This window comes from Planomicrobium sp. MB-3u-38 (assembly GCF_002836425.1).
GTDB classification, from domain to species: Bacteria; Bacillota; Bacilli; order Bacillales_A; family Planococcaceae; genus Planococcus; species Planococcus okeanokoites.
In genome coordinates this window covers 1-57671 of the sequence record NZ_PJBO01000005.1, presented here as the reverse complement: position 1 = coordinate 57671, position 57671 = coordinate 1, and the positions used below count along the sequence as shown (strand labels likewise).

56 protein-coding genes (1 of these 56 running past the window's edge) are annotated in these 57671 nt (G+C 40.2%); 23 read left to right on the top strand and 33 right to left on the bottom strand.

Annotated elements, in window-relative coordinates; all coding sequences use genetic code 11:
* A protein-coding gene (locus CXF70_RS03365; RefSeq protein WP_101801548.1) for a hypothetical protein crosses the window boundary here: on the top strand, window positions 1-332 show its 3' portion. The gene continues 499 nt to the left of window position 1, outside the view; the window shows 332 of its 831 coding nt (coding positions 500-831); its start codon lies beyond the left edge, outside the window; the stop codon is at window positions 330-332.
* Window positions 333-674: 342 nt separating this feature from the next.
* Here CXF70_RS03365 and CXF70_RS03360 read toward each other — a convergent pair whose 3' ends face one another.
* The 9 genes from CXF70_RS03360 to CXF70_RS03320 all read right to left on the bottom strand — a co-directional run bounded on the left by CXF70_RS03360 (window position 675) and on the right by CXF70_RS03320 (window position 12691).
* On the bottom strand, window positions 675-1655 hold the full coding sequence (locus tag CXF70_RS03360) for a DUF5067 domain-containing protein (protein ID WP_158241151.1): 981 nt from the start codon (window positions 1653-1655) through the stop codon (window positions 675-677).
* A 507-nt stretch (window positions 1656-2162) separates the two neighbouring features.
* Complete coding sequence (locus tag CXF70_RS03355; RefSeq protein ID WP_101801546.1) at window positions 2163-3059, bottom strand: tyrosine-type recombinase/integrase; 897 nt, start codon at window positions 3057-3059, stop codon at window positions 2163-2165.
* A 156-nt stretch (window positions 3060-3215) separates the two neighbouring features.
* Entirely contained in the window at window positions 3216-4697 is a 1482-nt protein-coding gene (locus CXF70_RS03350; protein ID WP_101801545.1) for a restriction endonuclease subunit S, read from the bottom strand.
* Complete coding sequence (locus tag CXF70_RS03345; RefSeq protein ID WP_101801544.1) at window positions 4694-6163, bottom strand: class I SAM-dependent DNA methyltransferase; 1470 nt, start codon at window positions 6161-6163, stop codon at window positions 4694-4696. The genes CXF70_RS03350 and CXF70_RS03345 overlap by 4 nt, the downstream gene beginning before the upstream one ends.
* Window positions 6164-6181: 18 nt before the next feature.
* Window positions 6182-8587 carry an EcoAI/FtnUII family type I restriction enzme subunit R gene (hsdR, locus tag CXF70_RS03340; RefSeq protein ID WP_101801543.1) on the bottom strand — a complete coding sequence of 802 codons (2406 nt, stop codon included), beginning with the start codon at window positions 8585-8587 and terminating at the stop codon, window positions 6182-6184.
* A 197-nt stretch (window positions 8588-8784) separates the two neighbouring features.
* Complete coding sequence (locus CXF70_RS03335; RefSeq protein ID WP_101801542.1) at window positions 8785-10182, bottom strand: hypothetical protein; 1398 nt, start codon at window positions 10180-10182, stop codon at window positions 8785-8787.
* Window positions 10183-10551: 369 nt separating this feature from the next.
* On the bottom strand, window positions 10552-11178 hold the full coding sequence (locus CXF70_RS03330) for a DUF1643 domain-containing protein (RefSeq protein WP_101801559.1): 627 nt from the start codon (window positions 11176-11178) through the stop codon (window positions 10552-10554).
* A 212-nt stretch (window positions 11179-11390) separates the two neighbouring features.
* A complete protein-coding gene (locus tag CXF70_RS18105; RefSeq protein ID WP_101801541.1) occupies window positions 11391-11675 on the bottom strand; it encodes a hypothetical protein in 285 nt (94 codons plus the stop codon).
* The gene (locus CXF70_RS03320) at window positions 11672-12691 is read right to left on the bottom strand and encodes a hypothetical protein (protein ID WP_101801540.1); all 1020 of its coding nucleotides are present in this window, start codon (window positions 12689-12691) and stop codon (window positions 11672-11674) included. Before CXF70_RS03320 ends, CXF70_RS18105 begins: the two co-directional genes overlap by 4 nt.
* Window positions 12692-13527: 836 nt before the next feature.
* On the opposite strand from CXF70_RS03320, the gene CXF70_RS03315 reads away from it, so the two are divergent.
* The 6 genes from CXF70_RS03315 to CXF70_RS03290 all read left to right on the top strand — a co-directional run bounded on the left by CXF70_RS03315 (window position 13528) and on the right by CXF70_RS03290 (window position 15723).
* Window positions 13528-13890, top strand: a complete 363-nt coding sequence (locus tag CXF70_RS03315) for a hypothetical protein (protein ID WP_101801539.1) — start codon at window positions 13528-13530, stop codon at window positions 13888-13890.
* Window positions 13887-14210 carry a NadS family protein gene (nadS, locus tag CXF70_RS03310; RefSeq protein WP_101801538.1) on the top strand — a complete coding sequence of 108 codons (324 nt, stop codon included), beginning with the start codon at window positions 13887-13889 and terminating at the stop codon, window positions 14208-14210. Before CXF70_RS03315 ends, nadS begins: the two co-directional genes overlap by 4 nt.
* A gap of 24 nt (window positions 14211-14234) precedes the next feature.
* A complete protein-coding gene (locus CXF70_RS03305; RefSeq protein ID WP_101801537.1) occupies window positions 14235-14447 on the top strand; it encodes a DUF6290 family protein in 213 nt (70 codons plus the stop codon).
* A 40-nt stretch (window positions 14448-14487) separates the two neighbouring features.
* Window positions 14488-14763 carry an AbrB/MazE/SpoVT family DNA-binding domain-containing protein gene (locus CXF70_RS03300; RefSeq protein WP_101801536.1) on the top strand — a complete coding sequence of 92 codons (276 nt, stop codon included), beginning with the start codon at window positions 14488-14490 and terminating at the stop codon, window positions 14761-14763.
* Window positions 14764-14955: 192 nt separating this feature from the next.
* Window positions 14956-15183 carry a hypothetical protein gene (locus CXF70_RS03295; protein ID WP_101801535.1) on the top strand — a complete coding sequence of 76 codons (228 nt, stop codon included), beginning with the start codon at window positions 14956-14958 and terminating at the stop codon, window positions 15181-15183.
* Between the two features lie 210 nt (window positions 15184-15393).
* Window positions 15394-15723, top strand: a complete 330-nt coding sequence (locus CXF70_RS03290) for a hypothetical protein (protein WP_145990701.1) — start codon at window positions 15394-15396, stop codon at window positions 15721-15723.
* 3 nt (window positions 15724-15726) lie between these two features.
* Here the strand turns inward: CXF70_RS03290 and CXF70_RS03285 are convergent, their stop codons facing one another.
* The 5 genes from CXF70_RS03285 to CXF70_RS03270 all read right to left on the bottom strand — a co-directional run bounded on the left by CXF70_RS03285 (window position 15727) and on the right by CXF70_RS03270 (window position 18804).
* Complete coding sequence (locus CXF70_RS03285; protein WP_101801533.1) at window positions 15727-15927, bottom strand: hypothetical protein; 201 nt, start codon at window positions 15925-15927, stop codon at window positions 15727-15729.
* Between the two features lie 49 nt (window positions 15928-15976).
* Window positions 15977-16153, bottom strand: a complete 177-nt coding sequence (locus CXF70_RS18100; RefSeq protein ID WP_158241150.1) for a hypothetical protein — start codon at window positions 16151-16153, stop codon at window positions 15977-15979.
* Window positions 16154-16280: 127 nt separating this feature from the next.
* Entirely contained in the window at window positions 16281-16673 is a 393-nt protein-coding gene (locus tag CXF70_RS03280) for a RepB family plasmid replication initiator protein (protein WP_158241149.1), read from the bottom strand.
* Window positions 16674-16702: 29 nt separating this feature from the next.
* Window positions 16703-16948, bottom strand: a complete 246-nt coding sequence (locus CXF70_RS03275) for a hypothetical protein (protein ID WP_101801531.1) — start codon at window positions 16946-16948, stop codon at window positions 16703-16705.
* 332 nt (window positions 16949-17280) lie between these two features.
* On the bottom strand, window positions 17281-18804 hold the full coding sequence (locus CXF70_RS03270) for a P-loop NTPase family protein (protein WP_101801530.1): 1524 nt from the start codon (window positions 18802-18804) through the stop codon (window positions 17281-17283).
* Window positions 18805-19506: 702 nt separating this feature from the next.
* On the opposite strand from CXF70_RS03270, the gene CXF70_RS03265 reads away from it, so the two are divergent.
* Both CXF70_RS03265 and CXF70_RS03260 read left to right on the top strand, forming a co-directional pair.
* Entirely contained in the window at window positions 19507-20841 is a 1335-nt protein-coding gene (locus CXF70_RS03265; RefSeq protein WP_158241148.1) for a replication-relaxation family protein, read from the top strand.
* A gap of 386 nt (window positions 20842-21227) precedes the next feature.
* Window positions 21228-21791 carry a hypothetical protein gene (locus tag CXF70_RS03260; RefSeq protein WP_101801528.1) on the top strand — a complete coding sequence of 188 codons (564 nt, stop codon included), beginning with the start codon at window positions 21228-21230 and terminating at the stop codon, window positions 21789-21791.
* Between the two features lie 69 nt (window positions 21792-21860).
* On the opposite strand, the gene CXF70_RS03255 is transcribed toward CXF70_RS03260, so the two are convergent.
* On the bottom strand, window positions 21861-22718 hold the full coding sequence (locus CXF70_RS03255; RefSeq protein ID WP_233208527.1) for a site-specific integrase: 858 nt from the start codon (window positions 22716-22718) through the stop codon (window positions 21861-21863).
* A 149-nt stretch (window positions 22719-22867) separates the two neighbouring features.
* Window positions 22868-24370: a primase C-terminal domain-containing protein gene (locus CXF70_RS03250; protein WP_233208530.1), complete on the bottom strand. Its 1503-nt coding sequence runs from the start codon at window positions 24368-24370 to the stop codon at window positions 22868-22870.
* A gap of 945 nt (window positions 24371-25315) precedes the next feature.
* On the opposite strand from CXF70_RS03250, the gene CXF70_RS03245 reads away from it, so the two are divergent.
* The 4 genes from CXF70_RS03245 to chrA all read left to right on the top strand — a co-directional run bounded on the left by CXF70_RS03245 (window position 25316) and on the right by chrA (window position 28627).
* A complete protein-coding gene (locus CXF70_RS03245; RefSeq protein ID WP_101801525.1) occupies window positions 25316-26125 on the top strand; it encodes a ParA family protein in 810 nt (269 codons plus the stop codon).
* Complete coding sequence (locus tag CXF70_RS03240) at window positions 26118-26582, top strand: hypothetical protein (protein WP_101801524.1); 465 nt, start codon at window positions 26118-26120, stop codon at window positions 26580-26582. The genes CXF70_RS03245 and CXF70_RS03240 overlap by 8 nt, the downstream gene beginning before the upstream one ends.
* Window positions 26583-27108: 526 nt before the next feature.
* Window positions 27109-27417 (top strand): PadR family transcriptional regulator, encoded by a 309-nt coding sequence (locus CXF70_RS03235; RefSeq protein WP_101801523.1) that lies wholly within the window; start codon window positions 27109-27111, stop codon window positions 27415-27417.
* Window positions 27418-27433: 16 nt separating this feature from the next.
* Window positions 27434-28627 carry a chromate efflux transporter gene (gene chrA, locus CXF70_RS03230; protein ID WP_101801522.1) on the top strand — a complete coding sequence of 398 codons (1194 nt, stop codon included), beginning with the start codon at window positions 27434-27436 and terminating at the stop codon, window positions 28625-28627.
* Between the two features lie 277 nt (window positions 28628-28904).
* On the opposite strand, the gene CXF70_RS03225 is transcribed toward chrA, so the two are convergent.
* Together CXF70_RS03225 and CXF70_RS03220 are read right to left on the bottom strand one after the other, a co-directional pair.
* Window positions 28905-30794, bottom strand: coding sequence for an LTA synthase family protein (locus CXF70_RS03225; RefSeq protein ID WP_101801521.1), 1890 nt, complete (start codon window positions 30792-30794; stop codon window positions 28905-28907).
* A gap of 28 nt (window positions 30795-30822) precedes the next feature.
* Window positions 30823-31365, bottom strand: a complete 543-nt coding sequence (locus CXF70_RS03220; RefSeq protein ID WP_101801520.1) for a recombinase family protein — start codon at window positions 31363-31365, stop codon at window positions 30823-30825.
* A 179-nt stretch (window positions 31366-31544) separates the two neighbouring features.
* Between CXF70_RS03220 and CXF70_RS03215 the strand changes: the two genes are divergently transcribed.
* The 3 genes from CXF70_RS03215 to CXF70_RS03205 are packed head-to-tail and all read left to right on the top strand — an operon-like array spanning window position 31545 to window position 34795.
* Window positions 31545-33005, top strand: coding sequence for a SulP family inorganic anion transporter (locus tag CXF70_RS03215; RefSeq protein ID WP_101801558.1), 1461 nt, complete (start codon window positions 31545-31547; stop codon window positions 33003-33005).
* 23 nt (window positions 33006-33028) lie between these two features.
* On the top strand, window positions 33029-33448 hold the full coding sequence (locus tag CXF70_RS03210; protein WP_101801519.1) for a universal stress protein: 420 nt from the start codon (window positions 33029-33031) through the stop codon (window positions 33446-33448).
* Between the two features lie 57 nt (window positions 33449-33505).
* Window positions 33506-34795, top strand: coding sequence for an MFS transporter (locus tag CXF70_RS03205; RefSeq protein WP_101801518.1), 1290 nt, complete (start codon window positions 33506-33508; stop codon window positions 34793-34795).
* A gap of 234 nt (window positions 34796-35029) precedes the next feature.
* Here the strand turns inward: CXF70_RS03205 and CXF70_RS03200 are convergent, their stop codons facing one another.
* From CXF70_RS03200 to CXF70_RS03190, 3 genes are all read right to left on the bottom strand, one after another.
* Entirely contained in the window at window positions 35030-35845 is an 816-nt protein-coding gene (locus CXF70_RS03200; RefSeq protein ID WP_199172782.1) for a lipid II flippase Amj family protein, read from the bottom strand.
* 264 nt (window positions 35846-36109) lie between these two features.
* Window positions 36110-36862 carry an SAM-dependent methyltransferase gene (locus CXF70_RS03195; RefSeq protein ID WP_101801517.1) on the bottom strand — a complete coding sequence of 251 codons (753 nt, stop codon included), beginning with the start codon at window positions 36860-36862 and terminating at the stop codon, window positions 36110-36112.
* Window positions 36863-37039: 177 nt separating this feature from the next.
* Window positions 37040-37855 carry a DUF2268 domain-containing putative Zn-dependent protease gene (locus CXF70_RS03190; protein WP_101801516.1) on the bottom strand — a complete coding sequence of 272 codons (816 nt, stop codon included), beginning with the start codon at window positions 37853-37855 and terminating at the stop codon, window positions 37040-37042.
* A 479-nt stretch (window positions 37856-38334) separates the two neighbouring features.
* Between CXF70_RS03190 and CXF70_RS03185 the strand changes: the two genes are divergently transcribed.
* Together CXF70_RS03185 and CXF70_RS03180 are read left to right on the top strand one after the other, a co-directional pair.
* Complete coding sequence (locus CXF70_RS03185) at window positions 38335-39222, top strand: ABC transporter ATP-binding protein (RefSeq protein WP_101801515.1); 888 nt, start codon at window positions 38335-38337, stop codon at window positions 39220-39222.
* Window positions 39219-41828 (top strand): ABC transporter permease, encoded by a 2610-nt coding sequence (locus tag CXF70_RS03180; RefSeq protein WP_101801514.1) that lies wholly within the window; start codon window positions 39219-39221, stop codon window positions 41826-41828. The genes CXF70_RS03185 and CXF70_RS03180 overlap by 4 nt, the downstream gene beginning before the upstream one ends.
* 93 nt (window positions 41829-41921) lie before the next feature.
* On the opposite strand, the gene CXF70_RS03175 is transcribed toward CXF70_RS03180, so the two are convergent.
* Both CXF70_RS03175 and CXF70_RS03170 read right to left on the bottom strand, forming a co-directional pair.
* Window positions 41922-42179, bottom strand: coding sequence for a hypothetical protein (locus CXF70_RS03175; protein WP_101801513.1), 258 nt, complete (start codon window positions 42177-42179; stop codon window positions 41922-41924).
* A 40-nt stretch (window positions 42180-42219) separates the two neighbouring features.
* Window positions 42220-42543 (bottom strand): ArsR/SmtB family transcription factor, encoded by a 324-nt coding sequence (locus CXF70_RS03170; RefSeq protein WP_101801512.1) that lies wholly within the window; start codon window positions 42541-42543, stop codon window positions 42220-42222.
* A gap of 155 nt (window positions 42544-42698) precedes the next feature.
* On the opposite strand from CXF70_RS03170, the gene CXF70_RS03165 reads away from it, so the two are divergent.
* The 4 genes from CXF70_RS03165 to xerS all read left to right on the top strand — a co-directional run bounded on the left by CXF70_RS03165 (window position 42699) and on the right by xerS (window position 46012).
* Window positions 42699-43043: a YolD-like family protein gene (locus tag CXF70_RS03165; protein WP_101801511.1), complete on the top strand. Its 345-nt coding sequence runs from the start codon at window positions 42699-42701 to the stop codon at window positions 43041-43043.
* 263 nt (window positions 43044-43306) lie between these two features.
* Complete coding sequence (locus CXF70_RS03160) at window positions 43307-43759, top strand: DUF5348 domain-containing protein (protein WP_101801510.1); 453 nt, start codon at window positions 43307-43309, stop codon at window positions 43757-43759.
* Window positions 43760-44101: 342 nt separating this feature from the next.
* Window positions 44102-44791 carry a hypothetical protein gene (locus tag CXF70_RS03155; RefSeq protein ID WP_101801509.1) on the top strand — a complete coding sequence of 230 codons (690 nt, stop codon included), beginning with the start codon at window positions 44102-44104 and terminating at the stop codon, window positions 44789-44791.
* A 96-nt stretch (window positions 44792-44887) separates the two neighbouring features.
* Complete coding sequence (gene xerS / locus CXF70_RS03150) at window positions 44888-46012, top strand: tyrosine recombinase XerS (RefSeq protein ID WP_101801508.1); 1125 nt, start codon at window positions 44888-44890, stop codon at window positions 46010-46012.
* A 193-nt stretch (window positions 46013-46205) separates the two neighbouring features.
* Here xerS and CXF70_RS03145 read toward each other — a convergent pair whose 3' ends face one another.
* The 9 genes from CXF70_RS03145 to aroA all read right to left on the bottom strand — a co-directional run bounded on the left by CXF70_RS03145 (window position 46206) and on the right by aroA (window position 55346).
* Window positions 46206-47297, bottom strand: coding sequence for a glycerol dehydrogenase (locus CXF70_RS03145; protein ID WP_101801507.1), 1092 nt, complete (start codon window positions 47295-47297; stop codon window positions 46206-46208).
* 521 nt (window positions 47298-47818) lie between these two features.
* A complete protein-coding gene (locus tag CXF70_RS03140) occupies window positions 47819-48064 on the bottom strand; it encodes a hypothetical protein (protein ID WP_101801506.1) in 246 nt (81 codons plus the stop codon).
* A 268-nt stretch (window positions 48065-48332) separates the two neighbouring features.
* Entirely contained in the window at window positions 48333-48698 is a 366-nt protein-coding gene (locus CXF70_RS03135; protein WP_233208526.1) for a transposase, read from the bottom strand.
* Between the two features lie 215 nt (window positions 48699-48913).
* The gene (locus CXF70_RS03130; RefSeq protein WP_101801505.1) at window positions 48914-50050 is read right to left on the bottom strand and encodes a hypothetical protein; all 1137 of its coding nucleotides are present in this window, start codon (window positions 50048-50050) and stop codon (window positions 48914-48916) included.
* 1 nt (window position 50051) lies between these two features.
* Window positions 50052-51284, bottom strand: a complete 1233-nt coding sequence (locus CXF70_RS03125) for an ABC transporter permease subunit (RefSeq protein ID WP_145990699.1) — start codon at window positions 51282-51284, stop codon at window positions 50052-50054.
* Between the two features lie 4 nt (window positions 51285-51288).
* Entirely contained in the window at window positions 51289-52161 is an 873-nt protein-coding gene (locus CXF70_RS03120) for an ABC transporter ATP-binding protein (RefSeq protein WP_101801503.1), read from the bottom strand.
* The gene (locus CXF70_RS03115; RefSeq protein WP_101801502.1) at window positions 52155-52913 is read right to left on the bottom strand and encodes a hypothetical protein; all 759 of its coding nucleotides are present in this window, start codon (window positions 52911-52913) and stop codon (window positions 52155-52157) included. The genes CXF70_RS03120 and CXF70_RS03115 overlap by 7 nt, the downstream gene beginning before the upstream one ends.
* Window positions 52900-53460 carry an RNA polymerase sigma factor gene (locus CXF70_RS03110; protein WP_101801501.1) on the bottom strand — a complete coding sequence of 187 codons (561 nt, stop codon included), beginning with the start codon at window positions 53458-53460 and terminating at the stop codon, window positions 52900-52902. The genes CXF70_RS03115 and CXF70_RS03110 overlap by 14 nt, the downstream gene beginning before the upstream one ends.
* Before the next feature lie 542 nt (window positions 53461-54002).
* Complete coding sequence (gene aroA, locus CXF70_RS03105; protein ID WP_101801500.1) at window positions 54003-55346, bottom strand: 3-phosphoshikimate 1-carboxyvinyltransferase; 1344 nt, start codon at window positions 55344-55346, stop codon at window positions 54003-54005.
* Between the two features lie 65 nt (window positions 55347-55411).
* Here aroA and CXF70_RS03100 point away from each other — a divergent pair, with 65 nt between their 5' ends.
* Window positions 55412-56335, top strand: a complete 924-nt coding sequence (locus CXF70_RS03100; RefSeq protein WP_369916916.1) for a LysR family transcriptional regulator — start codon at window positions 55412-55414, stop codon at window positions 56333-56335.
* A 408-nt stretch (window positions 56336-56743) separates the two neighbouring features.
* Here the strand turns inward: CXF70_RS03100 and CXF70_RS03095 are convergent, their stop codons facing one another.
* The gene (locus CXF70_RS03095; protein ID WP_233208525.1) at window positions 56744-57625 is read right to left on the bottom strand and encodes a LysR family transcriptional regulator; all 882 of its coding nucleotides are present in this window, start codon (window positions 57623-57625) and stop codon (window positions 56744-56746) included.
* Window positions 57626-57671 lie beyond the last annotated feature (46 nt).

Genomic DNA, 57671 nt, shown 5'->3' with positions numbered 1-57671 from the left:
GTAGTGTATATTTTAATTTCATACTCGAAGTTTCTACTTTGATTGGAGGCATAAGTGGTATTTATGCGCTTATACAAGCTTATAAAAATAAATCTGGACAATCGCACAAAAATATTAATGCTGGACAAATTGATTGGGAAAGTATAAAAGAACAAGTTTCTCAATTTACCGGTATCAATACTTCGGATTTGAGGGGAACCAGATTTGAAATTAACGAACCCTTTATTGAAGTAGTCTTAAGTAATCGGTATAAAGAAGTAATTGTTCTCTGTGATGAAAATTTTAAAGTGATTAAGTTACATACCGTTAATAAATCTCAAACAGTCATATAAAATGAAGTATTAAATTGCTGTGGTAGTTCAATTTTAAGTTGCCGTATACATATGACTGGAACTCCTCTGCAGCACGACGAAATTACAATAAGTCTCAGTGGATTCGCAATAACATATTTTGATGCTGTTTCTTCTATAATAAAGTGTTTGCAAGAGTGCAAGAAATAAGTGAACGTTCATAAAGTGTCTCACCACATTTACAAATTAAAAATTTGTGTCATAAAAATATCCAATACATAAAACACCCCAATAATAGGGTACATAAATAACCCTATTATTGGGGTATTGTGTTTTCTTGACACTTCTTACTTGGCGCAAGGATGTGAGGCTTTTCTATTTAAATTATTCTAACGTGGATAGATCAATCTCTGCTATATAAGGAGTGCCATTGAATGAGAATAATTCGTCTAGCTCCAATTCTAGCGGCTTGGTTATATCAGATATACCGACTGTGCTTTGGGCACCTTCGATTAGCCCGCCAGGTCTTACTTCTTTTTGTCCAATTCCTAAATCCACACCCTCAACCATTATTACATCATCAGTTTCTACATCATCTTGGAACCCTTTTAACATAAATGTCATGAATGGAGAAGTTGAATCTTCCGAATTATTGACCCAGTCGTATTCAACGATTAAAGCATTATTCCCTTCATAATCAATGCCCAGGCTATATTTTTGAATAGTTAATGTGTATTCACCTAATTCTATAGGTTCTCCTAAAACAATCTGGTTTCCAATAGACTCCTCAACTGCTTTCTCTTCTACCTCTTTGTTAGCTTCATCTGTAAATTCTATCGAACTAAGTATGTTTTCAAATTCACTGCTATAATCTTTTTCTGAATTTGATACCGTAGCCATCATCAAGCTGTTTATTCCATCATAATGATCGAAAGTAATTAAAGACGTTTTATACTCTTCGTTGGACAACACAATATCAAAATTGTACTGATATGCTGTTGTACCAGCTACGGCTATTTCTGACTCCGAGATTAAATCGAATGAATCAAAAGAAGAAGTAACGCCATCTATGAAACTCGCTCTTGTAACATCATCGGAAATAGTTCCGTCTATCTCATCATGACTAACCATTAACATACCATCTTCAGGGTAATAATATTTCAAATTTTCACCAGATACTTCTTCATTCCAACTTTCAGGAATTGAGTACTCCATGCTACTCATATTATAAGATTTACTTTTTTCATCTACTACGTTAGTCTCGGTTTTTGAAACTGCTTCTTCCGTTGTCTCAGTAGTCGCATCCGAAGAACAGGCACTCAATACCCATATTGCACTTAATAACACTAAAGAAATTTTCTTCAATTTTATCACTCCCTTTTGATTAGTAATTTCATTTGTAATATTTTTCATTAAGATATACCGGACTAATTATATCACTAAAAATCTTTTTTCTTCCAATTTTACAATAAAAAAGACCATTATAAAGCTATGAAAATCCTTCTGTAATACTTGTTGAAGATATCTAATAATGAAAAGCTTTCATTATGTTAAAAGGTTATTGAACTTTATGCAGATAAATTGGGTGAAACTTGGAATTGAAGAATATTTAAAAGATGTTTAGTTTAGATATCGCGATACTATCAGTACCTGCAATAAATCAATATATAATTTAAGAAACCCGGAAACCTTTTTATAAATTGGTTATTGGACTTCTTTAAACCCTATGTTGAAGTATCTCTCAAAGCAAAAAATATTAATACTGGTAGTTGAATGAGTAAATATCTTGGTTGTAAAATGCGACAGGGCTGCCGCCAAAAATACTGCAGCCCTATCCTATTTTAAATTTTTTAAATCACGTCAATACTGTGTTTATAAATACTTGTCTATGGTTACTTCGGATACAGTGAGATAATGCTGCATTAACGTTTCAAGTGATTTATGGCCTGTTTGCTGCGCGATAGTCGGTAAATCTGCACCTGCCGCATGCATGGCCACCACTTGGCTTTTCCTGAAATTGTATCCAGTAATACCTGTCCATCGCTTCAAAGCTTTACCATAGCCTATTTCACTAATTGCAGTGCTTTCATAGCGCCCATTCTTATACACTCTCCCCACGAAGTAGTTATCTGCTTTAAGACCGTATTCACGAATATAAACGTCGATTGCACGGATAACTTCCGGCGTGAGCCGCTTAGTATGCCATCTTTTTTGCTTTTTCAAATAAACATGCACGCATTTGTTGTTCAGATCGAAATCACTTATTTTTAACCGCACCATTTCGCTAGGTCTGTTGGCGGTTACTAGATTGACGAGACAAATCGCCTTTGCTCTTATCGGGAGACAATGGAGCCTATCCATCAACTCTTTCTTATTCAGGGCCGACTTTCCTCGAACTTGTGTCAAATGAGCGTATTGATCTTCTTGGTACATTTTCCGTATCCCCGAAAGCTCATATGCCACGCCAGCTTCTCCTTTGAGATCTATTTTATGAATGACACTCAAGTACTTTCTAATAGCTGCCAGCCGGCGTTCCCACGTTGTTTTCTTAACTTGCTGTTCAGTCAGTGAGATGTACAAATAATCAAGCATCGCCTCTGCGCCAACTACTTGGGCTGTGCTGCCGCAATAGTTCTTGTATCTCCGAATATCGCCCTCATATTGTTTTGGGATTTCCTCCATTTTCTTTTCAATATGAATTTTTCTGTTGTGGTAACGTTTCTGATTCTCCAGAGTGTCCTGGTGAGTTGCCAATTTGAAATCCGTCATTTTTCTGCCTCCCCATTTCTTTTCAAAATCATTGTGAAACAACATTTATGATAGATTGATTTTGAAAAAAGTAATGGGACAAAGCAAAAGAGCCAGAGAAGAAAATTCACGCCTTCTTCTCTGACTCTTATAAACTATCGTTTTTGATAGAACAAATCAATTTTTTATCCGGAGTATATTTGTCACTCGAATCAACTCTTCAATTTTTTTAACTATTCTTCTTTGTTCTTCAAGTGGTGGGAATGGAATTACACTTTCACCAAATACCGTGCCAGATATTTCTTTGAAAGTAGTTCCCGTAGCTTTCCTTTGAATCCATGGAGTCATGAATTTTAAGGCGTAATAAAGAAAATCAATATCTACATAATCTTTTAAAGGATGAATAGATTTACACCCTTGATTTGTAGCATATTGTTCTTCGACGATATTAATATGCCCAATAGGAGCCCGACTAGAATATACAATAGAATTTCCAGGAATTAATTGAGCAGATGAAGAATCCAATCCTTTTTCGCTTATTTTCCGCGAAGATGCAGCTATATATTTGTCTTTCGCTTTCCCCATGTCACTCGGCGTTATCCATAGTAACCCTTCGTCACTCCAATAATCTGAAATAGCTGTTTTCGGAGTACCACCTGAAATAATAAAGCCCAACTCTTTTAACCTCACCCATTCCCATGAAGTTGGAATATCAAATGGTACTTCTTCTTTTGTTATTTGAATAAATTCCTTTTTCTTGGACCTCTTATGTTTCTCGATCTTCTCTTTTTCTGTTCTTATTTTTTCTAATAATATACTTGTCGATTTGTCACTAGTATCTTGTGAAACCAACTTACCTTTCATAGCATACTGAAGAATAGATCTCTCTAAATCGAAAGGAAATTTCTTTTGAATAAATTCATTTCGCTGATATAAAGCTCCATAGGTATCGACTTTTTCTTCTAACACATTAATTTTGTCTACTATTCTTTTTTGTTCTTCATAAGGGGGTAGAGGTACGAGATAGTTTTCTATAAAATTTCTAGAAGCTCTCTGTTGACCTGCCGTACCACTAAAACTAGAAACCCCTTTTTCTATAAATAAAGAAGTTTTAAAAATCCACAAAAGATATTTTTTGTTTATCAGATTTGAGTATGGTCTAAATACAAATAATTCTGTAGTACCTGCACCAATATTATTAGGAAGTTCCCTTATAATTGCAGATTTTAAGTTCTCAAAACAAGGAGTAATTTTGGCAACTACAATATCTCCACTTTGAAAATGTGTATAGCCCTTTTTTATTTCCCCCCACGTTTTCTTTTCATAGGAATGTTGATTAGAAAAGCCGTCTTCAATAAGTTTCATTGGAATAAATCCTGCTTCAATGTCATCTGCAGCTCTATTTTTAGGATTAATTTCACATAACTCTTTTACTCTCACCCATTTCCAACTATCAGGAATTTCAAAAGGGATTTCTTCTTCATTTATATAACTGAAATGACTTTCTCCTTCTTTGAGCTTCTTTTTAGTTAATAGCTCTTTATCTTTAACTAGCTTTTCCAGTAAAACACTTACTGATTCCTCTGCTAGATCTTGATCAACTAATTTCCCTTGCATTGCATACTGTAAAATAGAGCTTTTTAATTGTCGCGCGTTCATTTTGCATCACCGAGCATCTCTTGTATTTGTACTAAAATAGAATCGATTTCATTATTTATTTGGGTACGTTCTTCAATATAAGTTGACATTAACTCGTGAGGGTCTAAAATAATTTCGTCCTCTTGAGGAAAACCACAAAGATCAAGATTATAGTTTAAAGCAGTTATTTCTTCTACTGAATATTTTCTAGCTTTATCGTATTTCCCATCATTTAACTCAGTACGGTTCTCCCACCATTCCATAGCTGGTTCGAAGTGTTCTAACTTAATTGGACGAGTCTTCGAAAAGTTTTTATACCCATCAGGCATGTCTAAACGATAAAACCAGACATCCTCTGTCGATTTCGTTTTATCAAAAAACAACATATTTGTCCGGATTGATGTATAGGGAGCAAACACACTATGAGGTAGACGGATTACTGTATGCAGATTGAATTCTTTAATTAGCTTCTCTTTAATAGCTTTTTTCGCATTATCAGCTCCGAATAAGAAACCATCTGGCAAGATTACACCCGCCCGTCCATTTTTCTTTAATCGGTACATAATAGTAGACATAAACAAATCTGCTGTTTCAGAACTGCGCAACGCCATTGGGAAATTCATTTTAATACTGTCTACCTCAGAGCCACCATAAGGCGGATTCATCATAATTACATCAAACTTATCTTTATCGGTGTAGTCACGCACATTTTTATCGAGTGAATTTCCATGAATAATAACTGGATCATCAATATCATGCAGTAACAAATTCGTGATGGCTAGCAAGTAAGGAAACGCCTTCTTCTCAATGCCGAATACTGATTGGTTATAAAGTTCTCGGTCTTCTACCGTCTTGATTTGAGGTTCTAAGTAATTCAATGTTGAAGTTAGGAAGCCTCCTGTTCCACAAGCAAAATCCGCCATTCGTTCACCTAACTGTGGCTGTATCATTTGGGTAATGAAATCGGTCGTTGCTCGAGGGGAATAATATTCTCCCGAAGCGCGCTGCGCCTGCAAATCTTTTAAGATTTGTTCATAAATCTCATTGAAGGCGTGGCGCTCCTTATAATCTGTGAAATCAATCTGGTCGATAACATTCACTGCCTGACGCAACAATACGCCATCTTTCATATAGTTATAAGCATCTTCAAAAGCAAATTTTACAATAGCTTTACTGATTGGGGTATTCTCATCCACGTCGATTGCTTTTAGAGCAGGGAATAGTTCATTATTTACAAAAGTTAATAATTTTTCCCCCGTCATGGATTCTCCGTCTTTTAAATCAACTGCCCAATTCCGCCACCGGCAATCTTCTGAGATAATTGAAGTGAAATCTTCATTGTGAAATTCCCAAAGCTCTTCTTTTGCATCATATATTTTTAAGAACAGCATCCAAACAATCTGTTCAATACGCTGAGCATCTCCAGATACCCCAGCGTCGTTACGCATAATATTTTGTAGAGTTTTAACAAAAGATGTAATAGACATTCAAAAGTTACTCCTTATTTACGAGATATAAATCTCTTCTTTTAGATTTTTAACTGCTTTATTGTAACCTTTTTTGCCACCGAACGCTTTGACAATCTTTAAAGGGCTGCCGAATTTCCGGAACTCTTGCAACTCTAAAATTTCTGTACTATCTAATTCGTTAATTCCTTCGTCAGCATATTTATCAAGTAAGATTTCTAATACTTCCCTTGCTACATCTTTATATTGATAAATATATCCGCGTTTTTTCACGTTGTTTGCTCGCTCGGATTTTGTTAATGCTGGTTGGTCAAAGGCAAGATGACAGATTAAGTCGAAGTCGTCCAATTCTTTGAGATGATCGTATTGGTCACGTAAAGCATCCAGTAAAACTCCTTGTTCAACCAATTCCTCTAAAATAGCTACTTTCTTATCTGCTGATTTCCATGAACGCAGAAAAGTTGCCAGATCCGCGTATTCATTGCGAATATTATTTTTGGTATAGTCGATAAGATTCTCGGTAATCAACTTGCCATCTTTGTCGTAATATTGCACACGTTCACTAACAATTTGAACGGGTACATCATTTACTCGGTATACAGAAGCTCTACCCGACCCTTCACCGCTACCGAATCTACCATCGTTTCCTCCAGGAAAGTCAGGATTGTCGTTACCTTCTGTTCCTTCAGGTGGCAATTCGTCTCCTGGATTTGGCTCTGGATCATTTGGATTCGGTATTTCTCCTCCGCTAGGTACTTCAAAGATTTGAACAGGATCACCGTCAAATTCAGGATCTGCAAATAAACGACTCACATTTCGGAAATCCAAAATTGTAAAATACTCTTTTCCGTATTCAGGATCCAATCTCGTTCCACGACCAATAATTTGTTTAAATTCTGTCATCGACTCGATATTCGTATCAAGTACAATGAGCTTACAGGTTTTCGCATCCACTCCGGTTGTTAAAAGCTTAGATGTTGTCACGATAGTAGGATAAGGAAGTGCACGGTCGATAAAATTATCCAGCTGAGCCTTCCCTTCTTCGTTATCACCCGTTATTCGCATTATATATTTGGAATTCTCTTGATAGAGATCAGAATTCAAATTGACCAATGCGGATCGCATCCGTTCTGCGTGGTCGATGTTTGTACAGAATACGATAGTTTTTGCAAAGCGATCAGTCTTCTTCAAAAACTCTGTAATGCGCTTCGCTACTATCTCTGTTCGTCCATCGATAATCATTTTTTTATCGAAATCTTTTCTATTATAATCACGATCTTCAATTTCGTTACCGTATATATCGGTTTTTCCCTTTTCCGGCCGATATCCTTCAAGGTCTCGATCAATTCCCACTCGGACAACTTTGTATGGCGCTAAAAACCCGTCATCGATTCCCTGCTTTAAACTATACGTATAAACCGGCTCTCCAAAGTACAAGATATTTGAGGTATCCTTTGTTTCTTTAGGGGTTGCGGTCAGTCCGATGTGAGTTGTATTCGGCCCATCAAAGTATTCCAAAATTCGGCGCCAGCGGCTTTCTTCTTTTGCCGAACCACGATGCGCTTCGTCAATAACAATTAAATCGAAAAAGTCGGGCTTGAATTGACGGAATGGTTCTTCTCCGTCTTCCCCGGCCAATTGATGGTAAAGACCAAGAAACACTTCGTACGAGCTATCCAACTTCCGGTTTTCAATCTTAGTCATTACTTTTTCGAATGGTTTAAAATCATTCGTCATCGTTTGATCTACTAGTATGTTGCGGTCTGCCAGAAAGAGAATTCTTTTTTTCAAACCAGCTTTCCATAAGCGATAAATGATTTGAAACGCCGTATAAGTTTTGCCGGTTCCCGTGGCCATCACAAGCATAATCCGATTTTGACCTTGAGAAACAGCATCCAGCGTTCGATTGATAGCCACTCGCTGATAATACCGAGGCGTCTTATCACCAAGCTGAAAATAATACGGTTCTTCAATCAGTTTTTCCTGTTTATCCGAAAGTTCTTTCCAATTTACATAGCGTGTCCACAGTTCTTCTTCTGTCGGAAATTCATCCAGTTGAAGGGCACGCTCTTTACCAGTGGTTCGATCGTGTTCTACAAAAGCATCTCCATTTGAGCTGTAGACAAACGGAACGTCTAACAGCTCTGCATAGGAAATGCCTTGCTGCATACCTGCACCGACCCCTTGCTTGTTATCCTTTGCTTCGACAATGGCAATTGGAAGATGTTTTTTGTGCATCAATAGATAATCTGCACGTTTCCGCCTACCTCTTGTCGTGATATTTCCTCTTACAATAACTCTTCCATCTGTGAAGCTATGTTCGAAAAGCATCTGCTCAATTGACCATCCAGCATTTTGGATAGCCGGGGTTATATATCGATTTTTTATATCCTCTTCTGTCATTTCTTTTTTACTTTTCAAATCGTTCAACCTCCCTCTTACCATGTCAGGATAAAATAAAATGTTAATCTCTTTACTTCATTCTAACCTATAAAAAAGGAGTAATTATACATTTCTTTATTTTCATTGATAAAATTCTATGAATATAAAAAGCCTTCTGTATTAGAAGGCTCTAATGTTTTCCTTGTTAGATTAACTTTCTAAGAATTCAATCTTTTAATCCTACTTTTACGATAAATAAACTACCGGTAGTTATACCCGCGTTGAAATAAGTCATTTATACATTTCCTTGCGTTTTCCTTTGAGACACCAATATCATCTAAAACCATAGCGTAATAAAGCCATTCTAATACTGATAAGTCAATATCGATTAACTTATTGAATTCTGTGCTTAAATTTCCGTGTGCAAAAGTGTTGCGATCTTTTTGAATTCGTTCAGCAATTACATTACGCTTGAAATCTTCGCTTTCAATGCCGTTCATAGTATATGCACTTTCAATGAAATCTTTAAGAACTTCATCAGATTCCTTTAATGCCCACATTATATTAGCAGCTAGTTGGGATTGGTTTTTTTCAAAGAATCTTCTTGAACTATCAAAGAACTTCTTTTCCTTCTTGCCAGTGGTTTCTTCAATTTTTTCATTTAAAAAATCTAAAACTTCGTTTCTTTCCTTTTCGTATTTCTGCTTATTTTCTTCACTTTTGGCTTTGTGAGAAATCTCGAATTGCCACTCAAACCCAGCAGTTGCCATAACAAACCTTGCAGGAGTAATCGTGTTTATAGACTTATAATTTACTGGTATATGTCTTAGGTATACTTTTTTCAGAGATATTTTTTCCAATAACTTTGTGAATGAAGAACCTAAGAGTGGGTATGATATTATTCGTTCTCTTATGATTTTTTCTTCTTCCTTTTCTTCTGGCTGAGGATATCTAACATATAATTCTCCAATAGAATAGTTCTCATGATCGAACTTCTTCTTCAATATTAATTTATTAATATGCAAATTTTTTCTGTAGCTAATAAACTCTAGTAGTTGTCTGGTTAAAGATACTAAATCATTAGCCATAGAAATATCTGTAGTATCTTCAAACTGATAATTTAAAGTTGAATTGAGTTTTAGAGGACTTGTTGCAATTTTTGTTACATCTCTTCTTATACTTAGATTTCCTTTTATCAACTTATCTTTTAAATCAAATTCGAATTCTTCAGTAGTTTTGTCAAAAGGTTTTAGTCTCAGCTCTCCTTCTCCATCTTCAAAGTATTTGTAGTGTTCAAAAGCTAGACTGATATTGTGAAACCAATTTAATTCATCTGCTTGTATTTCTAAGCCATCAAAAGAAGTCTCTCCACCGTCAAATACGATATAGGATATTAAAGAAGCTTTATATGTCTTTGGCGCAGATTGGTATACATCTTTAATGTGAAAATGAATTGCTTTTCCTTTTTCAAAATCCTTTGCGATTAGAGTACCGGTTTTTTGTAACTCATTTCCAGGTTCCTTATTAAAGCCAAAAGCTACGCCTAAAAAGGGGAGCTTTTCCCTTTCTTCAGTGTCTTCAATTTCTAAAGCAAAGGATTCCTTGTGTAATTTAAAGACATATGTTTTACCGTTATAGTCGATTAATCCAGTCAGCATAAAAATCCCCCTATCTTTATGAAATATAAACTGTTCCTGTACCTGTTTCAAAAGACTTTTTGATGTTATCTAGTTAATAAGTATATCAATAGAAGTAACTTTTCCTACTGGAAGCCAATACAGAGCAAACGAATTATTATAGATAATCCTCTGTTGTCCAAACAAATATTTTGTACTCAAACAGCCTATCAAAATGTTCGTAACTATTGGAAACTTACAATTGATAGACATTGACAGCCAACAACGTTTAAACGCTTTTCAATGCCCTTCCTTTTGCTCGATTGTGAAATAAAGAAGAAACACTATCAAGCAATCGTTCCCTGTAACCTAATAAGTCAATCAATGGACTTCAAAATGAAATTACAGTTTTTATAGACCAAACAAATCTGAGGCTTTTATCTTATTCAAACCTTTTAAAGTAACAGAGCGTCCAGCGTGCCGCGGGTCTCCATGCTCAGTAAAAGTGCTCTTAGCATTTTCAATGTCTAAAACATATAAATTATCTTTATGTAAAGTAGAAACTAAATTAACAATGCGCAGAACTTCTTTGTAATAAAGTAAATTAGGTATAGTATTAACTTCCGGTTTCCCCCAAGCTAATACTATTAGACTTTTATTCTTCATTTTCAATTTTATCTTGGTTTCATTACGCTTTTGAACTTCATCGAGAGTATTTGCTAAATGTAAATTCCTAATTTTTTTTATAGATAATTTTGTATTACTGGCATAGATCGGTAAAACATTAAAAATGGTAAGATCTTTAATTTGGCGATTATTTACCCGGTATTCATAAAATAATTTTATTAGCTTGTTAACAGTACTATCTGATATATTCATGTTGGCTTTTGATGGATTCATTAATACGATACCTACTGATAAGCCTTCTCCTCGGTCTAAAAATGGAATGGTTAAAGAATACCGGACATCTATATCCTCTAGAAGAGTTTCCTCATCAATAGTAATTACAGTTTGATCTACTTTTTCTAAATCGTACATTTCAGACAATTTCTCACCCCTATTTGGTTACTGTAAGTAACATAAACTGCTGCATAAAGTAACCTATTTTAATATGAGAAGCATAATTACTAAAAATTCAAAGGTATCTTTTAGACATGTCTACTCATTACCAGCAAACACAAATAAGAAATTAATTCTGCTCGACCTAGTATTGAACTGATTTTTACAAATTTTATATAATCATAATTCAATTATAGAGGACGCATTACTCCGGCTTCTATGGCAGCAATCATACTTCCATATTTCTTTCTAATCACTTTTTCACTTCTTATTGCCAGATCCCATCTAGAACGGAGCACTTTCGAAATATGTACATAGTGATTGTCTACATGGTTTTTAGTCTGCGTTTTATAGCTTTCAAAAGATTTATAAGTACTAACATATTCAAAATAAGTTTGCAGTAAAGCTGCATCATCAAAATAGACATCCACTACAAAACAGTAGGTTGAGTTATCGGGAAAAAAATACTCCTTCATTTTTTTAACAACTCAAATTGTTTTTCTTCTAGTGCAAACCAAGATTCAGAGAGTAGTTTTCTTTCTTCTGGTCGTTTTTTATCATATCTTACGTCGTTTGCTAATTTAGAAATCATTTTACCCATAAATACAATCAAAACATCAGAAATTCGAAGTCCAACATGGTCAGCAGAATCTTCTTCTTTGACTAATAAAAAATTAAATTTTTTAAATGGTTGTAAAGGTATTCCTTCATCGAGGATGAGTTTGGTTGATTGCGTACTGAATTTGGTGTTTAGGCTCATTTCTGTCGTCCACAAGTCAATATCAAAGCTCAACTTTTCCCAATCAAATGAAACTTCCTCAAATGAAGAACTTGAAATTAAATGCTTTTTGGTTTTTATAGTTTCGATTAACCCCTTATATTCTGCTATTTGTCCTCTCATTCTATTAATATTTTTGTTCTTTTCAATAAACGTTCCTAAGTCTTTTTGAATTTCTGTAAGAACTTCTCTATTACTTATATTCGAATCGAAAATGGATAGAATCACACTAGCACTCGCTTCAAGTTCTAAATATTTAACCATAGAGTATTTTAGCAGCCAAGCTGATTCTATAAACCTTTTCTTTTCTAATTCAAGTATCCAGTGCGTCAGTCGATTATCAGCAACTAACGACATTTTATTTATTGACAACAATAAGTTATCTACCTGATTTTCAAGCAGCAAATCTATTAAGGAGTTATAAAAATCTAACTCATGATTTTTCATGCTGGCAATTCCGAACTTAAAATTCTTATCTAAAATATCTTTTCCTTTTAATTCCTTATCAAACTTTCTAGAAGCTATGTATTTTTTCTCTAACAACTTGTAGTTCTCTTCAATTATGGAAAGATTATCTTTGTTGATTTTTATTACATCGGCAACGTAAACATGCATGTTGTCATTTCCTAATTTAATCTTTCTTTCTTCGTTATAAGGATTCGACGCTCTTATTGTTTCTTGTGGCCCTTTTTCATCAATATATAAATAATCCATTTTTTCACCCTTTTTTAGTTAAGAGATTGTTTTCATGTAAAATCCGAAATTTAGCTACACTTTAATTATGTAGATTCTCTAGAGAGTATCATAATCCCTTTCGAAATAACTTCTTATAACTATTGTTAATCCTCTAATGTCTTTACTCTTTGGCAATCCATAGTCTTATTATTAGCTGCCGCAACGAATAATTTCTTACGAGAATTATTATTTAAAGTCTTTGCAGGACTACATCCTCTTTTGCCGAATATTATTTACAAGAAAAGAGGTGGAAGATTTCGAATGAGCTGGCAAAGTGATTTAGATCTATTTATTAAAAATTTATCGATTCGTCAATATTGAAAATCTGCAGCATCAATGATTGCGGTGCACCAATCAAAAATAAAGGCTTGTGTAAGTATCATTACTATCGAAAGCGCTACAGGGGAGATTCTCCGCTGCATCCGTCTAAGCGAGCTGAAATTGTCAAGATATGCGTGGTTAACGATTGCAGCAACAAGGTACAAGCTGTCGCACTCTGCTCGAAACATTGTCGTTCTTATCATCGCTGGAAAGCGAAAAATCTCATTTCAAATAGGGAAGATTTTTTAGAAAGACTAGCAAATAAATAAACACAAAAAGACTGTCCAAGCTGGCAGTCTTTTTCGAATACATTTCATTCTTTGTTACTCTGTGAAAAAAGCTTCACACAGATAATGGAATTTACCTTCATTAAAAAGGAAGATGGCTGCGCAGCTGCTTCTCCTGAAATTTTTTCTATGGTTTTTGCTACGAATTGAAAACCCCTATTCAATAGGGTATAATAGATACATAAGTCACTAGTCGAAGAGGTAGTTATGAAACGGACATTTGTATACGTAGAAAATTTTGATCAAAAGTGGAAGCAGCAGGGCCTTGGTGCAGCTGAGCAGCGTGAGTTGGAACTACAATTGCTGATGGATCCAAGTCAAGGTGCTGTAATCGCTGGTACGGGCGGACTCCGGAAGATGCGTTTTTCTCCTGAAAGTGATAACCAAGGAAAGAGTGGCGCTTACCGAATTATCTACTTGGATATTCAGACTTCCTCCCATACGATTTTGCTCCTGATTTATGCGAAAAATCAGCAAGAAACGTTGAAGCCAGATCAAAAGAAGATACTGAAACAATTCGTAGATCAGCTGAAGAGCTTGTATACTTCCGAAAGGATGGATGGACAATGAATGAGAATCAATTTTTCGATGAACTGAAAACCAGTTTAGGCCAAGCTGTTGAATATGCAGAGGGCAACCGAGCAAAAGCACGAACAAAGACCGTGGCGATTAAGGAATTGGCCACTTTTTCTGCACAGGACATCAAAAGTCTGCGTTTGCAGATGAATTTAACGCAGAAGTCATTTGCAGCTCTTATTGGGGTCTCTGTCAAAACGATTGAATCGTGGGAACACGGCACCAACCAACCGAGTGGTGCAGCCCGGAGACTATTAGAAATTTTGAGCAATCAGCCACATGTAGCCGAAGAGCAGCAAATCGTTTCTGTTTGAAATCTACCTTAGGAGGTGTTAACTATGTCCACCTTTTCCTTTCGTGTGGATGATCTCGACAGTAAACACATCCGCGATTACGTGAAACTGGAACACACATCCGTTTTGGACGTGAGGCGAAATCTCATTATCGAAAAAATTGAAGATGAACGCGATAGGGAAAATTTCGACCGCGTTCTTGCTAGGTTGGAAACACGTCATTCCTTGGATGACGTCAAAAAAGAATTGAATTTATAACAGACAATGTATAATATTCATTTTTCAAAGGAGTCATAAGATGAAAAGTACCGGGATTGTAAGAAGAGTTGATCAGTTAGGACGTATTGTTACGCCCATCGAGTTGAGAAGGGCCTTGGGTATTTCAGTAGGAGATCCGATGGAAATCTTTCTTGAAGAAGATAAAATCATTCTCAAAAAATATGAGACCGATCGTACCTGCGCGGTAACGGGAGAACTCCTGAACGAAAACGTTGAATCCACTTACGTGAAAGGCTTGTATTTGAGTCCAAGAGGCGCCGAGCTGCTGTTGGAAGAGTTGCAGAACAAAATTTAAGGGTAGCCACTCCTCCTCAATATGTATAGAATGAAGCTACAGAACCCACCACGCCTCTTCACAATGCGGACCACGGTGGGTCATTTTGTTTTACTGCCCTTTCATTCCTCTTGCCCATCTGCGTTTTGGCTAAAGCATATAGCGGAGTCACGTAAACTTGCGATTCTGGAACGAAAAGAAAGGAGGATGGGGATGAAGAAGGAAAATATCAAACTGCTCCTGGAAACAAGGGCAGAATCGAACAGCATTGGCATCAACCATTACTCGACAAAAGAAAGTCCCTCATTGGTTCAAATCAAATTTTCAGAAAACACCGGGGTATACACGGTTTACTTTTCGAAGCTTCCAAAAGAAGAACAATTGGACTCCATCGACGCAGCAACGGAACTGATCTACGGTTACTTATCTCAAAACCCATGACAATAACCGCCTTTCAAGGAATGGTTTATGCGGAAGGCTACCATCAAAGGTGCGGACCAAAACTGTGGCCTTTTAAAGTGCTGGCCGCTTCTTCCACACAGGCCATTAGAGCGTTACGTCTGCAAAGCTGAAACGGGGTCATACGTAGAGGATATACAGGCGTTTCATTGACCGTTCAGTTCGAACGGCACCTGGAAGGAGGTAAAGATGGTGAAACACGAAAAAAGAGCCTTGGAAATGGCCCAGTTGGAAGCGGAAGAGATGCTGCGCTTGGGGACTCCCTACCGCCAGGAGACCGCGCGGTACGTATCGCTGTTCTTCAGTGAGCTGGTGAACGCCGGAAAAGGTTGCGATCTGTCTCTGGAGGATGTGAAAGACGAGATCCGCAGCAAATACTCGTTAGATACTGAACGCGTGAACGATGTGTCGAAAAGCATTTGGGTGCTCCTGGCTAAAGTAAGAGACGAAGACCGGCTGGCCGAATACTATGAACAGGCAACAGTCAAAATGAAGAAAAGAGATGCTGACCGGAACTCCTAAAGGTCAGCATCCCTTTCTGCTTTTACGCTTCTGTCTCCCTTTCGCCTCGCGCAGGATCCGTCGCTCTGCCCGACGTAACACCGCATCTGCTCGCAATTTGAAATACAGCGAGGTCAGATAGGTTGGAGCTTCCATCATCCGCTGCTGCAGGATTTGAAACTTCAGTTTTTCGGATCCTTTCATGAGTTCAGACAAAGTGGGCATCTTTTCTACCTTCTTTCGGATTATCATTGCAGATTGCACTACTGCTGCTCTACTTTAGGCTATTCATGTCAGCCATTGCTCTTCTTTTGGATTGTTTCAGCACTCTTTTGGCCCGCCAGCCGAAGTAGAAAATTGTTGTATAGGTGGAAGCACTCAGCATTCGGCAACGGAAGAATTCATACTTTTTCTTTTCAATTTCTTTCATCGCTTCTTTTACTGTCATCACCGTCAACTCCTCTTCTTTTTATCACAAGCAACCAGTCTTTTCCCTCATCTTTTGGCATCGTAGCTAAAGTAGTCCAGGCGACAAAGTAAAGCTTACTGGCAATTTCATCGCCTTTGTTATTCTATTTTCATTCAAGTTTAAGTGAATGTTTTAAATGCAAGAAGTAGGGTCTTAGTTCCGGGGTTAACCCGATCTTCACGGTTTCAGTGTTTTTCGAGTATAAAACGCTGGAGATCCAGTGAGTCAGGAGCCACCCTCTACCTTCACGGGGTAGTTCTACTATTTTCATCAGGAGATCCTGAAAGATGTTTTTAAATTGAAAATCCCGATTGGATCCCGTTATCCCTAGAATTTCATACCATTCCTGGACTGACCATTCGTAATCTTTGTCGTCTTCGTCTGTTGAATCGACCATGCAGACTATCTCAAGGACAATGGCCAGCTCTTTTTCAGTCAACAGATCACTTTCCTTCGCCTGCAGAAAGCTGGTTCCCTGAATAACAATAGGATGTTTCGACAACAAATCTTCCCTTCCATTCTCGTTTGCCTTCAGTTTTCATTTGTAGGATCTATCTTAGGAGCGGGAAAGTTATCAACGATAATTCGAGCCAGCCAGGAAGTTCCCTTATGCTGAAATGCCGGATTTTCCAAATCTGCATTTTCCAATACGCGTTGTGCAATGGTGTTTGCCGCTGAATAACTAAGCGATTTATTTTGCCGATTTGCAAAATAGACTAAGTCTTTTTCCAACTGATGAGTAAATCGTTCCTTCGCATTCTCCAAGCCTGGTTTCATCTCTTTTCATCTCTCTTTCTTTCAACTTCTGTCGCGCTTCTTTTAGTATGCAAAACAATCTGCTTTTTCTTAGTTTAACTGAATTAAAGCGGAATCTGCAGTCATCCATCACTTTTTTTTAGGAACTTACTATGAATCATTCCTTTCACTGCAATGCTGATATTTCTTTATTTATTGCAGTAATCATTGCCGTACTTATTACATTATATTTTCGCAATGATTACCGCAATAAAGCTCTTTTTACTTATATCCGCTATGCTTATTGCGGTAATAATAGCCGCAATCACTACAATTAATCTAACTTCCAAAGTTCATTATCCATATAAGTTATTTTAAGACCTTCCGATTTTCGTAATTCGTTCCCACATGGATGTTTTTTTATCTTGTAGTTTGAATGATGAACCAATCAGATGTGTAGCAAGTTGATGATAATGCGGTTCGAGTATAGGTTGAACTTTCTTTTGCAGATAAAGTGGTTTGTTCTGGTAGTAGTTCTTTGCTGTTTCTTCCCATAAAGCTGGAATTGTAGCAAGCATTGGCAGTTCCATCATCTTACTTATTGAATCAGGTTTTGATTCATCAATCATTTGATTGTGTATAAGGTGAATTGGAATATTATGCGTTTTTTCAATCTTTTTGATATAGTCTTTCCAGCTGCGCAGCTGCTGAATGCGATCACATACAATAATCCATAATTCATCCATGTATTTAAGGGATTCATTTGTGATCTCATGCATTTCTCCAGTCGGCATATCCACCAGTGTCACATCATAAATTTCTGTCATACAGTGATAAGCTTTGATTGACTCTGGAGTGTATCTTCTTTGCAGATCATCTCGGTGAATAGGAAAGAACTTTACTCCCCGGTAAAGCCACTCGCTGTTCCCCAGTGGTTCAGCAGCGTTTAGATTATGAGCTAAACTCACCCATTTATCCGGAATTGTCGAATGCCGCTTTAACCACTGGTTTATAATGTATTTCCATGAAAGACCTTCCAGAACAGCTGTATGGACTTTGTTCTCTGAAAGAAAGAGAGAAAAATTTATCAGAAATGACGTTACCCCAACTGCAGGTAACGGCGACCAAACACCAATGGTCTTGTTTTTTTCCATTTCAAGTCCCGATAAGCTTTTTTGAAGATTTCTCATTCGCATTGGAAAAGGATCACCTTGAAAGGGCACCTTAACGTCATTCTTTGGAGCAGCTTCATCAACCGGTTCTTTAACTTCTACTTCCTGCTCATTTACATCTTCCTCAACTGTTTCTACAGCTGATACATGTTCTAACTGTTCACTTGGTTTTTCGTGATTATCTTCCCTTTCTTTTGATTCATGTATCTTTTCATTTCGCTTTTCTCCAGCTGGAGTTGGATTCGGTTGCAATTTATCAACTTCATCGATATTTATAGACCTCTCTGCTTGTAAGTTCTTTTCATCCATCTCATTCTCATCGTCTTCGTCGATCTCTCCGTTATACATCGCCATTTCTAATTCCTCAACGATGAAATCTATTGTTTGAAGCAGCTCATCAATATTAATTTCACCGCTTTTTGAATCAATATAGATATTGTGCTCTGCAATTGTCGATATTTCATCACGCGGTTCTATTAAGATAATGTCTTTTAATTCTTGAAAATGTTTCTTAAGTTCTCGATAAGATTCAGAAGCGATGCCTTCATTCGTAATTAGGCATACTTCGGAGGGATATTTTACATACCAACCAAGAAATTCTTCGATTGAATGGTAATGATTTACTTTATATCTCTCTTTAACTACTGCTTCGATAATGGTTTCTTTCATTTCTGTTACTACCTCATTTGTAATGACCAAACAGATTTCAACTTTAGACTTATACATAGAAAACCCTTCCTTCTCTAATTAGTTAATAAAAAAAGCGCATATCGCCGCTATCCCTAATGGATAGCGGTAATATGCGCAGTGCTTGCGTTTGGTTGAAATTAACATAACTATAGCATAGGTTTTCATAAAAAGTAATACAAAAGTGGACTGACTTAAAAAAGCTCTTTCCATTGGCTGATTCTGTATCCAAGTGATCCGATAATCCGAAATTGCTTCCGTAATTGATTCAAGTTTCTCACCAGCTATCACTAAGAGCCCCTAGCAATAGAAGTCAAAATTTATATAACTTCAATTAATTTCTCTTCCTGTTAAACCCTTGTTCGTTCACCTCTCTGTTAAGTCCTAAAAAAATGTGCGTAAGGGCTTAACTTGAAGGGGCTTACCCCTGTTAAGCCCCTTTCTTACTGTTGTGGCAAGCTACTGGGGCAGGTTCCAAGTCCTACAATCTACGGTGGAGCAACCTATAGGTTTACAGGTAGAGAAGTATTTCAAAAAAGAACAAGAATAGCGGTTCTGCTGGTTGTTTTCTCAAAGTAAAAATAGACCTATAGCAGCTTTTTAAAAAGCGATATAGGCATTTTTTCTCGCGTATGCTATAATTTCCTCAAACTAAATGACTTAATGGGAGCACCCCACTGATTAATGGAGATTCGCGAATCTCTGTTTATTAGTGGGGTTTTTTTGTTGGGAGGAATACAAATGGAAAATGTTTATGTAATGAAATCCACATCACGCTATACAGGGATCCACCTTACCGAAAGGGAATTCGAAATCATAAAGTACATTCACGACTTCAGTGTTTTCCCTGCCGGGAATATCCACCGGCTTTTTAATTCAGGCCACAAAAAACCACGCTCGAAATACGCTATCTCTATGCGATTAGGAAAGCTGGTGAAAAGCGGTATACTCGTCCAATTAAAAACGGATTTTCCTAAGCAAGGAGAAAATCGGCCACCGCAGTATGCTTATCGTCTTGGCAGTAGAGGATTCGACCTTTTGATACAGGAGAAGGTGATTACCCAAAAGCATGCCGAACGTCGAAAAAAATACGGACCGCAGTTAAAGATGCCAACACCACATAACAAAACGGTTAACACCATTTTCACAGAATTAGTCGAACGGTTGATTGGAAGCGAGGAATCTTTCAAATCTTTGCAGTGCCAGTATTACAGGGGAGATCAGCACGAGGAGATTTCATATGCCAACTCGCAAACTGGCTATAGTCCAGTCATACCGGATTGGATATTTGATACAAAAGACCAGATCATCTGCCTCGAACTCGATACAGGAAGGCAGATAAATAGTATTATTAAAACGAAATTCGACCGTTACCAAAGGCTGGCTAGATATTTGAAAAAACCTTTAGTTGTCGTTTTCTCAGTAGGTTTATCTACATTAGCAAACGATGACTCACCCAAAGAAAAAAGAGTGGGCTCTTTAAAACAACTTTTCTCCGAACACACTGACTGGCCTGAAAAATTTGAAGTATTTGTTCTTCCATCACATCGCACAACTGATTTTCTCTATAAAATGTTGAAAAATCGTGCCACAGTAACAAATCTACATGCAAAAGGTGTTACAAATAGTTGGTTGAACTTTTCCCGTCTGGCTTCGAAACAAAAGGTTTCTTATAGAATGGCGCAAAATGAAAACTTAAATCGCCTGCTCTTTCAAGATACTTATACTCTTGATTTTATAACAGAACTTCTCCTAGAAGATAAAATCATTCCAATTGGTCTCCTCTACATGGAGGAAGGTTCTGTTCGAAGTTATCAAAAAGCAAGAACAAATATGAAGCGTATACAAACGTGGAATACCCAGTTTGGCTCACATAAACCTAGCGTCTCTCTCTTCTTGGTTTATAATCAAACTTCTAATGCTTCAAATGAGATACTGGCCTTGCAGCCCGCATGTCGCACGTTCATCGTCAATGTTGAAGAAGTGATAGCTGCAGCCAAGTCGAAAGAGCAAATGTTTCCACCCATGGTAGAAATTCTTACTCAATATACCAAGAAGCCATGCAAACTACTTTGATTGATGCAATGCCATGCCATCGTTCACTATCACTCTTATGAATAAGAAGATTAGAGTTCACAACACAGCAAATAGTTATTTTTAACAACCAAAAGGATGTGACCTAATAGATCACATCCTTTTAATATTTTAATTGTGCACTTCTTTTCTCTTCGAAGTGGTACATTCAGGTTGTTACCAGATTATATATCCGACTAAGCCGTTCTTTACCTATTTACTGCTACGAAAAGATAAAATTTGGGACTGGTTCTCTAACTTAGGAATCGATCATATCCCCAGTTCTCATATAGAAGAACTGAGGACTTTAACTGATTCAGCTGATAAGCTAGATCTATACAAAAAAATTCCGATTAAAAATCCCAAAATAATAAATCTGAGGTGCCCTCATGCTGGATAAAATAAATGATATAAAGCTCGCTCTTGTAAATAAAAGCTATTTATCCGCCCTTGCCCTGGCATTAACATTACCTGATATTTGCGGGAAGATTGAATATCCCGATTTTACACACAAGAATGGCAAACGGAATATCGGAAAACAATATGTTGCCTGGTTCGATGATTGGGTCAATCAATACTTCGCAGATCCTACTGGATGGACCGATGATTACACTAAAGCAAAAAATCCCTATTTCACCGGGAAGATGTGTTATTCCTTGCGCTGCTCTTTCTTACATAGCGGCAACATTCGAATCAAAGATTGGGATAAGAGCGAGGACGAAGAATTTTATTATGCTTATGAATTCAGATTGACCATCGGCGGTGCTGATTTAAACGGTTCTTCCTGGCCCCATCAACCGGACAATGACGTGAAAGTTCATAAAACCCGCACTGTCTCAATCAATATCGAAAAGCTCTGCCAATCCCTCTGCCGGGCTGCGGAACACTATTACCAGAACAAGGATGCCGCCTTGTTCAAAGAACATCATATCCGTTTAATTACTTTAGAATGAATGGCCAGCCTTTCTCCATCGACATCAACCCATGGAGGAATCAATTCTTCTGACTTATTCTAGGAACCATTATTTCATTTCCTTGGTTTTATACCGCTCAAAAACCAGTTTTAAGGACGATGTAAGCGATTCAGGCGTAATCCCCAATAACGCCACCATTTCATCAAATGACGTTCCCTGCACCTTGTAGAGATCGTAAATATAAGCCATCCGGACTTCTTCCGTCTTAAAAGGCTTCGGTAACAGCGAAGTAAGACCATGGTAGATGTCTTTCATGTTGTTGCGCACATAATCCGCTCCATATTTTTTATCTGAAGATACCAAGTAATCATGTTCCCGGAAGAGCGCCCGCTCCAATGCCTGGACAATCACAGCCACTTCCATCGGATCCTCGAAAACCAGATGCCAATAGACATCTTCCAACGTCACAAAATTCATCTCCACCCGGTCCCCCAGGTCCCGAAAATGCTTGCTTTGCAGCCGCTCGATCTCCCGCATCCGAAAACCCTTCATTGCAAACAGAAAATACAGCTTCGCATTCAGCATCAATGCCCGATGCTGCAGCACCTTCCGCTTTTCATCCGCAAACTCCTGGTAATACAACGTCGCAGGAGTCCTCTCGACCACCAGCTCGTATTCAAACTTCGGCATGAAATCCACCGGCACCTTGCCCACCTTCCACAAGTAATGGAAATACTGCCGAATGTGAGATAGCTTCCTTTTGAGGGTAGTCGCCTTCAATCCCTTCCCCTTTTCCTGATCAAGGAACGCACGGACATCGGCAGGTCGGATCTCATATGGCTCCACCTGTTTCCCATTCCGCTCATTGACAAAACGAACAAAGGACTTCAGCAGTTCCACTTCCGTCACCAGCGTACCAGGAGAAATCCCTGCCTTTAATCGATACTCCTCATAGCCATACAGCATCCTCATTCCCTGCCTTTCTTTTTATTCAGTTTAACAGCTCAACCAATAATCCCCCAAATCCCATTCCTCAGAACCAGATAACCTTAGGAGTACTTCGCAGAACCCAAAATCTAAACACGTATACAGATATGTATTGGCAGACTGGACAATTAAGAAGAATTGAAATTTTTACCAGTTGTGGAGCGATTTTCAGGAAAGCGAGTCAGCAAGTCCAGCTGGTACTCAAGCTCCCATAACGCGGTTTTGTTCTCACGGGAGCGGGACATCTCGGCAACAGCTTCGTAATACAAACTGCGGTGTTTCTGGTTGAATTCGAGTGCACACTGAAGAAGCACAGCGACAGAGGTCAAACCTGTTCGGGCGCTGCGGCCTTTCCCGCTCCGCTTGATGAGAATCTTCTTCGATTTCCGTACCACTTCATTGAAGGTGCTGCGGGGAATCCCGACGGCTTCACAGATGGCGCTTTGCGTCGTCCATTTGATCGGCTGTGCGCTGTCTGTTTCCGCCTGGATGTAGGTCAGGATATCTTCTTCCCACTCCTCGTAATGGGAGCGGACACGGTCTTTTCGTTCTTTCTTGAACTTGTGCCAGCCCCCGAGGTGATTTGTGATGGAGACATCCTTGCCCGGAAGCCAGGCTTCCAGCAATTCCTGGATATAGGCTTGGTTCGCGCCTTTGAACCGTCCCTTGTATGCACTCTTGACGATTTTCTGGACTTCACTGTGGCGGACAGGCGTTTCCAGGGAAGAGTTGTACTCATCAAGCAGATCCAGCGTTTCCGCTTTTCCTTTTCCTGCGCTGTAGCAAGCCAGTGCCAACGTGTACATCAGGTTATCACGGCCAATCTGCCCTTCGCTGCCTTTCACATGACGCGTGGCCAACAATTCCCGGAACCACTCCGCCTGCGTCGGATCAATCGCCTGTCCTTTTGATTCCACGACGAAAAGCCCGCGGTTCTGATCATCGTCCTGCCGTTTCGACCACGCAATCAGGTCATGCAGCTGAAAGACCATCTCTTCGGAGAACCAGCGGACGTTCTGTTCATTGGGCATACGAAAAAAGCCGAAGTCGTTGCAGGACAGATCGACGCCCTGCAAAACCTTGGCCAAACTGCGGCGGATGTTTTCAGAAATGCGTTTCGCGACTTTTAGTCCGCGGAAATCGTTTTGGTTGCTGATGAATAGCGGACTTTTCAGCACAAAATAGACCTGGAACCCTTTCGGCGTCTCCAGGACCATGGTTGGCACCCCGAAGCTGTTTTCGAGCGCTGCGGTAAGGATTTCCGTATAGGGCTGCTTTTTTGAGTCGATGTCGACGACGAAGGTGTTGATTTGCTGCAGGTTCTGTTCCGTATGTCCCTTGAGGTGCCGTCTTTCTTTATCAGAGTACCCTAAGTAGTTGTATACATTGGGGGTCCAATGAGAAAGTACAGAAAAATCCTCCAAGAGGGTTTCTAGAGAGGTTATTACATAACCCTTTACACCGAACGGTGTTGATAGATCTTCCTTCGAACGGGTCACACAGATGGCACCTTTTTTATGTCTTTGTAACTTTTTTTTATCTTTTACGACTTCAGGGAAAGCTGCCTTTGAGTTTTTTAACTTGTAGGTATTAATCCCTTCGTGAAGAACCAAATCAAATATGTTACTCATAATTACCACAAAGCATCCCCCTCCCCGTCTTATACAAGCTCTACTAGGCTCTCTATATTCTTTAAGCTAAAGCAAAGGGAATGCTATGTAAATAGCGGTAAATCAAGGTTATCGGACTAACATAAGTAGATATTTCTACTTTTCTACCTATGCGAGAATTACTCTCTTTCTCACATAGGTAGATATTTCTACTTTTCCACTTTTGTTGGAATTACTCTCTTCCTCGCAGAAGTAGATATTTCTACTTTTCTACTTTTGTTGGAATTACTCTCTTTCTCACAGAAGTAGATATTTCTACTTTTCCACTTTTGTTGGAATGACTCTCTTTCTCACAGAAGTAGATATTTCCACTTTTCTACTTTTGTTGGAATAACACTCTTTCTCACAGAAGTAGATATTTCTACTTTTCTACCTGTGTAACTATGATCTTTAAATTTAATAATAAAACTTTCTTACAAAAGTTGATTTAACAGTAGCATGGGCTAAATATATTTTTTATCATTCCAGCAAAAGTAGATATTTCTACTTTTGTTGGAATTACTCTCTTTCTCGCAAAAGTAGATATTTCTACTTTTCTACTTTTGTTGGAATTACTCTCTTTCTCGCAGAAGTAGATATTTCCACTTTTCCACTTTCGTTAGAATGACTATCGTTCTTGCATAAGTAGATATTTCTACTTTTCTACTTTTGTTGGAATTACTCTCTTTCTCACAGAAGTAGATATTTCCACTTTTCTACTTTTGTTGGAATTACTCTCTTTCTCGCAAAAGTAGATATTTCTACTTTTCTACCTGTACATGGGTAAAAGACCAAATATTACATTTGTGTTACATTTGATTTTTTATTATCACAAACTTCTACTTGTGTTATTATCAGTTATATACAGAAGTAGAAGTTTGTTAGGTAGAAGTTTGTAGTAAACAAAAAATTCAAGGAGGAATATTGATGGCAGCCAAAACAATTGTAGTAGGTAACTTTAAAGGTGGCGTTGGGAAAACTAAAGTCTCCGTAATGACAAGTTGGGAATATGCAACTGTACATAAGAAAAAGGTTCTTCTAGTAGATATGGATCCGCAAGGGAACGCTAGCACATTAATTGCACGTTCAGCAGGGATCGAAGAAATAGACAAAACTATATTTGACGGCTTTAAAGAAGGGAATCTTCAAGATGTCGTGGTGAAAGTAACGGACCACCTTGACCTTATCCCGGCTGCAGTCTCCTTTAAAAACTTCTCAAAGTTTCTCTACCAAAACTTTCAAAGCGATTTAGAGCAAATTACTCTTTTAAAAACTTTGCTTGAACCTTTAAAAGCAAACTACGATTATATTTTCATCGATGTACCGCCAACTATAAGCGATTACTCTGATAATGCTATGATGGCTTCCGATTATGTCCTAATTATATTGCAAGCTCAAGAATTATCTCTTGAGGGTGCAGAAACTTATGTTTCATATCTGCAATTTATGGCAGATGAATATGAAGCAGACATACAAGTGCTTGGAGTTTTACCAGTTCTTTTAAGAGCTGGTGGACGCGTAGATCAAAGTACAGTCGAACGAGCAACAGAGCTTTTCGGAGATGACAATGTCTTTAAAAATGTTATTAAACATTTAGAGCGTTTAAAAGCATGGGATATGACAGGGATTAAAAATGAAGATCACCACGATCGCAAAGCACATCAAACGTTCTTAGATGTAGTAGATGAAATTGAAGAAAAACTTGCAAGGTTTGAGGAGGAAAGCGTTCATGTCTGAGAATTCAAAGAAGGGGCCTTTAATTAAGAAAAAGACGAAAACAAGCACTCTTGAAAGACCAAGACCTGTAGTTATAAACAGTCAAAATGACTTCAAATTCAGCAATGACAAACAAAATTTTCCACGGTCGCTAAATGAACCAGGAGTTAACGAGGAGAAAACTGAAACAACTGCTTCTTTGCCTGAAAAAAATTCGGCTATACCTATTCCAGAAACAAAAACCAAAGCACCACGGAAAGTAAAATCGGTTGTTGGAAAAAATAATAACGTAAAATCAATTAAAGTTCCGCATGACCTCCATATTCAAATTGGTGTACTTGGAAAATTCATGGATGAAAATAAGACATATGCTATTATTTCAGAACTTGTAGAATACTATACAAAGAATGAGTTGACTGATCGGCAGCAAAAACAATTTGATTATATGAGAGAGTTTTTTAATGAACAAGATGAATAAAACGTAAGATGTAACAGATATAAAAGTCTTCGAAAATATCTACCTAACAAAGGTAGATATTTCTACTTTTGTTAGGTAGATAATAGAAGATTTAATATTTTTTATAGTTTTTATATTCAACCTAGTTGGTAATGATCATAAAAAATAGTATCTACTCATATTATATTTCTGAATTCCTGCACGGTATCTTTGATGTTACCGAATAATAAATTTGTTAATTTTAAAGGGTTAAAGCGTTCGAAAAGGTGTCCTGAAAAAAGCAAACGTTCGTAAAGTGGGTAATCACTTTTACGAACGTCTTTTTTTACTATTTTATGCTGCTGTGATGCCGTTCATGAACGTGTACTTTTACGAACGCTTTTTCAAGTTAACAGTTTAAATGTTTCTTCAATGTTAAAGAAATGTAAATTTCATAGAACTGCGCTGACTTCATATAAATTCTATGTTACCTTAATAACAAATACCAATATCGACTTTCAATATTGAAAAACCATTATTAGAGTCGGTAGGAGAAAGGGGAAGGCAAATGGAGGACAAGGTGCTTCGGAAACTCTTTTTGGGATTCATTCATATCCATATCTTGCATCATGCAAAAGAGATGCCGATTTATGGTTCTTGGATGCTGGAGGAACTGCGAGAACACGGGTATTCCATCGGCCCTGGAACGCTTTATCCGATTCTTCATTCCATGGAATCTGATGGCTTGCTGACAAGGGAAGACCGGAACGTAGAGGGCAAAATCCGGAAGTACTACAGTATCACGGGAAAAGGGGAGCACATCTTGATAGAAGCCCAAAAGAAGGCTTATGAACTGTTCAAGGAAATTAAAGACTGAATCAAAGGAGAGAACCATGAATCAAAATAAATCGACTGTCAGTTTCAAATCATTACTGGAAATCCTGTTTGTTTCCACCCGATTAGGTCTCACGTCCTTTGGCGGACCAATTGCGCACTTGGGTTATTTCCATGAAGAGTACGTCCGCCGGAAGAAATGGATGGATGAAAAAAGTTATGCGGATCTGGTAGCACTTGCTCAATTTCTGCCCGGACCTGCAAGCAGCCAGGTAGGTATCGGAATTGGAGCGATGCGCGCTGGTGTACTCGGAGGGATTGTGAGCTTCATCGGCTTTACGCTTCCATCGGTTATCGCATTGATTCTGTTTGCGTTACTGCTGCAGAGTTTTGATGTATCAGATGCCGGATGGCTAAAAGGGTTGAAAATTGTCGCTGTCGCAGTAGTGGCTCATGCCATTTTGGGCATGGCAAAAAATTTGGCGCCAGACTTAAAACGAAAAGCGATTGTCTTGTTTGCATTGATTGTGACTCTTTTTTGGCAAACGGCATTTACGCAGGTAGGAGTCATCTTGATTGCGGCACTAATTGGTTATATTCTGTATAAAAACACTGCTGAAACTACAGAGGGACGAATGCAATTTCCAATTACGAAAAAAGTAGCTATTACTTGTTTGTCTTTGTTTTTCGGATTCCTTTTCCTTCTGCCAATTCTACGGGAAGTTACCGGCTCATATTGGATAGCGATGTTTGATAGCTTTTACCGGGCAGGTTCCTTAGTTTTCGGTGGGGGACATGTCGTCTTGCCACTGTTGCAGCAGGAATTTGTCCCAACGGGCTGGCTGAGTGAAGAAGCCTTTCTTGCTGGATATGGAGCGACCCAAGCCGTACCGGGTCCACTGTTTACCTTTGCAGCTTATTTGGGAACAGTCATGAACGGATGGACAGGCGGCCTGTTCGCTACTTTCGCTATCTTTTTGCCGGCATTCTTATTAATCGTGGGAGCCTTGCCCTTCTGGGATGCGTTGCGCACAAACCGGAAAGTAAAAGGCGCAATCATGGGGGTCAATGCGGCCGTGCTGGGCATTTTAATTTCTGCGTTCTACACTCCCATCTGGACAAGTTCCATCATCGAGGCGAAAGATTTCGCGTTGGCAGCGGTCCTGTTCAGCATGCTGGCTTATTGGAAACTGCCGCCATGGCTGGTGGTTGTCACAGGCGCAATCGGCGGTTCATTAATCGCTTTGTTCTAAGGCACACATATAATACAGTTAAGTAATAGATTAAAAATCGTTCTCTGGAATACTCGAGCTTATTTTCAAGCTTACTCGAGAAAGAGGACGTTTTTTACTTTCTAAAGTTGAGTTCTTAGTTTACATATCAAGAATTATCGGAAGTGAGAAGGGAAAAAATAATGCACTGTTAGAATAAAAGGAAGGCTCCTATCACACAGTGTCTTCTCCTCTTTTTCTATTTATATAGAAGGAATTTTTCCGATTTTAAAAAGGAGTGCAGCTGCACTCCTTTTTCTTATGGCTCGGTGGTGAGCAATTGGCCGGTTTCTTCGTCGTAGAAACGAAGCAAATCACCGTTGATGACTTCTTCGGAATAGTGAAGTTCGGTAAAGGCACGTTCCGAAAATGGTGCACAGAATTCCGGATCGGTTTCAAGGCCGGTCCCATTTTCATAACAGGTATTGCCCGCATAGACAATGTCCTTCGTCACAAAGCGCCCGTCGCGGAAAATCACGAATTCTTCATGCTCTGCGGAGAACAGGTCGCTTCCGAACTGCATGTCCTGATGCGATTCTAAGCCCATCAAGTTGAGGATGGTCGGACGCAGATCAATCTGGCCGCCAATTGTTTCGTTGACGTGGCCTTTTCCGGAACCCGGGATATGCACGAAGAACGGCACTTTTTGCAGCTGGGCTGATTCATACGGTGTAATCTCTTTGCCTAAATACTGCCCCATGGCCTCATTGTGGTTTTCGGAGATGCCGTAATGGTCGCCGTACATCACAATAATGGAGTTTTCGTACAGACCACTCGCTTTTAATTCAGCGAATAACTCTTTGACTGCCTCGTCCAGGTAACGGGTTGTCTGGAAAAAACGGTTAAGCGTACCCGAATTCGAATCGAATTCACTGATCAGTTTGTCTTCCTCATCCAGTGTAAAGGGATGGTGGTTGGTCAAGGTGATCAGCCGGCTGTAAAACGGCTGCGGCATGTCTTTCATATAAGCAACGGATTGCTGGAAGAACGGCATGTCTTTCATGCCCCAGTTGACGGCTTCTTTTTCTCTAATTGTATAGCTTTGGATGTCGAGAAATTCATCGATTCCGAGCGATTCGTACATCATATCCCGGTTCCAGAAGCTCTTGGAATTGGCATGCTGAACATTTGTAGCATAGCCTCGGTTCCCCAGCTTTTCGGCCATCGAATTGTAAGTATTGCCGGCATGTGTAAAGAACACGGCACCGCCGCTTAGCGGGTAAAGCGAGTTTTCCAACAGGAACTCGGAATCGGACGTCTTGCCAAGGCCCGTCTGGTGGTAAAAATTCGGGAAATAAATCGTGTCTTCATCGTTCGTCAATTCATTGAGAAACGGTGTAATCGTCTGGCCGTTCATTTCCTGGTTCAATGTAAAGGTCTGCATCGATTCCAGCGTTACGACAATCAAGTTCTTACCTTCCGCCAGTCCGAACAACTCGTCATCCGGCTCGGCTTGATTGGCCCGGACGTAATTGTGGACTTCCGTCAATTCGGAGCCGTCCGCAAAGGCCCGTTTCGCTTGGGATTTCGATTGGATGTAGATATCGTACAGGTGGTAATTGTACATGCCGAGGTTCTTCACCAGCATTTCCCGGTCAAAGCTGCGCGTCAGGAGCTGCGGTCGCTCCGATTCTGCGAGGCCAAGGTTCAAAAACAGCACAGCTGCGGAAAAAATGAAATACGCACTGCGCTGATGTCTTAAGGAAGACTCAGTCTCTTGTTTCACACGCAGCCATTTGATTGCTGCCATCAGCAGAATCAGGTCCGTGAAGTAGAAGATATCGGTCAGGTAGATGCTCGCGGCTGCACTGGAGCCGAGATCTCCGAAGTTATCCGTTTGGAACAGTACCGGCAGCGTGATGAAATCACTGAAAAACCGGTAAAACGCAATGTTGCCATACAAGACAATCGAAGTGACGAGCATCATCGCGATTAAATAGCGGTTTTGGTTCTTCTCGCTTTTGAAAAACAGGGACAGTCCATACAAAAAGAGCAATAGACTCAGCGGGCTGAGGAACAGAATGAATTCCTGCAGAAGGTTGTCAATCGTGATCGAAAAGCCCGTTTGGTAGGCGATATAGGTTTTGATCCACGTCCCGGCAATGGCGATTGCCAGAATCGTGTGCTTTGGCCATTCTTTATTCAACATAGATGTACTCCTTTAAAAAAGACGTGCGTCAACTTTCCAGGTAGCGGTAGAGTGTGGATTTGCTGATGCCGGTCGTTTCCTTGATTTCGGCCAGGCTGTATCGTTTGCTGTGGTGCATCTCCATCGCTTTTTTGACATTCTCATCCGGTTTCCGAGGGCGGCCTGAAACAGCGCCTTTTTCTTTGGCCACAGATAAACCGGCCTTGGTTTTTTCGCTGATAGCATCGCTCTGGAAATCCGCCAGATTGCGAAGGATATTGGTGAATGAATATTCTTTTCCGGTGCCGATTTCGATGTTTTCGTAAAGTGAGTAAAATGAGACACCTTTGCTCTCAAGCGCATCCAACAGCTCTATTAAATGGCGGGTGGAATCTGCCCACGTATATAGTTTGGCCACAACGACTTGATCGCCGGACGTCGCTTTCTCCAACAGTTCCTGCAGGCGTTCCCGTTTTTTCGGAGAGGCATGCTCTTCAGTATAGAACGCGCTGCATCCAGTCTGTTTCAACAGGGACAGCTGCTGTTGGCACGCCGGGTCTTCTAGGCTCGGTCTTGCGTATCCTATTAACACGTGAAAATCTCCTTACGTTCTGAATTTATTCCATCGTAACACAAACCAAATATAAAAGAACCAAAATGGTTCACTTTTGGGAAAAACGGTGCTACACTATTTTCATTGCGGAAACGGACTGGGCTTTTATGAGAGTTAAAAGCCACAAAAAAATTAAAACAGAAGAGGAGAACAATATTTTGCTAGAAAAAATTAAAACTCAATGGTTCGGAAATGTACGGGGGGAGGTGCTGGCAGGGATTGTCGTCGCCCTCGCCTTGATTCCGGAAGCCATCGCCTTCTCTATCATCGCAGGTGTCGATCCAATGGTCGGCCTGTATGCCTCGTTCAGTATTGCGGTTATTATCGCGTTTGTAGGAGGACGTCCTGGCATGATTTCTGCCGCGACCGGTGCCATGGCCTTGTTAATGGTGCCGCTGGTCCGTGACCACGGGTTGGAATATTTGCTGGCCGCCACCATTTTAACGGGGGTCATCCAAATTTTATTCGGGGTCTTCAAAGTGGCGAAAGTAATGAAGTTCATTCCGCGCGCCGTCATGATCGGCTTCGTCAATGCCCTCGCCATCCTGATTTTCATGGCGCAAGTGCCGCATTTCATCGGCATCAACACGATGACGTATGTGTTTGTAGCCGTGACGTTGGCGATTGTCTACATCATTCCGCGGTTCTTTCAAGCCATACCGGCTCCGCTGATTGCCTTGGTCGTCTTGACGGCAGTGGCCATTTACTCCGGTTTCGACCTGCGGACCGTCGGAGATCTGGGAACCATCAGCCAGACGCTGCCAACGTTCCTGTTGCCGGACATTCCGCTGAATTTAGAAACCTTGCTGATTATCCTGCCGTATTCCCTGTCACTGGCGATTGTCGGTTTGCTGGAATCGTTGCTGACTGCTAACATCGTCGACGATATGACGGCAACACCAAGCGACAAGAACAAAGAAGCTAGAGGGCAAGGGATTGCCAACTTCGTCACCGGCTTTTTCGGTGGGATGGCCGGATGTGCCATGATTGGCCAATCCATCATCAACGTCAAATCAGGCGGCCGCGGCCGGTTATCCTCTTTGGTTGCCGGAGCATTTCTCATGTTCCTGATCATTGTTTTAGGCAATGTGGTCATCCAAATTCCGATGTCGGTTCTGGTCGGTATCATGATCATGGTCTCCATTGGGACGTTTGATTGGTCTTCGTTCACTTATTTGAAGAAAGCACCCAAAGCCGATTCAATCGTGATGCTCGCGACGGTTCTGATTGTCGTCTATACGCACGATTTATCCAAAGGGGTATTAGCTGGTGTGATCTTGAGCGCAATTTTCTTTGTGGCCAAGATTTCGAGAATCACCGTGAAGAAAAAATTGCTGGAAGCGACGCATTACCAAGTGGTCGGCCAATTGTTCTTCGCTTCCGTGGAAGACTTCCTGGAGAAGTTCGACTACGAAGTGGAAGGGCAGAAGGTCGTCATCGATTTCACCGACGCACACATCTGGGATGATTCCGGTGTCGGGGCAGTCGACCGGGTCGTTTTGAAATTTAGGGAAAACCGAAACGAAGTTGAAATCGTGGGGCTGGATACCGGAAGCCAGAAGCTGGTTGACCAGTTGGCCATCTTTAACAGCGACAACGCGAAATTGCCGACCCATTAAACAGGAAAAAGGAGTGTTGAAAGATGTACAAGCGAATACTGTTAGCCGTGGACGGATCGGATCATTCCGTCCGCGCAGCAAAAGAGGCGGGGAAATTAGCAGCCGGTTCCTCTGAATCACAAGTGACCATCGTTTTTGTGGCGGATCATGCTAATGCCAAAAACGAAGTGCTGCACAGCGGAAGTACCATGGAGTTGGATCTCCAGCGCAGAAAGAAACTGCAGCCGGTCGAAGAAGCATTGGCAACGGCGGATGTCCGCTACAAGGTGGAAATCCTTCATGGCACACCGGGGCCGACCATTGTCGACTACGCCAATAAAGAAAAGTTTGATATTCTGGTCATCGGCAGCCGGGGCCTGAATTCCCTGCAGGAAATGGTTCTTGGCAGCGTCAGCCACAAAGTGGTCAAACGAGCGGATTGTCCGGTATTGATTGTAAAATAATAGCAGGTTGAAAAAAGAGCTCTAAATGAGCTCTTTTTTCTTTGAAGGAGGGCAGCAATGCGTAGAACAACTGATAGACAGAAAATGATCAACAAAGAAGGCGTAATCCACACACCATTTTATTACGGCTGGGTGATTGTCGTTCTTGCAGGACTGTCCCACTTCTTCTCGGGGCCAGGACAAACCTACTCCAATGCTATATTTATCGACTATTATATTGAAGAGTTTGGATGGAGTCGCTCAGCGGTCTCCGGCATTTATTCCTTAGCGACTTTGCTTGCCGGATTCTTACTGTTCCTCATAGGCCGGATGATTGATCGAATCGGCGCCCGTAAAATGGCCATTATTGTGTCGATTCTTCTTGCGTCGGCCAGTATATTTAACAGCATGGTGGTCAACTCAGTGATGCTGTTCATTGGTTTTTTCGCCATCCGTTTGTTTGGACAAGGTTCCATGTCGCTCGTTCCCAATGCGTTGGTTCCGCAATGGTTTATCCAAAAACGCGGGCGGGCGCTCAGCTTGGCCGCGCTTGGGGGCATGATCGGCTCTGCTGCTTTTCCGCTGATCAACGTCTGGCTCATCGAAGCTTATGGCTGGAGAATCACTTGGCAAATCCTTGGCGCGTCTATTCTGATTATCTTCACGCCATTGGCATTCCTGTTTATCCGCAATCGCCCGGAAGATATTGGATTGCGGCCGGATAATGAACCCGCTCTAAGCAAGCAGGAGCACAAGCAATTGTCTTCAGACATCAGTTGGACTGTAACAGAAGCTAAGAAAACCCGTACTTTCTGGCTGCTGTTATTTTGTGTCGCAGTCCCGGCTTTGGTCAATACCGGTATGACCTTTCATCTCGTTTCCATTTTCTCCATTCAATCCCTAGCTCCGGAGACGGCAGCGACTGTACTCAGCCTAATGGCAATCATCGGTTTTCCAGTCACGTTTCTGGCAGGATACCTCCTCGACAAAATCTGCGTGCAGTGGATGCTGGCAGTGGTTTTTGCAGGGGAAATTGCATCCATTTTTCTTTTGAAAGAAGCTGATGTATTTTCAGGAGCTATTCTTTTTGCAGTTGTCTGGGGCTTTATGCTGGGAATCGAACGGGTAACACTTAGTGTCGTCTGGCCAAACTATTTCGGCCGTCAATATCTTGGCAGCATCACGGGAATCTCCATGGCTATTATGGTAGTCGGATCTGCACTCGGACCATTGCCTTTCGGCTTGTTCTTCGACATCTTTGGGGGTTATGAAGAAGTGTTATGGGGGATTATGGTTTTTCCACTACTAGGCATTCTTGCGGCTCTACTTGCGGCACCTCCGGAAAAAAAGCAGCTGAAGGAGTTTTGAATGATACAATTGAATTTTTTTAATGCAGAAAAGTTTAGTGTTATTCTGTCGCTAGGAAATGAATGAAGTTGTTTTATAGATTTTCATCTTCTTAAAGTACACGGAAAAAATTGGTTAACATATGATACCTTATCGGAAGTAAAAAGGGAGGCTGGATGCATACAAACTTGCATCCAGTCCTCCTTTATTTAGAGAAATAATTTTGTTTTTGAATAACAACCTGTATTTAATGGATTACACGATAAATTTTGTGAACCACGCTATATATCTTGCTCCAGGTAAAAAGAATAGTTGAGCAAGTATCGTACCCAGTAATCGGGAAGCGATCATCATTAAAGCGATGCTTTTAAGATTCAGGTAATTGCCTCGCCGATTGAGGACATCATCAGCTAACACAGAGATTTTGGGATCGACAAAAACAATCAGTAAAATAGTGGCCAATCCATTGATTAGACCTGAAGCCATAATCGCTGTAGCAGCTCTTTCCGGAACGATAATGGCTGCATAAAGTGCAGAAAGAACGCCAATTGTGTATACAGCGGTAATGATCATATTGATGAAAAATAACTGGACCGGAATATCCTTTGAACGGACGCCTTTTAAGTAAGAAGGCTTTGGCAGGTGAATGTGTCCGATTCCTCTTCTGATATAGTCAATACTCATCCCTTTTTTGACCAGTCCGGGAATAGATCCTCTTTCGGCTGATAAGTGAATAATTGCACGCGAAAAGATAGAGATGAAAGTTGGGAGTAAAAGAATCCCTAAAATCGTTCCGATTGTAGAAGAACCAATGATAATCCGGTATTGTGCCTCGACAAATTCAAATGTATGCGTCTCTGGAGCAGAGTCAATTAAACTCCCAGTAAAAGGCTGCTGCATCATATTTGCTAAACGGGAAACCATTACCATGACATTGAACAAGGAAAGAGCAGATGCTAGCAGGCGTACTCTTACTCCAGATAAGCGAACGGCATAGGCAAGAGTTTCAATAGAATGGATAATCAAAACGAATAGAGCAATCAAAATTAATTTCTCTGTAAAAAGTTCCAAAAGAAAACCTACTTTTATTTTTTATCCTTATATTACCATAGCCTTACAGTTGATTAATGAAAAACGAAATTATTGTTTTCCAATTATAAATATTTAAATGATTTTTAATAATTCAACGGAACGACACTTCTAGAAAACTATATTAGTTTATATATGAGGGATTATTGGAAGCGTTATCAAGCAATCTTAAAACCCGAAGACTGGCTGCTTTTCAAAAGAGCCGGTCTTCGGGTTTCAAGTATATAAAAACCTTTTATTCTATCGTTAATTCCTTTTCAGTTTTAAAAGGTAGGACATGGCTTCGTGCAACGGGGCCTTCTCCGTATAGACACCTTTTTCGTAGTCCATTGCTCCTCCAGGTTCGCAGTAGATCAGGCTTAAATCGAGATTCTGAATCAGCAGGGAGAAATCGGCAGGTGAGTAACATCTCAAGGATTGCGTGACTTTCTCTGCTGCATCTTCCTCATTCCACCATGTATCAAGCATCCGACAACCCATTGCATCAAAACCGTACTTTCTCACAACATTCTCAGTCAAGTACATTTCCTGCCCGGCGACCTTTGCCCAAAACCAGGGCGTATATACATCGATCAACGCCGTGCCGTCTGGCTTCAGCCAGTTTCGTATGCGATTCAGTAACTTTTGCTGTTCCGTATCAGAACCGATACCAAATCCGTCCCAGTAACAGACCACATCAAACACATCCGGTATGTCTGCAGTATAGAAATCGCCGTTGAGGATGGTTAATCGTTCGCTGGCACGTTGTTCTTCCGCCAGCTGTCGGATGTACTGCGCGGCCTCATCTATTAGTTCAATTACAGTAACATTATACCCCTGCTTGGCAGCGGCCACTGCGAAATAGCCTTTTCCTCCACCAAGTTCAAGGATTTTCTTGCCCGGCTGGTCGACTAAACACTCGATTTTTTGCAGCAGTCCTTGCTGTGCGTTTAACATCTCCTCAACATTCAAATTCATCCATTTATATTGTTGATTATAAAACTTCTCGACCCATTCCACTTAGAACCACTCCTTCAGGTTAGTTTATTCCTAACAAGAGTCTTCTATTTTCAAGTTTCTGATCCCCATCTGTTTCATCTCCTGTTCTCTCGTGGTATTTAAGGACAATTCTAAAAAGAAAATGTGGAACTCTTTGATTATGTACTTATAAAATAGGAGCCCGCGATATCAAGTCTATCAGGAAGTGAGTTCCTCATAAGATTCAATCAACTCCTGGGGGCTGATTGAATACAACTCTTTAAAATTACGTAATGGATGCTTTTCAACATAGCTTTTTACCATTTCATAGGCAAAGGCATATCCAGCCATAAAAGGGATGCCATTCTTTGGATCGCCGAAACAGAACCTTCCTTTGAGTTCATCGTCCGTTGTGTCCATTTCCTTTTTTGCCTGTTGCCAGTAGTCCGGTCTCAGTTCTTTAGTGAAATCGTTTGTCCACCAGCGTTTGTCTTCGTAGAAATGCAAACTGAAAAACTCGGCTGTTCCCTCCATCTTATACCAGTCAGCCAAGGTAAAGGATTCCAGGGATAGCTTATAAATCGGGTTACGGGGTGAAGCATGGTGAAGTTCGTGTGCAATCAGGTACTTAAGAAATTGTTCATCCGGATTTGGCGGAACGGCTATTTGGATGCTGTTTGGGCTATTGGTAAAACCATTCGTCCAGATGCTTCGGTCTAATTTCTCGGTCCAGGGAAAAGGTAAGGCCGGGACAACGGTGATGTTTACGTTTTCTAAGGAGAGATGCTGCTGTGCTTTTGCTAAAACTTCTTCAATCATTCCTTTGACTACTTCGGTATCCCACGCAAACGTCAATGCTTCTTCTTTGCCAAGTTCTACAAATTGCAGCAAGCGAAAACGCTGGGCAATTTGTTTCCAATCTTCCATCCAGCTTTTATTCGTGATAAGGGGTTCAAACTGATTTGCTAAATATGCCTCGATCGTCTCTTTTTGTTCGAAGAGCACGGATGGGGTCAATTGATTGATTGTATTCATTTAACCTACCTCCTAATTTAAGGAATTATAACACACGTTGAACCATAATTTAGAAAATAAAAATAATTGAATCTTTTTGGAGTTCAGGACGTAGATAAGTCAATAAGATTATAGATAATAGGAACGGGTCTAATCAAAAAGTGGATAAAACAAATAGAAAAGGGGATATTTACGGACAGAACCTAGCTGATTTTCGGGGTCACATTAACTCTATTATTTTTCCTTTCCTATTTTAACTTAAGGATTGTCTGGCACATCCTTTATCTAACGACTCAACATATACCGGCAATCGTATTTTTCCTGCTGGTCCTGTTTATTGTCCTGCCTGTCATCTTGGTCCTTTCCCGTGAATTCACCAAGCACTTTTTCCCGACGCATCATGTTTAGGGAGCTTATGAAAATGAAGACGATGAATTCTGTTGTTCTGATATTTACCAAAGATGAACAAATTGCTGGCTATTATGAAAGTGGGGGAACAAATGATACTATCAGTAAATAAGCTTTCGAAGTCCTACGGGACACAAAAGGTTCTTCAGGACATATCCTTCTCGATTGAAAAGCCTCAAATTATTGCACTGGTTGGACCGAACGGATCCGGAAAATCAACACTGCTGAACATCATCGCGAATTTATTGCCTGCGGTTCAGGGGAGTATTTCGTTGATGGGTAAAAGCAATCAGGATCCGGCGATTTTCCGGGACGTGTCGTATATGCAGGATAACTCGGTGCTCTACGATTATTTGACGGGGTACGACCACCTGCAGTTTATCGGCGACGTGCAGAAGGTCTCAAAAAAGCAGGTCCTAGCTGCGGCGGAGCGCATCGGCATCACAAGTTTCCTGAATAAGAAAGTGAGCAATTATTCGCTTGGCATGAAACAGCAATTGCTGCTGACGATGGCCATCGTCAACGAGCCGAAACTGCTCATCATGGATGAGCCGTTGAATGGACTCGACCCGACCAACGCGATCAAGGTGCGGAATCTGTTGCTTGAGCTAGCAAAAGAAGGCACGGCCATTCTCCTGTCTTCGCACAATCTGTCGGAAATCGACCGGGTCACTTCCAATATTTTATTTCTGAAGAATGGTGAGTTGCTGAAAGAGAATTTGGCGGATTACGAAAATGTGTATTATCACTTTACGTTAAATACACTGGAAGACCCTGTCAACTTATTAAAAGACACAAAAGTAATCGTTAAAAGTAATCAGGGCAATCGACTGGTCTTGTCCTTGAACGGCACGCTGCTCACTGAAATTTTGGGGATTTTCAATCGGGAAGGCATCGTCATCGCTGATGTGGAGAAGAAAGTAGTCGGTTCGGAAGAACGTTACCAGGAACTTTTCGGAAAACCGGAAGCGGAACTATGAAATTATACATATTCGAACTGAAAAAAATTATCAAACAGAAAAAAGCCATCTGGCTGTTGCTGCTTGTTGTACTATCCACAGCGTTTATCTTCCAGCAAAATGCGGCGATGCAGGAAGGAAAAATGGAGCGCGTCTATGAACAGACCGAAGCGATCAATGGGGAAGTGGGCCGATCCATCGAAAGGCTATCTGAGGACCAGATGGACGGACTTTTGGATGACGCCGGTTTAGCGCAATTGGGCGTGCTGAAAGAGATGCGGAGCGCGCTTTACCCATGGCGAGATGTGATTTACCAGGCGAAATGGGAAGAAGTGCCGCTTCATGAAGGAGAATTTTTGGCCCTTCTCCAGCAATACAATGAAAGCGGCGGCGAGCTGTCGGCGTTGACCGGCATGGAAAAGGAAATCGCCATTGCAAAAAATGCGTGGCTCATTGAACACGAGCTGGCTTATGAAGAGGAAGCCTTTCCAGTCTCACCGCATTTAGTGCTGATTGAATCGGCCCTCTTCCTGCTGGGCTTAGTGGGCGTGGCGGTTTTGCTGCTGTTGTTCGGTGGGACTCTGACGTCGGAAAAAGAAAACAATACCTGGCTGACGCTTAAGACGCAGCCGACCAGCAAACGGCAGATCGTCCTCGCGAAGTTCGTCAGTGTGCTGACGGTGGCAATGCTGTATGTCCTGCTGGTGATCGGTATTGGATTGCTGGTGCCGCTGGTCTTCGGGGATCACGCTTTGAGTCTTCAATATCCGCAGGTGCTGGCGGGAGACGAGGCATTTGCGATTCTTTCGTCATTCAGCTTTCTCTTGCGCGTACTGGCGGTGTTTTTTGCAGCCGTGCTGGTTGTATTCAGTCTGGCTTTGGTGGTAAGTGTCTGGCTCAAGAATACGTTTACCTTGAACATCGTTCTATTTTTCATCATGCTGGCAGGTCTTACCGTTACGCAGTCGATGCCGGTCCTGCAGACAGCCTTTAATCCGTTTCACCTGTTCCAGTTTCAGCAAATATTGGAGGGGGTACTGCAAACTACAGATTGGCTGTATCTGTCATCTGCCATTCTGTGGAGCGGCGTGTTCTTAACCCTTTCAATCAAGTTGCCGGAAAAGGAGTCAAGCGCATTCCAGCGGTCAACAACCCACAACCCATTTGGAAGAGGGGGAACGCGGGCACGTTCTGCCGCTTTAACTAGTGTTCTGTTGTTCGAATGGCGGAAACTCAGGCGGAAAGGGATGTTCCAGAAAGTCATGATTCTGCTCGTCTTATTCACTGGGATGGGGTATTGGGGAATTTCCCAGCTGGCGGATCAAAAAGAGGAAGCATATTTAGAAGGCATACAGCAAATGATTTTCGCACTTGAAAATCATGATATTCCTTATATGGAACAAACCATTGCTTCTGTGAAAGAGGTGGAGCAGCAGGCATCAGAAAAAGAAGAAGGCGAATTGGCTATTGGTGATTCATATAGTCAAATTCCCCGACTGGAAGGTACGCTCAACTTCTTTACGGATCAAAAAAACAAAGCGGCGAATGCTATCGCCGGTTATCGAGAAGGAAATTGGGATGCTTTTCATGAATACCAGTTCTTCGTAAATCAAATCCACGATAATGAATGGGAACATATTGGCGTGGGGAACATTAATGAGCTTCCGGTCATGGGCCAGTTCACAATCGATGCCAGTTTGGCAGAAAAAGAATGGCTGCTAGGGCGAGGCATCCAACCCGTTTTTTCTGGTGAATTCCTTCAAACCATGCATACCGTAGATGGATGGCCCTCTGAAAAGTACCGGCTGGAGTGGGAAGAAGAAAACCAGAAAATCGATGCCAGCGGCTTGTATTCGTTATTCCTGTTTTTTGAGAACTATGTCTATGTCGTGCCGTTGGCATTGCTACTATTCGTGTTGGCAGGTGGCTTTGCTGCAGAAAGAGGAAAGAAGCGGACACTGGATTTCCTGCAAACGCAGCCTTTGACGGCAAGAACGATTTTCATAGGGAAAACCCTCCATTCAATTCTGGTTGCAACCATCAGCAGTATTTCTTTATTTGGTCTGCTAGTGCTGGTCGGCACGCTGTTTAACCGCTTTGGCGATTGGCAGTATCCTGTTCTCTATTACGATGCAGAAAGTGCGGTACTGGCGGCTGATTATGCCGGAATGCTCTCCGGTGAGCTGGGCTTCCACTTCATTCCGTTAGGCACATATTTAGTGAACAACACCATCCTGTTTCTGTTCGTCCTCCTATTTTTCCTGGTATTGGCGAATTTCTTATCGCTCTTTTTGAAAAATACCTTTACTTCATTTGCGTTGACAATGCTGATTGGAGTGGGAGGATTCGTGCTGAGCAACTACTATTTAACAGGTATGGCGCAGTGGTCCCCTTTCACTTATCTGCAGATCCATAAAGTGGCGAATGGAGAAATGGGGACTTTGATGAATCTTCAGCACTTGAATGTGATGACGGGGAGTCTGGTGCTGTCGGGATCGACCCTGCTTCTTTTGTTGCTTGGTATACTTTTGACCAGCTTTAAAGCGCAGAACTCAGTTGGTAGTCAGAAGAAGACGGATGCAGAACATGTAGATAAGTCACTAGAAACTAAACCTTACGTAAAATAATTTAGTTAACATATGATACTTTATCGGAAGTGTTATATGGACAAAAAAAGAATTGGGGAATGCAACTTAATTGATTGCATTCCCCAATTCTTTTTATTCGACTTCTTTAAGCATAAGCTCAATACCTGTTAGACGTTGATTAAATTCATCCATTTTTTTCGTTTGTTCCTGCTGCAAAATGTTATTTTTTCGATCCAACTCCAAACGTTCTTCGGCTCGGCGCTCCATGCGTCGAATAGCACGAACGATAAAAATAAGGATGAAAAGACCGATAAGCAGAGGAATCAATGGAAGTAAAAACGGTACAAATGTAAAAAAATCAATCCAACTACTATCTGATGAATTACTCATTTTATTTCCTCCAATATGCAAAGATTCATAGTAAGAAACGCTAATTATTGCTTCTTTTTAGTGTCAGGGTTTTTGACAAGTCGAAAATTAGTTGTTCATTTAAATTAAATGTGAACGGGTTTAGCTCAAAATACTTCATTGCTTTGCCATTTTCGGAGACTTCAAGTTGCCCTTTAACCAAATTAGCATCTTCAAGCTTTTGAAGATGAAGATATAGTAACGGCCTGCTGATTCCCAGTTCTCTTGCAAGCTGACTAACGTACTGCCGTTCCTCATAGAGAACTGCAATGATTTTTAGCCGATAAGGATTGGATAAGGCCTCCAACATCTTTAGCAATTGATCACCTGACAAATGATTATCCATTAATGTATCAGACCTCCTGTAATAAATATATTACACGTGTAACTTATAATCAAGGGCGATATAAAGAAATAATAAAGTTCTTGGAAAAAGTTCAGCCAGTAATTTTTATGGGTATAATAAGAACTGGTGTTCTTATTTATGGGGAGGAATTGGTTATGGAAGAAAAAAGAAGTAGTAATCCAGAAAGTGAAAGAAGGCATACACAGTGGGAGGGACTGTTTGTCTCTCAGCATGCGTGGAATTCAAATGATAATTCAGTAAGCGACCCGCAGCCGATGCTCAGTGCCGATGAAAAACAAGCCATCTGGGATATGCTGACCGTTGCATATGACCGTCAATGTACCGTCTTTGTTCAATCCTGGGAAGACAGTCATTTCAAGTTCCATCGATGCACAATTCGAGAAATAAATGACACCCAGCGTATTGTCACTTACGAAGATCCATTTGGCGAATGGCAGCTTGCGATTGATACGATTACTTCCATCCATATGCTGGACTGATTCACCCGGTTGCAGGAGTCGGCAGCTGCTGAAAATCCACTTCTGGCATGTTGTTTTTAAAAAATAAGTGAGGCTTTACCTGCTTTGGAAATGATGGAGAAGACCTGGAAGTCTGTTCCTGAAACGAGTATAGTGAAAGTAGATTGAGTTATCTGTCAAAAATGCGGGAGGCAGTTTTTCGCCTTCAGCAAAAAGTCATCCTAATAAAATGATGGTCTAAGAACTTAAATGGCTATACGAAAATGTACAAGGGAGCTGATGTTTTGAGTTATTTTTCAAAAAGCAGTACAGCGATTTCATTGGAGGATACAGAGAAAGAGTTTGGCAAACTGAAAAGACAGCTTCATGATCTGCTTTACCGGTTAGGGGATGACGGGGAAAACATTGCCTCCAGTTGGGACGTGGACGAAAGATTTTTAATCCAGCAATACCGTGGACTGACCGAAAAGCTGGACGATATCCACCGGAAACTGGAGTACCTGTCCAAAGACGTCGTCTCAGAAGGGCCGATTTTCCATAATTCCGCTGGTCGCTATGAAATGCTAAATGGTGATTACTTCACAAGTGGGAGTACCATCGAACTTCTGGTGAAGAATGAAGATGAAAGAGCGTACTGGATCCAGACGATCATCGAACATAACGGAGACGACTATTATGCAGTGGCTTTAGGCCGGGAAACATCCATCAATGGCATGACGGCACGCCTGAGAAGATGACAGTCCCAAAAATTTGGTGACGCCCATTATTTTAGTACATAAGAATTTTTGTAATACCTCACCTCGGTGTCTCTCTTATGGGTAGCAAAACTATTAAATGGGGAACCACGCCCTATAATCTGACCATTTCTAATAGATAGAACAAGATATACCGAAAGTTGAATCATACAGGGGAGGAAAAGATAACTTGGTTAGTCGGTTATCTTTCTTTTCTTGATTCTATTTGTTCGCAAAATATCAATTTAACGAACATATAATTGAATCAATACAATTACACTTATATAATGGGAGAAGATACTCGATGTTGTCTCAAAAATAATTGTTTTAGAAAGGAGAAGAAAAATGACAATCTTAATAGGTTATAGAGATTCAGATATGGTTACTATCATAGGCGATACGAAGAGTACTCATGTTGATGTTAGTAATAATAATGAAAGCCAAAGCACATTTGATACTATCCATAAAGTGTTTCCAATTAGCGAAAATATGATAATAGGGATTGCAGGTCTTAACGATTTAGGACTTGGTATTAAAACTCTCCTTCATTCAGTTTTCAGTTTAAAGCATAGCCTAACAGTTGTTGAAATGATTAAGTATGTAGAAAGCACTTGTGTTTATGCCCATGAAATGTATAAGAAAGTAAATCCAAAGAAAAACGCTGATTTATTAATTATGGTAGCTGCTATAGATAGTAAGATTAATAAAACTTATTTATATGAACTATCAAGTCAGGACAGCTTTATACCAAAAGAACTGACAGGTAATATGACCATTCAAGGGCCAGAAAGTGAAAAAGTTAGAAACTATATATATAACCCTTCTCAACCTCATAACATAAGCAATTTCGACGATCTTATTAAGGTGTTTTCTGAAGCTATCAGGCTTGTAGATCATGAATACGTTTCTAAAGATACTTACTCTTTTATCTTGACTTATAATAATAGATTTGGGCATCAAGCTTACATTCGCTCAATAGATGCCGAAGGAAATATGAAATATTTAGATTTAGCCGGTAATGAAATTCCAAAATAAAAAGTTAACCAAAAATGTATACTATGACATTATATGTTCGTTTAAATTACATTTTGCGAACATATACACAAGAATCACGTAAAGGAGCATCTAACTATGGCACTGACACCCGAAGAACTGCAGATCCTCCAACGGATTGAAAAACAACTAAACGATATGCCTTTCTATGTTGTCGAGTATATTCGCTCCAAAAAGCGCGCAGGGCTTTCTGCGGATACCTTGCTGCAGTACCTCTACCGCTACCAGCATTTCTTTCAATGGCTACTCCGGGAAGGTCTGGCAGGGGCTGCGGATACCGCTTTTATCCCCTATTCCGTATTGGCGGAACTGAAGAAGCAGGACGTGGAGCACTACATTGAATTCCTGCAGGAAGAATCCCTCACCCAGAAGAACAACACTGTGAAAAAGCGCGGCAATGCGGTCGTAACACTATCGGTGAATGCGTTAAAATCGCTCTTCAACTATCTGACGAAAGAGACGGAAAACGAAGACGGCGAATCGTACTTCTACCGGAATGTCATGAGCAAGATCGTGCTGCATACGAAAAAAGAGACGGCCAGCCGCCGGGCGCAGAAGATCAGCTCCGTCATCCTCAATGAGCATGAAATCAATGATTTCCTCCAGTTCATTGACCAGGAGTATGAAACTACTTTGACGAGTGGGCTGGCACGTCAACGATTCAATCGGGACAAGGAGCGGGATTTGGCGATCCTCTCCCTCTTCCTTGGAAGCGGCATCCGTCTCGGGGAAATGGCCCGTATTCTCGTCAAGAAAGTGAACCTCAAAAATCAATTAATCGACATCAAACGAAAAGGCGCTAAAGAAGATACCGTCCGGGTCATGGACCAAGCCATCCAACACTTAAGAGACTACCTGGATATCCGTGATGGCCGCTACATCGGATCACAAGAAGTTCCCTTCCTGTTCGTGACACTTTATGGTGGGGCTGCCCGCCCTCTTTCCCGGCGTGCGATTGAGAACTTGGTGACCAAGTATACCGCTGCATTTGCTCAGGGAGAAGGCATGAGCCCGCACAAGCTCCGTCATACCTTTGCGGCAGATTTCATTCGAAACGGCGGCAGTATTGTTCTCCTGCGGGATCAGCTGGGGCATAGCAATATCGAGACGACTTCCCTCTATACCAATCTATCAAATAAAGACAATGAACAAGTATTGACTCGTATGGAAGAAAATCGTATAAAGCGCATAGACATAGATTAATAGAACATACTTATATAAAAGGACAAGCAGCTAAAGTATATGCTGTTTGTCCTTTTGATTAGCTGTATTTAAATATACTTTAAATTAAGATTTTGCGAACATATAAAATCAAAGAAAGGAAGCTAACTCATGCTGATGAGTTAACTCCCTCTTAGATATGCTTCCATCTAAATATACTTACTCTCGATAAAAATCAAGCAGTTGTAATTGCGTTTACTGCTAAAATGGCATCTGCAATTTGTTCCGGTGTAAGTTCCGGATTCATGTTATGCGATGTTTCTCCTGCCACGGTGGCCAGTTCTCCAATTTTAAGTAAATCTTCATAGGGCGCATTTTCTAAATGAAGATCTTTCAGAGTTGTTGGCAACTCAATTTCTTTAAAGAAGTCTGCATAACGTAAGATATCAGATTCTGCGTATCCTTCTAGTACTAACTGAGTCAAGACACCATAGGCTACTTTTTGGCCATGAGTCAACTTGTGGATTTCTCCTTCAAGTGCAGTAAAGCCATTATGGATAGCATGTGCTGACGCTAATCCGCCATTCTCGAATCCTAGTCCTGATAATAAGGTGTTCGCTTCGATAATTGCTTCGACTTGCGGTGTGACAAGCCCTTGTTTCGCAGCTCTGTATGCAGCAATACCTTGATCGAACAGCACTTCTTCAGCCTTTTCCGCAATAGCCTGTCCAGCAAGAGTTGCCTTCCCGCCAGCCATGGTATTTGAATTTCGTTTCAATGAAGCTCGGGTTTCAACAAACGTGGCCATCGCATCTCCCATACCTGAAGCCAAAAGAAACACCGGCGCATTGACGATTACTTTTGAGTCGACCAAAACCAAATCCGGATTTTTGGTATAGAATTTATATCCTTCAAATACTCCATCGTCAGAATAAATTACGGATAGCGCACTGGTTGGTGCATCTGTAGATGCAGTTGTAGGAGCAACCACGACAGCAATTCCAAGCGCATCCCCAACGGCTTTTGCCGTATCTATCGTTTTTCCACCGCCTAACCCGATGACAACATCAGCTTTTTTGTCTTTCCCTATCTTAGTCAGACGCTCAATTTCTGTATTGGAAGCTTCTCCGGTAAATTCTTCATAAATATAAGAAGTATTGGATGCTTGGAAGCTTTCCTCAACTGTACTTCCAGTTATTCCCCAAACCGTACTATCGGATAAAACAAAGGGGGTTACTCCAATTTTAGCAACTTCTTCACCAAGCAGACTTAGAACACCAGCACCTTGAATATATTTTTTTGGTGAAATAAAAATTTTCTTTTGCATTAATAATTGCTCCCTTCTCTTGAAAAAATCGTTTTTACTTTAAATAGTGACGTATTGGATTCTTTTCCTGCAACTTCTAAATTACAGGTATCTTCCAGTTAAACTTAACGCTTTCCACGACTTGTTGTCAACGAAGCCGACTTTTGCCATTTTGATAAAATCTATCGAAAAGAATTCTCTTATTCAACAAAATTTAAAAGGGCAATTTAAAATAGAATAGCACTCTAGAAGTCATTTAGAATTTATGAAAATATCTTTCGGTTCTAGTTAATTCCTGGCTTTGTGTATGAACAACTTGCCGTGCTCTAATCCATAACCATAAAAAATGATGCTTTATCAAGCAAAAGAAAAAGGATGATATTAACCTGCCCTCCTTCCGATAAGCCCTCATATGTTAACTCTAAATAACTTACTTAATGCTCACCTGTAGCTTTGATACAATCTCTTTGAAATTCACAAAAATATCTTTTAAAGAAACCACTACAAAGTAAGAGGGAACTTTTGAATCAGCCAATAAGCATTCATTCTTTTTCTTCATGGAATATTTTCAGATCATTTAAAGGATCTTCAGAAATTCGTTGCGCAACTTCATTCCACAATGTTCTATAACACAGTTCAAAATCTTCCTCAAAGTTTACTTCTGTAAAGATGTAAGGAAATTTTAATTCTTCATCACTCAATTTTTTATTAAGGAAGATGTTTTGAATATAAATTAAAAAGTTTAACGAAAAAGTAGCATCCGTCCTCATTAACAATGAATTTCCCATTCCTTCTCCTCTTCACTTTTCACTGCCCTGCTGATGAATCTGCGTATCACTATCTACCTTTATTTTATCATCTTTAAAAATTAAAAACTTCTAAACGAAAGTATTTAGCGAGCATCATTGCAACCTACGTTCAAAGCAACCATTTATAAAATTACATTTCCACACATAAAAAGGGAGAAAATAAGCTTTAATCAGCTCATTCTCCCCTTCTACTTATACAGCTTCCTATAAACTCATGATATGTAAACCTATACTTTTAGGAAGCTACTTAAATGCTCTCTTCTTGTTCTTCTACATATTCTAGAAATAAATCCTGAAGTTCTCCTTCCGTGTGCATGGAGTTCAGGAGCAATTTAGGCTTGACAGAATCTTCATCATCCAAAGGAGTGCTTCCGTCTATGATAGACAGCATAGACGAAATTGTATCAACCATAGTTTGCTCTATTATTTTCATCAAAACGACTTTATCTTCCGCTGATATTCTGTTGTAGAAATTAAGTGCTTTTTTATAGTGTGGATCAGTTACTTCATCCGATTCTGTCGTTTCATATATACCATGATAAATTTCAAGACCATCTTTTACTACTAATTCATAAAGTGCTTGAGAAAAACTCCCTTTCAATTCTTCCGTCATCGTTCTTCCTCTTTTCTTATAGTTAATTTATATTGATTCATTTAAATATACACATATTCTCCAAAGCTAACTAGAAAATTCTAGAAATAGAAGCGTTCGCAAAAGTACGCTTTTACGAACAAAAGGGAGAGAAGAGCTGTTTTTCCAGCGTCCTCTCTCCTCCTTTTCAATTCCCATTAAAATGTTTTTTAGCTAACAAATATTGTTTCTTGAATTCAGGTGACATCCTTCTGCAGTTCGCGCTTCCACATCAGTCTGCCAGAAATAAAAATGACTGCAGTCAAGACGATATATCCGCCAGGCACAAGTGCCTGTGGCAGCCATATATTCGTTATCTCGCGAATTAAAAAATTGGCGACTCCAGCAATCATGATGAAAAGAATGACAATCTGCACGCCGATCAATACAATCGAGTTCTGTACGACCGTGGAAATAGCCATAGAGAGTATCCCCAAAAGAATGGCTGCAAAAAAGATAGCTGTAATGGATAAAACAATGTACTGGAGAAAGGTCATTTCGTACCAGTAGTCCTCAAATGCAAAAGCTGATAACGGCAAGCCAAAGTGAGACGCTGTGCCATTTGTCCAATACATCCCTGTATAAACTGTTAAGAGGATGGCTGTTAAAATAGCTGCGCTGCTTACACCTGCCAGCCATTTAGTTTTATATACGCTTCTCCCAGTTTTGGAAGTATACTGCAACGGAAGCAAGCCCGACTGGTAATCCCGCAGAAAAACCGGCGACATTAATATGGCTATACTGATTAAAATGATGATGGCCATACTGGTTTTGTAATTCTGAAAGTTATAGGGAACGACGCTGGAAAAGAAACTATACTCCTCGTTTGTTAACTGCTTTTGAAAATGCTGTTGCCTGGAACCTGCAGTTTGCCCAATCATCGCATCCAAAGACAAGGCCTCAGTTTCGTAATTTTCAATTAGATGATTCCATGCTTGAAGTTCCCACAAAAAATCTTCTTCAGCTTGAAACATCAAATCATCATGATACTCGCCGAGTTCTTGATCATCTAATCCAGTATCCTGGAACTCTTCGTAGTTTGTAATTCCCAATGTCTGAGCCTGGCCATCTTGGCTAAAAAATTTATCAGCGGCTTTTAGGCGTTCTTCATAACTAGCACGCAATTCCTTGAATTCTTTCTCATCCAGGGTTGACCCATATTTTGAAATTACCATCTGCTCAATCTTAAATAAATCTCCATCGGGGCGACCGTTCGGAAAATACTCCAAATCGAAGCTTAGAAACAAATAAAACAACAAAACGTTGACTATACCGATAAGAAGTAATAGCTTCCACGACAGAATCTTTTTCATTTCCATCAGAAACAATTGCATATCAGGCCACATCCTTTTTGAAAAATCTTCGTATCGCCCAGCTGTTGCAAAGAAGCGTAATCATCAATCCTAATAAAATGGACCACAGCTCAAAGTACTGGATCATCATCACATCTGTTCCTCCTGAAAAATACATGTGCGGATTCAGCAGTACCCACGTAATATTTAGGCTCGTGAAGAATTGCAGCCATGGAGAACCTACCAGGAAGGAAGGCAGGATAAATAAAGCAACGAGTAAAGCCATACACAGAATCCAAGTAAAATAACTGTTCTTTATGTAAATACTGAGAGCGAAAGTCAGAATCGAGACAATCAGGACGACAAAAAGCTCCGTTATGATAGCTAAGATTAAAAATTGCCATACCGTGAACGGCCACCAGGTGATATACGGAAGTTTGTACTCCCAGTTAAGCCCGCTGCTGACCGGTGTATTCCAGAATTTTGAGAAGTCATACACCGCAAAAAATATTCCCAATGACACTCCGGTAAGCACTAAAAAGAGCAAGATAGCTGTGATTGAAGATGCTGAAAATTTATGCCAAATCAATTTCCGCCCTTTTTTCGTTGTATATGTAATGGATTGGGTTCGCTGCTCCGCTTCATAACTCGCAATGAGCGCTGTGGCCATAGCGACAAGCAGTACGCTTTGTACCGCGATGTTCTTCACAAGAGAGCGGAACAATTCACTGTGTATCCGGTATTCACCTGCAAAAAACCATTCCTTGTATTCGCCCGTTTCTACAATCTCGTCATACCGGTTTTCCCATCCAGTAAATTGCCGGTCCATAAACTCAGCCAGCTGGCCATCCATTGTTGATGCTGCAAACAAACCTTCTCTTAAATCATCCATGTTAATGCCTGTATACCGGGCTTCCAAGCCTGTTCCCAACCCGTAGTACATACTTTTCAAACTCAATTGATCAATCGCTTTTTGTTCTTTATAACTTGCCTCTTCATATTTTTCAAACGTCATTTCTTCTAAGTAAGTCTGAAAACCCTGTTCTGCACCAAGTTGTTTTACATCCTCCTGCATATTTTCCTGCATCCGCTCTAAACTATCTTCAGTAATGGCATTTCCATATGTAATCGCAATATCGTTTACGACTTTTAGTTCCCCTTTCGCATAGGACTGGCTGATCACTTGAAACGCATTGAATGCAATAAACAGTATGAGTAAAATGACAATGATCGGTGAAGTGAGGGCTTTTTTCATTTCATACCAAGTAATTCTCATTTCATCACCTGATTGCGCTTTCGTTCGCATACTCGATTAAAAACACATCTTCCAGCTCCGGCACAACTGGTTTCCATTTGGCATCTTTCCGTTCAGGTGAATAGAAGCGCACAAGCATCTGTCCTTGTTCCTGCTTTTCTTCAAGGGTCAGATAGCGCTTTCGGAATTCTGCGAAATCCTTATGAGGCATAGTCATCTCAAAGATTTGTCCATGCAGGCCATTACAAATCGTAGTGATATCCCCTTTATAAAGAAGTGTCTGGTCACGGATCATCACAATTTCATTTGCGATAGATTCGATATCTGACACGATATGCGTCGAAATCAAGATGATTCGCTCGCGGGCCAAATCGGATAGGAGGTGGCGAAAACGTGCGCGTTCTTTCGGATCGAGTCCCGCTGTCGGCTCATCCAAGATTAATATCTTCGGATTTCCCAGCAACGCCTGCGCTATCCCGACTCGCTGAATCATGCCACCCGAAAACTTCCGCATCTTTTTATCCTTTACATCGCTGAGTGCCACCATTTCCAGCACTTCCTCAATGCGCTGGTCCACTTTGGCCTTTTCCATTCCTTTTAAAGCCGCCAGATAGCGCAGATATTTCTTAGGCGAGAAATGCTTGTAGTATCCAAAATGCTGTGGCAGATAACCGATCATTTCGCGGTAAGATTCTCCAAGTAAATCAATGGGTTTGCCGTTGTAGAGGATTTCACCGCTTGTCGGCTTTATCAGCGTCACCAGCATTTTGATGAGTGTTGTCTTGCCTGCTCCGTTTGGCGCAAGTAGTCCATAGATGCCGTTTTCCAATTGAAGGTTCATCTTCTGTAAAGCTGTAAAATCCCCATATTCTTTGCCCACTTCACTGATTGTCAGCATGTCCATAATCCCTCCTGTTTCCTTGTAAACGCTTTTTTGAATGCCATGATAAAGATTCCAATTATAACAAGCAAAATGCCTGTGTAAACGATAAGTGGAAGATGAAAGACGATCCGCAAATAGGAATCTTTCATCATGAACAGCCAGGCGCTGTTTATTGCAACCCAACCTGCCATATAAGTCAGTGATCTCTTCCACACATTCCCTTTTGCAATAAACCACAGCAATCCGGACGCAAAAGCGAATAGGCCTGTAAGTGAAATCAGCCAAATACGCAGGAACTCCACTTCGAAATTCATTACCAAGATAAATGTTGCCGTCATATTAGTGAAAAGTGAAATTCCGCTGAATGCCAATACTCGCACCGCTATCAGCTGAAAAATCGTAACCTTCATGGTCATTTCCAGTTCAAATGTCTGTTTCTCCCACTTTTCATAAAAAGCATAGGCAGTCTGGAGAATCAGCGAAATAGGCGCTATAAGAAAGACATATCCATAGAGAAATGGAGAAATCGTTTTGTCCGTTGTAGTAATGAGCCATATGCAAAAAATCGAGACAATCAAGACGAGGCTGCTGAATGCTATTTCACTGCGGTTCGGAAGCACATACATCCAACCCATTTGTCCCTTGAAATCCTGCATCTCCTTTAGAAAGTATCGTTTATCCGGAAAGGCTTGCTTCACTATCATGGCAGCCTGCCGGTCGATTTCCTGTTCATCCGGATATGGCAAATCCCAATTATCTTTCGACATGTCGCTTCTCCTCCATTTCTTTCCGTATAAAGCGAATGGTTTTATAATACTTTGTTTTAACTGTTGATTCCGGCAATTGCAGATTGACCGCAATTTCTGCAAAGGTTTGATCTAAAAATAGTTTATAGCGAACGATGTGTTGCGCTGTTTGATCGCAAAGCGTAAGACTGGCTTGCAATTCCCGCATCTGTTCTTTTTTTGTAATATCCTGAAGGATGTTTTCTGCACTTTCTATATCCTGCTCTTCTATGTATTCGGTTTGTTTTTTTGTCCGGTAACCTTTCGAACGGAAATAATCGATGCAATGATTAGTGGCAATGCGGTAAAGCCAGGTGCGAAAAGAAGCTTTCTTCGCATCAAAACTTCCGATGGACTGCAGCATGCGGATGAACACTTCCTGCGTTAAATCCAGAGCCAATTGTTCGTCGATTATTTGTTTGTAGACGAAGGCGTAAATTTCTTTATAATAGTGCTTCACTAAATGATTCGCACTGTCTTCATGCGCGGATCGCTGCACACGACGTATCCACCGCTTTTCCAAATCCACTTGTTACCTCACATCGCTTTCGTCTCTTCATAATATATATTCGTAGTATTGGCAAAAATAGTTTTAACTTTTTCGCATTAATTTCATTATAAAGAAATTCATCTTCTTCAATGGTGAATTTTCTAATTTCTGGATTCGTTAATAAGCCAGTAAAGTTAACCTGGCTTAGATCAGTCAAAGACAATATAATCTTTTTAAATTCTTACATAAAAAAAGAAGAAGCCGATATATAGCTTCTTCACTTCCGATAACCTTATGATATGTAAACCTTCACAATTTTGAAATTCAGACATGAAAACCTTATGGATTAGATTTCTATATAACATTTTTGCTAGCAACTATAAGTTTATTGATTTTTATATGAAAGCCAATAAATATAAAAGAATTGAATGTGAAGTGATTTAGACTAAGTTATATTTGCATAGAAAAAAAGAGGCATTTTAGCCTCTACTGTTAAATGTTTATATATACTTATTCACTTTACGACTTTAAGAGCGTTTAACTTCTCTTGTTATCCGTTACTAGATCTTGTTGCGGAATTGTTAACTTCGCTGGATATTCAGATTTAGGCTTTCGAGCATTTCAAAGTACTGCGGACAAGTCTTCGAAACGCAGCCAGGATCATTCAATTCAATCCCAGCAACTCTTGATCCAATCAAAGCCAGAGACATTGCAACCCGATGGTCATCATAAGTGTCTAATGTAGCTGGAACTGGAGTACTTGGATACACTGTCAAACCGTCTTCGAACTCCTCGACTTTGATTCCTAATTTGCTGAGAGATTGGCAAATCGCACTTATCCGGTCGGATTCATGGTGACGAATATGCTTTACCTCCCTAATAGTGATCGGTCCATCCGCAAAAGCCGCAATGGAAGCAAGCGTCAAGGTTTGATCCGACATCTCTCGCATAGAAAGTTCAAAGCCCCCTCTTAACTGTTCTGTTCCTGCCAATTCAATGAACGAGTCACCACGGATCACCCGGCAGCCCATTCTCTCAAATACTTCAAGCATTTTTATATCAGGTTGTCTTGTATCGCTTGTTAGATTATCAATCCGGATTTTGCCGTTCGTCACTGCAGCAAGAGCAAGAAAATAGCAGGCAGTAGATGCGTCTGCTTCTAAATCAATATTCTGCGGTGTGTATTGACCGGGTTCAATGACTATTTTCGATAAGCTGCTGTCATAGTGGGTATTCGCCCCAAACTTCTCCATGAGTTCCAGTGTCAAAAACACATAAGCGTGCTGAACGATATGATCTTCAATTGTCACTGTCAGCGGAGCTTTAAAGGAAGGACCTGCCATCAACAGTCCACTGATGAATTGGCTTGAGGTGTTACCCGACATGCTGACCTCGCCCCCGACCAATTCCTTCCCTTGGATTACCAATGGATAATGGCCTTCATTGCTTGCATATTGGACATCAGCACCTAGTTCCTTTAATGCATCCATAAGCGGTGCGATGGGGCGTTTGCTCATACTATGGCTTGCTTCTACTTCCCATACACCTTTCCCTGAGACGGCCAAGGCGCCAGGAAGGAACCGCGCAACGGTGCCAGCAGCGCCAATATAGAGTTTCGCTGAGTCCCATGATCCGCCTTTGCCGTTAACAAGAACTCGGTCTTCCTCTACTTCTATGGCTACCCCTAATTTTCGCAAAGCATCTATACACCAATAGGAATCATCACTTTTCAAAATTCCAGATATCTCCGATTTGCCATTGGCCAATGCAGCCAAGATGAGTGCTCGATTCGTTAGACTTTTGCTTCCCGGGACGGTGATAGAACCCTCAATCAAATTTTTGTTTGGTGACACAATGACTTTACTGACATTTTTCAAAGGAGTCCAAGGACTCCTCGCTTTTGAGTCCTGTATGTTTTCTGCCAATTCCACTCACTCCTTCCGCTTTCTCTATATTCATTGTAAGTGTGATTGCTATATAATGAAAATCAATAGAAACACCAACAGGTATAGGAGGAATTTATATCATAAGTCTAGATTTATACCGGGTATTTCATACCGTTGCTTTAGAAAAAAATTTCAGCAGAGCTGCACAAACGCTATATATCACGCAACCAAGCGTTAGTCATTCAATTAAACAATTGGAAGATAAACTTGGCGTTCGCTTATTTAGAAGAACCTCAAAAGGGGTCATAATTACAAAAGAAGGTGAAGTTCTATTTGACTATGTTAGTGAGGTATTCGGATTAATTAACCGAGCAGAGCAGGCAGTTTCTGATTTAAAGAACTTTGAAAAAGGTCAAGTCGTTCTAGGGGGCAGTGATTCAACGTTCAAGCATTTTCTGCTCCCCTATATACAGACTTTTCAACACAGCTATCCAGACATTAAAATTAAAATCCAGCTCGGTTCAACACCTCAGATTCTCGATAAATTAGTAAATGGACATATTGATATCGGAATTGTCCATTTGCCGGTAGATCAAAGTCGCTTACATGTCACTGATTTCCGGAGCATAGAAAGTATTTTTGTCGCTGGCGGTAAATATCAGTATTTAGCAGATAAGAAGTTAACTGTTAAGGAATTGATCAATCATCCGATCATCTCGTTTTCAGAATCTAGCAGTTCCAGACAATTTTTAAATCAGGTACTGCAAGAAAAAAACCTCTCGGTAACCCCTGATATTGAAGTTGGAAGTGTTGAATTGCTAATTGAATTTGCGAAGAACGGAATGGGTATTGCCTTTGCCACAAAAGAATTGATTTCAAAAGAGCTGATGAAAGGCGAGTTACATGAAATAGCGGTGGATTTCCCTATAAAAAACAGAAAGATTGGGATAGCCACAAGAAAAGAAGTTCCTCTTTCTATCGCGGCAAATCAATTTTATGAACAATTAATTATAAACAGCCTAAAATAGTATAGAAATTCAAATGCACTCATACATAAAGAACTTCTCAGAGAAAGTATTACCTTATCTGAGAAGTTCTTGTCATTTAAAACTAATCTTACTGAAATTGAAGGTTAGATAATTCTACCTTTTAATTACAGAACAGAAATAAACTAACAGTTTAAGAAAAAGCGTTCGTAAAAGTCCTAATACTTGTTACGAACGTTCGTTAATATACGTACACTTTTAGGTGCAAGATAACGGTTAAAATCAGTGAAAAATATCAGTAGAAGTAACAGGTTGTTTTCTGACAAAATTATTTTTAGTTCCATAAACGTCCGTTTTAGGGAGTTCTATTGTTTTACTAACGGCAAGAGTTGAAGAAGGATCGAATAAGGGAAATCCAAAAACTATAGTTTTCCTTTCCAATATTTTATTTTAATCGTTATTGGTTAAATGTTTAAAAAACTGATCTGCTGCGACTGATAAAGGAATATCTTTTTTAGTTACTAATCCAATCTTCCTCTTTTCTAGTTTTTCATTTAAATGAACTTCAATTAATTCACCCTCTGATAACTCCTTCGAAACTAATTCCTTAGTGACAAATGCAATCCCCATTCCAATTTTTGCACATTCAATTAGCAATTCTACACTTCCTACTTCAATGTCAGGCTGTACACTAAGCCCTTGTTTTTGAAATAACTGATTAAGGAACCTTCTTGAACTACTTGTTTTCGAAAAAGAGATAATAGGATAATTTAGCATCTCTTCTAGAGAAATAGTTTTATTAGCCAAATCTTTATATTTCTTTCCTACTATAAAGGTGCTGTTAATGCTTAAGAATTCCGTTAGTTGTATTTGACTTTGATTAATTGGCATGTGAATGATGCCAATATCAATAAGTCCGTTTGTTAATTTGTCTAAAATGTTGGGTGTTGACCCATGTTGAAGTTTGATCTGTAGTTTTGGAAAAATGTCTTGAAATGTCTGTACATAAGGTAGCAAATAATGTTTGCATGTTGAATCACTACCTCCGATTGTGACATGACCACTTTCTAAATTTTCCAACTCGGAAATCTTGCGTTCTGCATTATCAATTAATCCAAAAGCTTGCTGAATATAATCAAATAACGTTTTCCCCTCATTTGTTATTATTACTCCCTTTGAAGTTCTTAGAAATAATTGTACTCCTAGTCTTTCTTCTAATTGTTTAATTGAATGACTAACGCTTGGTTGTGTAATATATAACTTTTTTGCGGCTTTACTGAAGTTTTTTTCCATTGCCGTTACATAAAACACACGATATAAGTCCAAATTCATGATATAGATACCACCTATAACAGTTATTGATTATATTAATTTCATT

Excerpts from the sequence above, each read along its gene's own strand:
- CXF70_RS03350 (WP_101801545.1), bottom strand. The coding sequence starts at position 4,697 with ATGAACGCGCGACAATTAAAAAGCTCTATTTTACAGTATGCAATGCAA.
- CXF70_RS03285 (WP_101801533.1), bottom strand. The coding sequence starts at position 15,927 with ATGCCCACTTTGTCTGAACTCATGAAAGGATCCGAAAAACTGAAGTTT.
- CXF70_RS03115 (WP_101801502.1), bottom strand. The coding sequence starts at position 52,913 with ATGTCGAAAGATAATTGGGATTTGCCATATCCGGATGAACAGGAAATC.
- chrA (WP_101801522.1), top strand. The coding sequence starts at position 27,434 with ATGAATCAAAATAAATCGACTGTCAGTTTCAAATCATTACTGGAAATC.
- CXF70_RS03190 (WP_101801516.1), bottom strand. The coding sequence starts at position 37,855 with ATGAATACAATCAATCAATTGACCCCATCCGTGCTCTTCGAACAAAAA.
- CXF70_RS03255 (WP_233208527.1), bottom strand. The coding sequence starts at position 22,718 with ATGCTGTATGGCTATGAGGAGTATCGATTAAAGGCAGGGATTTCTCCT.
- CXF70_RS03120 (WP_101801503.1), bottom strand. The coding sequence starts at position 52,161 with ATGCTGACAATCAGTGAAGTGGGCAAAGAATATGGGGATTTTACAGCT.
- nadS (WP_101801538.1), top strand. The coding sequence starts at position 13,887 with ATGAATGAGAATCAATTTTTCGATGAACTGAAAACCAGTTTAGGCCAA.
- CXF70_RS03260 (WP_101801528.1), top strand. The coding sequence starts at position 21,228 with ATGCTGGATAAAATAAATGATATAAAGCTCGCTCTTGTAAATAAAAGC.
- CXF70_RS03330 (WP_101801559.1), bottom strand. The coding sequence starts at position 11,178 with ATGTACGATTTAGAAAAAGTAGATCAAACTGTAATTACTATTGATGAG.
- CXF70_RS03135 (WP_233208526.1), bottom strand. The coding sequence starts at position 48,698 with ATGACGGAAGAATTGAAAGGGAGTTTTTCTCAAGCACTTTATGAATTA.
- hsdR (WP_101801543.1), bottom strand. The coding sequence starts at position 8,587 with ATGGTAAGAGGGAGGTTGAACGATTTGAAAAGTAAAAAAGAAATGACA.
- CXF70_RS03315 (WP_101801539.1), top strand. The coding sequence starts at position 13,528 with ATGAAACGGACATTTGTATACGTAGAAAATTTTGATCAAAAGTGGAAG.
- CXF70_RS03305 (WP_101801537.1), top strand. The coding sequence starts at position 14,235 with ATGTCCACCTTTTCCTTTCGTGTGGATGATCTCGACAGTAAACACATC.
- CXF70_RS03130 (WP_101801505.1), bottom strand. The coding sequence starts at position 50,050 with ATGCAATTGTTTCTGATGGAAATGAAAAAGATTCTGTCGTGGAAGCTA.
- CXF70_RS03345 (WP_101801544.1), bottom strand. The coding sequence starts at position 6,163 with ATGTCTATTACATCTTTTGTTAAAACTCTACAAAATATTATGCGTAAC.
- CXF70_RS03205 (WP_101801518.1), top strand. The coding sequence starts at position 33,506 with ATGCGTAGAACAACTGATAGACAGAAAATGATCAACAAAGAAGGCGTA.
- CXF70_RS03125 (WP_145990699.1), bottom strand. The coding sequence starts at position 51,284 with ATGAGAATTACTTGGTATGAAATGAAAAAAGCCCTCACTTCACCGATC.
- CXF70_RS03180 (WP_101801514.1), top strand. The coding sequence starts at position 39,219 with ATGAAATTATACATATTCGAACTGAAAAAAATTATCAAACAGAAAAAA.
- CXF70_RS03225 (WP_101801521.1), bottom strand. The coding sequence starts at position 30,794 with ATGTTGAATAAAGAATGGCCAAAGCACACGATTCTGGCAATCGCCATT.
- xerS (WP_101801508.1), top strand. The coding sequence starts at position 44,888 with ATGGCACTGACACCCGAAGAACTGCAGATCCTCCAACGGATTGAAAAA.
- CXF70_RS03245 (WP_101801525.1), top strand. The coding sequence starts at position 25,316 with ATGGCAGCCAAAACAATTGTAGTAGGTAACTTTAAAGGTGGCGTTGGG.
- CXF70_RS03170 (WP_101801512.1), bottom strand. The coding sequence starts at position 42,543 with ATGGATAATCATTTGTCAGGTGATCAATTGCTAAAGATGTTGGAGGCC.
- CXF70_RS03275 (WP_101801531.1), bottom strand. The coding sequence starts at position 16,948 with ATGAAACCAGGCTTGGAGAATGCGAAGGAACGATTTACTCATCAGTTG.
- CXF70_RS03145 (WP_101801507.1), bottom strand. The coding sequence starts at position 47,297 with ATGCAAAAGAAAATTTTTATTTCACCAAAAAAATATATTCAAGGTGCT.
- CXF70_RS03175 (WP_101801513.1), bottom strand. The coding sequence starts at position 42,179 with ATGAGTAATTCATCAGATAGTAGTTGGATTGATTTTTTTACATTTGTA.
- CXF70_RS03140 (WP_101801506.1), bottom strand. The coding sequence starts at position 48,064 with ATGGGAAATTCATTGTTAATGAGGACGGATGCTACTTTTTCGTTAAAC.
- CXF70_RS03235 (WP_101801523.1), top strand. The coding sequence starts at position 27,109 with ATGGAGGACAAGGTGCTTCGGAAACTCTTTTTGGGATTCATTCATATC.
- CXF70_RS03165 (WP_101801511.1), top strand. The coding sequence starts at position 42,699 with ATGGAAGAAAAAAGAAGTAGTAATCCAGAAAGTGAAAGAAGGCATACA.
- CXF70_RS18105 (WP_101801541.1), bottom strand. The coding sequence starts at position 11,675 with ATGAAGGAGTATTTTTTTCCCGATAACTCAACCTACTGTTTTGTAGTG.
- CXF70_RS03300 (WP_101801536.1), top strand. The coding sequence starts at position 14,488 with ATGAAAAGTACCGGGATTGTAAGAAGAGTTGATCAGTTAGGACGTATT.
- CXF70_RS03185 (WP_101801515.1), top strand. The coding sequence starts at position 38,335 with ATGATACTATCAGTAAATAAGCTTTCGAAGTCCTACGGGACACAAAAG.
- CXF70_RS03355 (WP_101801546.1), bottom strand. The coding sequence starts at position 3,059 with ATGACGGATTTCAAATTGGCAACTCACCAGGACACTCTGGAGAATCAG.
- CXF70_RS03240 (WP_101801524.1), top strand. The coding sequence starts at position 26,118 with ATGTCTGAGAATTCAAAGAAGGGGCCTTTAATTAAGAAAAAGACGAAA.
- CXF70_RS03270 (WP_101801530.1), bottom strand. The coding sequence starts at position 18,804 with ATGTATAAGTCTAAAGTTGAAATCTGTTTGGTCATTACAAATGAGGTA.
- CXF70_RS03250 (WP_233208530.1), bottom strand. The coding sequence starts at position 24,370 with ATGAGTAACATATTTGATTTGGTTCTTCACGAAGGGATTAATACCTAC.
- CXF70_RS03095 (WP_233208525.1), bottom strand. The coding sequence starts at position 57,625 with ATGAATTTGGACTTATATCGTGTGTTTTATGTAACGGCAATGGAAAAA.
- CXF70_RS03210 (WP_101801519.1), top strand. The coding sequence starts at position 33,029 with ATGTACAAGCGAATACTGTTAGCCGTGGACGGATCGGATCATTCCGTC.
- CXF70_RS03155 (WP_101801509.1), top strand. The coding sequence starts at position 44,102 with ATGACAATCTTAATAGGTTATAGAGATTCAGATATGGTTACTATCATA.
- CXF70_RS03320 (WP_101801540.1), bottom strand. The coding sequence starts at position 12,691 with ATGGATTATTTATATATTGATGAAAAAGGGCCACAAGAAACAATAAGA.
- CXF70_RS03335 (WP_101801542.1), bottom strand. The coding sequence starts at position 10,182 with ATGCTGACTGGATTAATCGACTATAACGGTAAAACATATGTCTTTAAA.
- CXF70_RS03265 (WP_158241148.1), top strand. The coding sequence starts at position 19,507 with ATGGAAAATGTTTATGTAATGAAATCCACATCACGCTATACAGGGATC.
- CXF70_RS03295 (WP_101801535.1), top strand. The coding sequence starts at position 14,956 with ATGAAGAAGGAAAATATCAAACTGCTCCTGGAAACAAGGGCAGAATCG.